The organism is Campylobacter concisus, assembly GCF_003048445.1.
Taxonomy (GTDB): Bacteria; Campylobacterota; Campylobacteria; order Campylobacterales; family Campylobacteraceae; genus Campylobacter_A; species Campylobacter_A concisus_BF.
Map to the genome: position 1 here is coordinate 1 of NZ_PIQW01000006.1, position 57,671 is coordinate 57,671.

The 57,671-nt window shown below is 39.6% G+C and carries 54 protein-coding genes, 1 tRNA gene and 3 pseudogenes (1 of these 58 running past the window's edge); 30 read left to right on the forward strand and 28 right to left on the reverse strand.

Annotation, left to right across the window (positions count from 1 at the left end; genetic code table 11):
• Window positions 1-563 precede the first annotated feature (563 nt).
• Together CVT14_RS10985 and CVT14_RS10960 are read left to right on the forward strand one after the other, a co-directional pair.
• Complete coding sequence (locus CVT14_RS10985; RefSeq protein ID WP_021090186.1) at window positions 564-692, forward strand: Isoaspartyl aminopeptidase; 129 nt, start codon at window positions 564-566, stop codon at window positions 690-692.
• Between the two features lie 54 nt (window positions 693-746).
• Window positions 747-1,043: an isoaspartyl peptidase/L-asparaginase gene (locus tag CVT14_RS10960; RefSeq protein WP_232527136.1), complete on the forward strand. Its 297-nt coding sequence runs from the start codon at window positions 747-749 to the stop codon at window positions 1,041-1,043.
• Window positions 1,044-1,096: 53 nt separating this feature from the next.
• On the opposite strand, the gene nrfD is transcribed toward CVT14_RS10960, so the two are convergent.
• Genes nrfD through CVT14_RS10715 form a run of 7 tightly spaced genes read right to left on the reverse strand, consistent with a single transcriptional unit; the run spans window position 1,097 to window position 7,309 of the window.
• Window positions 1,097-1,981, reverse strand: coding sequence for an NrfD/PsrC family molybdoenzyme membrane anchor subunit (gene nrfD / locus CVT14_RS04525; protein WP_107849804.1), 885 nt, complete (start codon window positions 1,979-1,981; stop codon window positions 1,097-1,099).
• A gap of 10 nt (window positions 1,982-1,991) precedes the next feature.
• The gene (locus CVT14_RS04530; RefSeq protein ID WP_107849805.1) at window positions 1,992-2,630 is read right to left on the reverse strand and encodes a molecular chaperone; all 639 of its coding nucleotides are present in this window, start codon (window positions 2,628-2,630) and stop codon (window positions 1,992-1,994) included.
• Window positions 2,631-2,640: 10 nt separating this feature from the next.
• Window positions 2,641-3,192 carry a 4Fe-4S dicluster domain-containing protein gene (locus tag CVT14_RS04535; protein ID WP_107849806.1) on the reverse strand — a complete coding sequence of 184 codons (552 nt, stop codon included), beginning with the start codon at window positions 3,190-3,192 and terminating at the stop codon, window positions 2,641-2,643.
• 11 nt (window positions 3,193-3,203) lie between these two features.
• Window positions 3,204-5,495, reverse strand: coding sequence for a molybdopterin-dependent oxidoreductase (locus CVT14_RS04540; RefSeq protein WP_021092842.1), 2,292 nt, complete (start codon window positions 5,493-5,495; stop codon window positions 3,204-3,206).
• A gap of 22 nt (window positions 5,496-5,517) precedes the next feature.
• Complete coding sequence (locus CVT14_RS04545; protein ID WP_107849807.1) at window positions 5,518-6,411, reverse strand: hypothetical protein; 894 nt, start codon at window positions 6,409-6,411, stop codon at window positions 5,518-5,520.
• A 10-nt stretch (window positions 6,412-6,421) separates the two neighbouring features.
• On the reverse strand, window positions 6,422-7,132 hold the full coding sequence (locus CVT14_RS04550) for a disulfide bond formation protein B (RefSeq protein WP_087583576.1): 711 nt from the start codon (window positions 7,130-7,132) through the stop codon (window positions 6,422-6,424).
• Window positions 7,133-7,141: 9 nt separating this feature from the next.
• Entirely contained in the window at window positions 7,142-7,309 is a 168-nt protein-coding gene (locus tag CVT14_RS10715; protein ID WP_187153561.1) for a hypothetical protein, read from the reverse strand.
• 297 nt (window positions 7,310-7,606) lie between these two features.
• Between CVT14_RS10715 and CVT14_RS04555 the strand changes: the two genes are divergently transcribed.
• Entirely contained in the window at window positions 7,607-8,755 is a 1,149-nt protein-coding gene (locus CVT14_RS04555; RefSeq protein WP_107849808.1) for a hypothetical protein, read from the forward strand.
• Between the two features lie 2 nt (window positions 8,756-8,757).
• On the opposite strand, the gene CVT14_RS04560 is transcribed toward CVT14_RS04555, so the two are convergent.
• From CVT14_RS04560 to CVT14_RS04570, 3 genes are all read right to left on the reverse strand, one after another.
• Window positions 8,758-9,354, reverse strand: a complete 597-nt coding sequence (locus CVT14_RS04560) for an effector protein (RefSeq protein ID WP_107849809.1) — start codon at window positions 9,352-9,354, stop codon at window positions 8,758-8,760.
• Window positions 9,355-9,634: 280 nt separating this feature from the next.
• Window positions 9,635-10,195 (reverse strand): YcxB family protein, encoded by a 561-nt coding sequence (locus CVT14_RS04565; protein WP_107849810.1) that lies wholly within the window; start codon window positions 10,193-10,195, stop codon window positions 9,635-9,637.
• 20 nt (window positions 10,196-10,215) lie between these two features.
• Window positions 10,216-11,058: a DUF3737 family protein gene (locus CVT14_RS04570; protein WP_107849811.1), complete on the reverse strand. Its 843-nt coding sequence runs from the start codon at window positions 11,056-11,058 to the stop codon at window positions 10,216-10,218.
• Between the two features lie 113 nt (window positions 11,059-11,171).
• Here CVT14_RS04570 and dcd point away from each other — a divergent pair, with 113 nt between their 5' ends.
• The 9 genes and pseudogenes from dcd (at window position 11,172) to CVT14_RS04615 (ending at window position 19,691) form a co-directional block, all read left to right on the forward strand.
• A complete protein-coding gene (gene dcd / locus CVT14_RS04575) occupies window positions 11,172-11,732 on the forward strand; it encodes a dCTP deaminase (protein WP_103631099.1) in 561 nt (186 codons plus the stop codon).
• A gap of 122 nt (window positions 11,733-11,854) precedes the next feature.
• Window positions 11,855-12,076, forward strand: a complete 222-nt coding sequence (locus CVT14_RS11030) for a formyltransferase family protein (protein ID WP_080658366.1) — start codon at window positions 11,855-11,857, stop codon at window positions 12,074-12,076.
• Between the two features lie 430 nt (window positions 12,077-12,506).
• A pseudogene (gene pseB / locus CVT14_RS04585) lies at window positions 12,507-13,485 on the forward strand (UDP-N-acetylglucosamine 4,6-dehydratase (inverting)).
• Window positions 13,482-14,594, forward strand: a complete 1,113-nt coding sequence (gene pseC / locus CVT14_RS04590) for a UDP-4-amino-4,6-dideoxy-N-acetyl-beta-L-altrosamine transaminase (protein ID WP_021088910.1) — start codon at window positions 13,482-13,484, stop codon at window positions 14,592-14,594. The pseudogene pseB and the gene pseC overlap by 4 nt, the downstream one beginning before the upstream one ends.
• Before the next feature lie 3 nt (window positions 14,595-14,597).
• On the forward strand, window positions 14,598-15,278 hold the full coding sequence (gene pseF, locus CVT14_RS04595; RefSeq protein WP_021088940.1) for a pseudaminic acid cytidylyltransferase: 681 nt from the start codon (window positions 14,598-14,600) through the stop codon (window positions 15,276-15,278).
• Window positions 15,279-16,151, forward strand: a complete 873-nt coding sequence (gene pseG / locus CVT14_RS04600; RefSeq protein WP_107849812.1) for a UDP-2,4-diacetamido-2,4,6-trideoxy-beta-L-altropyranose hydrolase — start codon at window positions 15,279-15,281, stop codon at window positions 16,149-16,151.
• Window positions 16,136-16,594 carry a UDP-4-amino-4,6-dideoxy-N-acetyl-beta-L-altrosamine N-acetyltransferase gene (gene pseH, locus CVT14_RS04605; protein ID WP_021088956.1) on the forward strand — a complete coding sequence of 153 codons (459 nt, stop codon included), beginning with the start codon at window positions 16,136-16,138 and terminating at the stop codon, window positions 16,592-16,594. The genes pseG and pseH overlap by 16 nt, the downstream gene beginning before the upstream one ends.
• A 3-nt stretch (window positions 16,595-16,597) precedes the next feature.
• Window positions 16,598-17,628 (forward strand): annotated as a pseudogene (gene pseI, locus CVT14_RS04610) (pseudaminic acid synthase).
• Window positions 17,625-19,691, forward strand: a complete 2,067-nt coding sequence (locus CVT14_RS04615) for a motility associated factor glycosyltransferase family protein (protein WP_021088984.1) — start codon at window positions 17,625-17,627, stop codon at window positions 19,689-19,691. Before pseI ends, CVT14_RS04615 begins: the two are co-directional and overlap by 4 nt.
• A gap of 285 nt (window positions 19,692-19,976) precedes the next feature.
• On the opposite strand, the gene CVT14_RS04620 is transcribed toward CVT14_RS04615, so the two are convergent.
• The gene (locus CVT14_RS04620) at window positions 19,977-21,485 is read right to left on the reverse strand and encodes a flagellin B (protein ID WP_021088899.1); all 1,509 of its coding nucleotides are present in this window, start codon (window positions 21,483-21,485) and stop codon (window positions 19,977-19,979) included.
• Window positions 21,486-21,687: 202 nt separating this feature from the next.
• On the opposite strand from CVT14_RS04620, the gene topA reads away from it, so the two are divergent.
• From topA to crcB, 4 genes are all read left to right on the forward strand, one after another.
• The gene (gene topA / locus CVT14_RS04625) at window positions 21,688-23,802 is read left to right on the forward strand and encodes a type I DNA topoisomerase (protein WP_021088986.1); all 2,115 of its coding nucleotides are present in this window, start codon (window positions 21,688-21,690) and stop codon (window positions 23,800-23,802) included.
• 61 nt (window positions 23,803-23,863) lie between these two features.
• Window positions 23,864-24,583, forward strand: a complete 720-nt coding sequence (locus CVT14_RS04630) for a hypothetical protein (protein ID WP_021088933.1) — start codon at window positions 23,864-23,866, stop codon at window positions 24,581-24,583.
• A gap of 466 nt (window positions 24,584-25,049) precedes the next feature.
• Window positions 25,050-25,889: a biotin synthase gene (locus tag CVT14_RS04640; RefSeq protein WP_107849814.1), complete on the forward strand. Its 840-nt coding sequence runs from the start codon at window positions 25,050-25,052 to the stop codon at window positions 25,887-25,889.
• Window positions 25,889-26,242: a fluoride efflux transporter CrcB gene (crcB, locus tag CVT14_RS04645; RefSeq protein ID WP_021088882.1), complete on the forward strand. Its 354-nt coding sequence runs from the start codon at window positions 25,889-25,891 to the stop codon at window positions 26,240-26,242. Before CVT14_RS04640 ends, crcB begins: the two co-directional genes overlap by 1 nt.
• 203 nt (window positions 26,243-26,445) lie before the next feature.
• Here the strand turns inward: crcB and CVT14_RS04650 are convergent, their stop codons facing one another.
• Window positions 26,446-26,928 (reverse strand): hypothetical protein, encoded by a 483-nt coding sequence (locus tag CVT14_RS04650; protein WP_021088997.1) that lies wholly within the window; start codon window positions 26,926-26,928, stop codon window positions 26,446-26,448.
• 115 nt (window positions 26,929-27,043) lie between these two features.
• Here CVT14_RS04650 and CVT14_RS04655 point away from each other — a divergent pair, with 115 nt between their 5' ends.
• Genes CVT14_RS04655 through CVT14_RS04665 form a run of 3 tightly spaced genes read left to right on the forward strand, consistent with a single transcriptional unit; the run spans window position 27,044 to window position 30,287 of the window.
• On the forward strand, window positions 27,044-28,207 hold the full coding sequence (locus tag CVT14_RS04655; protein ID WP_107849815.1) for a cation:proton antiporter: 1,164 nt from the start codon (window positions 27,044-27,046) through the stop codon (window positions 28,205-28,207).
• A gap of 2 nt (window positions 28,208-28,209) precedes the next feature.
• Window positions 28,210-29,487 carry a citrate synthase gene (locus CVT14_RS04660; protein WP_107849816.1) on the forward strand — a complete coding sequence of 426 codons (1,278 nt, stop codon included), beginning with the start codon at window positions 28,210-28,212 and terminating at the stop codon, window positions 29,485-29,487.
• On the forward strand, window positions 29,484-30,287 hold the full coding sequence (locus tag CVT14_RS04665; protein WP_107849817.1) for a 3'(2'),5'-bisphosphate nucleotidase CysQ: 804 nt from the start codon (window positions 29,484-29,486) through the stop codon (window positions 30,285-30,287). Before CVT14_RS04660 ends, CVT14_RS04665 begins: the two co-directional genes overlap by 4 nt.
• 2 nt (window positions 30,288-30,289) lie before the next feature.
• Here CVT14_RS04665 and CVT14_RS04670 read toward each other — a convergent pair whose 3' ends face one another.
• The 8 genes from CVT14_RS04670 to CVT14_RS04705 are packed head-to-tail and all read right to left on the reverse strand — an operon-like array spanning window position 30,290 to window position 36,314.
• Window positions 30,290-30,754 (reverse strand): damage-inducible protein, encoded by a 465-nt coding sequence (locus tag CVT14_RS04670; protein WP_107849818.1) that lies wholly within the window; start codon window positions 30,752-30,754, stop codon window positions 30,290-30,292.
• A 1-nt stretch (window position 30,755) separates the two neighbouring features.
• Window positions 30,756-32,312, reverse strand: a complete 1,557-nt coding sequence (locus CVT14_RS04675; protein ID WP_021088934.1) for a class I SAM-dependent methyltransferase — start codon at window positions 32,310-32,312, stop codon at window positions 30,756-30,758.
• 9 nt (window positions 32,313-32,321) lie between these two features.
• A complete protein-coding gene (locus CVT14_RS04680) occupies window positions 32,322-32,819 on the reverse strand; it encodes a redoxin family protein (protein ID WP_021084665.1) in 498 nt (165 codons plus the stop codon).
• A gap of 36 nt (window positions 32,820-32,855) precedes the next feature.
• On the reverse strand, window positions 32,856-33,530 hold the full coding sequence (gene modB / locus CVT14_RS04685) for a molybdate ABC transporter permease subunit (protein WP_035169850.1): 675 nt from the start codon (window positions 33,528-33,530) through the stop codon (window positions 32,856-32,858).
• Window positions 33,530-34,387, reverse strand: a complete 858-nt coding sequence (locus CVT14_RS04690; protein WP_021088991.1) for a sulfate/molybdate ABC transporter ATP-binding protein — start codon at window positions 34,385-34,387, stop codon at window positions 33,530-33,532. Before CVT14_RS04690 ends, modB begins: the two co-directional genes overlap by 1 nt.
• Before the next feature lie 2 nt (window positions 34,388-34,389).
• Entirely contained in the window at window positions 34,390-34,779 is a 390-nt protein-coding gene (locus tag CVT14_RS04695; RefSeq protein ID WP_021088941.1) for a TOBE domain-containing protein, read from the reverse strand.
• Window positions 34,776-35,531: a molybdate ABC transporter substrate-binding protein gene (gene modA, locus CVT14_RS04700; protein WP_021088999.1), complete on the reverse strand. Its 756-nt coding sequence runs from the start codon at window positions 35,529-35,531 to the stop codon at window positions 34,776-34,778. Before modA ends, CVT14_RS04695 begins: the two co-directional genes overlap by 4 nt.
• The gene (locus CVT14_RS04705) at window positions 35,532-36,314 is read right to left on the reverse strand and encodes a TOBE domain-containing protein (protein WP_107849819.1); all 783 of its coding nucleotides are present in this window, start codon (window positions 36,312-36,314) and stop codon (window positions 35,532-35,534) included.
• Between the two features lie 153 nt (window positions 36,315-36,467).
• Here CVT14_RS04705 and CVT14_RS04710 point away from each other — a divergent pair, with 153 nt between their 5' ends.
• From CVT14_RS04710 to CVT14_RS04720, 3 genes are read left to right on the forward strand one after another with little or no spacing between them, the layout of a single operon-like run.
• On the forward strand, window positions 36,468-37,184 hold the full coding sequence (locus CVT14_RS04710) for a VacJ family lipoprotein (RefSeq protein WP_107849820.1): 717 nt from the start codon (window positions 36,468-36,470) through the stop codon (window positions 37,182-37,184).
• Window positions 37,185-37,186: 2 nt separating this feature from the next.
• Entirely contained in the window at window positions 37,187-37,789 is a 603-nt protein-coding gene (locus CVT14_RS04715) for an ABC transporter substrate-binding protein (RefSeq protein ID WP_107849821.1), read from the forward strand.
• Window positions 37,789-40,239: an efflux RND transporter permease subunit gene (locus CVT14_RS04720; protein ID WP_107849822.1), complete on the forward strand. Its 2,451-nt coding sequence runs from the start codon at window positions 37,789-37,791 to the stop codon at window positions 40,237-40,239. The genes CVT14_RS04715 and CVT14_RS04720 overlap by 1 nt, the downstream gene beginning before the upstream one ends.
• Before the next feature lie 2 nt (window positions 40,240-40,241).
• Here CVT14_RS04720 and CVT14_RS04725 read toward each other — a convergent pair whose 3' ends face one another.
• Entirely contained in the window at window positions 40,242-40,817 is a 576-nt protein-coding gene (locus tag CVT14_RS04725; RefSeq protein WP_021088945.1) for a BON domain-containing protein, read from the reverse strand.
• A 75-nt stretch (window positions 40,818-40,892) separates the two neighbouring features.
• Between CVT14_RS04725 and CVT14_RS10640 the strand changes: the two genes are divergently transcribed.
• A tRNA-Sec gene (locus tag CVT14_RS10640) sits at window positions 40,893-40,990 on the forward strand.
• Between the two features lie 122 nt (window positions 40,991-41,112).
• Here the strand turns inward: CVT14_RS10640 and CVT14_RS04730 are convergent.
• The 4 genes and pseudogenes from CVT14_RS04730 to CVT14_RS11040 all read right to left on the reverse strand — a co-directional run.
• Entirely contained in the window at window positions 41,113-41,454 is a 342-nt protein-coding gene (locus CVT14_RS04730; RefSeq protein ID WP_087581410.1) for a hypothetical protein, read from the reverse strand.
• Window positions 41,455-41,456: 2 nt separating this feature from the next.
• A complete protein-coding gene (locus tag CVT14_RS04735) occupies window positions 41,457-42,779 on the reverse strand; it encodes an NFACT RNA binding domain-containing protein (protein ID WP_107849823.1) in 1,323 nt (440 codons plus the stop codon).
• 71 nt (window positions 42,780-42,850) lie between these two features.
• Window positions 42,851-44,116: a methyl-accepting chemotaxis protein gene (locus tag CVT14_RS11035; RefSeq protein WP_413784375.1), complete on the reverse strand. Its 1,266-nt coding sequence runs from the start codon at window positions 44,114-44,116 to the stop codon at window positions 42,851-42,853.
• Window positions 44,117-44,146: 30 nt separating this feature from the next.
• Window positions 44,147-44,827: pseudogene (locus tag CVT14_RS11040) on the reverse strand (cache domain-containing protein); the annotation flags it as partial.
• A 393-nt stretch (window positions 44,828-45,220) separates the two neighbouring features.
• Here CVT14_RS11040 and leuC point away from each other — a divergent pair.
• Window positions 45,221-46,486: a 3-isopropylmalate dehydratase large subunit gene (gene leuC / locus CVT14_RS04745; RefSeq protein ID WP_103606090.1), complete on the forward strand. Its 1,266-nt coding sequence runs from the start codon at window positions 45,221-45,223 to the stop codon at window positions 46,484-46,486.
• 488 nt (window positions 46,487-46,974) lie between these two features.
• Here leuC and CVT14_RS04750 read toward each other — a convergent pair whose 3' ends face one another.
• Window positions 46,975-47,232 (reverse strand): SemiSWEET family transporter, encoded by a 258-nt coding sequence (locus CVT14_RS04750; protein WP_012140463.1) that lies wholly within the window; start codon window positions 47,230-47,232, stop codon window positions 46,975-46,977.
• Between the two features lie 225 nt (window positions 47,233-47,457).
• On the opposite strand from CVT14_RS04750, the gene CVT14_RS04755 reads away from it, so the two are divergent.
• From CVT14_RS04755 to CVT14_RS04780, 6 genes are all read left to right on the forward strand, one after another.
• Window positions 47,458-48,021, forward strand: a complete 564-nt coding sequence (locus tag CVT14_RS04755; RefSeq protein ID WP_021089000.1) for a molybdenum cofactor guanylyltransferase — start codon at window positions 47,458-47,460, stop codon at window positions 48,019-48,021.
• Window positions 48,014-48,976, forward strand: a complete 963-nt coding sequence (locus CVT14_RS04760) for a phospholipase A (RefSeq protein ID WP_021088996.1) — start codon at window positions 48,014-48,016, stop codon at window positions 48,974-48,976. The genes CVT14_RS04755 and CVT14_RS04760 overlap by 8 nt, the downstream gene beginning before the upstream one ends.
• A 165-nt stretch (window positions 48,977-49,141) precedes the next feature.
• Window positions 49,142-50,536: a GntP family permease gene (locus tag CVT14_RS04765; protein WP_107849825.1), complete on the forward strand. Its 1,395-nt coding sequence runs from the start codon at window positions 49,142-49,144 to the stop codon at window positions 50,534-50,536.
• Window positions 50,533-51,663, forward strand: a complete 1,131-nt coding sequence (locus CVT14_RS04770; protein WP_107849826.1) for a glycerate kinase — start codon at window positions 50,533-50,535, stop codon at window positions 51,661-51,663. The genes CVT14_RS04765 and CVT14_RS04770 overlap by 4 nt, the downstream gene beginning before the upstream one ends.
• Window positions 51,664-51,848: 185 nt before the next feature.
• The gene (locus CVT14_RS04775) at window positions 51,849-52,586 is read left to right on the forward strand and encodes a 4Fe-4S dicluster domain-containing protein (protein ID WP_103574068.1); all 738 of its coding nucleotides are present in this window, start codon (window positions 51,849-51,851) and stop codon (window positions 52,584-52,586) included.
• Between the two features lie 13 nt (window positions 52,587-52,599).
• Entirely contained in the window at window positions 52,600-55,590 is a 2,991-nt protein-coding gene (locus CVT14_RS04780) for a molybdopterin dinucleotide binding domain-containing protein (protein ID WP_107849827.1), read from the forward strand.
• A gap of 278 nt (window positions 55,591-55,868) precedes the next feature.
• Here CVT14_RS04780 and CVT14_RS04785 read toward each other — a convergent pair whose 3' ends face one another.
• The gene (locus CVT14_RS04785; RefSeq protein WP_107849828.1) at window positions 55,869-56,930 is read right to left on the reverse strand and encodes a tyrosine-type recombinase/integrase; all 1,062 of its coding nucleotides are present in this window, start codon (window positions 56,928-56,930) and stop codon (window positions 55,869-55,871) included.
• A 66-nt stretch (window positions 56,931-56,996) separates the two neighbouring features.
• On the reverse strand, window positions 56,997-57,671 hold the 3' portion of the coding sequence (locus tag CVT14_RS04790; protein ID WP_107849829.1) for an AMIN domain-containing protein. It continues 186 nt past the right edge of the window; 675 of the gene's 861 nt are visible here — the last part of the coding sequence; its start codon lies off the right edge, out of view — the gene reads right to left on this strand; it ends in the stop codon at window positions 56,997-56,999.

Consider the following 57,671-nt stretch of genomic DNA (forward strand, 5'->3'; position numbering starts at 1 on the left):
CCCTTACTGGGATGTTGGAAAAGTAGGTCGTTGCGGGCTTTGTTGTTAATCTGCTTTTAATTCTTATATTATTAATCTTGGTTTTTTATTAGTATTTATTTCTGTTTAAGTATATGATATTAGTTTTTACTTTTTTAATTAGTTTTTATTGATTAAATGTAGTAAATTTTTTATATTTGTTTTTATGTTATTGGGTTTATTCATTTTTTTAATTTAGTTTCTTGTTATTTCTAAAAGTTTTTTATTTATTATTCTTTATGGATTTTTTTGTTTGGTTTAATCTGTTTATTTTTATGAAGTAGTCTTTTTAATGGAAAATTGCAAATTATGACGAGATAGTGTTAAGGTATGATTATGATACTCTCGGTCTATGAAAATGTTAATAGTATGAAATAGGTCTTTTCAAAAAAATACTTATATGATGATGTTAAATTTTTAAGTATAAAAAATGTATAGACTGCTAATTGGCCAAAGAAAACGGCCTAGAGATGGTTGATTAAAAGTACTTTTTCACACAGTTTAGATATGACGCACTCCAAAGGGCTAAAGAGAAACAAAAGCTCATGCTTGATAGTGAAAAGACAAAGAAAACTTCGCTAAATTTATATGAGCGTCCATATCTTGGCACTGTTGGAGCGATTGCGCTTGATAAAAATGGCAATCTAGTGCAGCAACCAGTACCGGTGGCATGACAAATAAAATGACTGGCCGAATAGGTGATAGTCCGATAATTGGCTCTGGAACCTATGCAGATAATGACTCAGTGGCAGTCTCTTGCCACTGGTACAGGAGATATCTACATGCGTGTAAATGCTGCTCATGATGTCTCAGCTCTTTATAAATACAAAACCTCAGATGTGCAAAAGGCAGCCGAAGAGGCTGTAAAAGAGGTAGTAGCACTAGGCGGCAGTGGTGGTATCATCTCTATTGATAAGTCTGGCAAGACAGGCTTTGCTTGGACTAAAGATAAACTTGGTATGTATCATGGTGAGGCAAGACTGGGAGCTAAACCAGTTGTTTACTGGCCACTTGGTGAGAAATGATTAGATAGCTAGGTCGGATTATATCCGGCCTAGTTTTAAAGGAAGAAAGTTTATTAAAATATATAAATTGCTCCAAGAACGATAAATGCTCTTAGGCAAAAACCGCCGATTAAAACACCATATTCATTATATATGCAGCTTTTGATGCCTTCGCTACATTCACATACTGCTCCGTCTTTTGTTACGCCACATCTTTGCAGCATAAATTTACTGCCACCAATTAATGGCAGTGCAAGACCGAGTACTATAAAGCCTATCCAAAACATCGGCGCTAGAGAGCCTGATACTATTTTGGTTATGCTAGCCATGCCAGCAGCTTCGTTTCTAACGCTTGCAAATAGCATCAAGAGGGCAAAAATTTCAAGCGCTACTAAGATAGTGTGAAATTTATGCGACTCATGGCTTAAAACGCCACCGCCACTTAGCACAGATATAGCGTTTGCGCTAAGACCTGTTGATATGGCTGAAATAGTAAATAGTATCGGTAGCCATATACTTGCCCAAAGTGGGATCGCTTTAACAACATATAAAAGTAGTCCAGTATAACCCATCACTCCAATGGCTAGTAGCGAGCCAAAACTAAGCATCATATCGCAAATTTTGCCACCTTTTTTAACTTGTAAAAGCACGAGCACGCTAACTATTATGAAAAATGTTAGAAGATATGTGCCGATACTCATTATAGAAACTGGTCTTGTATAAAGACCTATGATCTTAGCCGGATTGATCGCCGCACTTGGTGCTAGGTCAAATAGCAAAAGTAAAGTTCCAACTATGACCGCTATTGGCGCTAGTAAAAATCCAAATTTGTAAAATTTCTCATCTAGTTTGCCCAAAAAGCCTTTATAGGCTAAAGCCGAGCACAAAAATGCCCCAGCACCTAAACCGCCCAAAAACAGATATATGACTATGAGCCATCCCCAAGTTGTTTGTTCCATTATCTATCCTTTAACTCTTAAAAGTTAGAAGAGCTCTTGAATGCTCTATCTCGTTTTCAAGATATAAATTTAAAAAATCAGCAAAGCTCACATAGGCTTCTAAATTTGTAGCCTCCTTACAGCGAGAGCTAAATTTATAAAACCACTCAAACGGATGAGTGCGGATGAAGTCATATTTTTTATTTAAAATTTCATCCATTTTCTCTTTTTCGTCTGCTTGCAAGGCATTGAAACTTAGAAAGTAAAGGTATTGCAGCTCGTATCCGATGAAATCATCTGGAAATTTATCAAACTGCTCTTTACTAAGCTTTAGTCCAAAGCTCTCATAAAAACCACGCACCTGCATAGTCTTCTCGCCAAACATCGTTTTATAATCAAAATAAACCGACTCGTATGGCTCAGCTTTTGGGTGTCTTGGCCCTACAAATAGCCTATTAAATTCATATCTTAGCTCGTCTAGCAAATTTAGATCATCTTTACACTTATTTAGCCAAAGTATGAAGTTGTGATTTTTAAATTTATCACTAAAATTAAGGCTTAGGCTTATGAGCTCGTCTAAATTTTGCTCTCTAAGCTCTACTAAGAAAAATCGCCTTAAAAAGTCTTCAACACTAAGGCTAACGTTAAGCTTTTCTTTGACCTTATCCATCTTTTACTCTTTAGTGTATGAATTCGTTTCGCTTCATTCTTGGATAAAAGCGGATATTTGGCTTGGTAAAGAAGTGTTTAAAGCCTGGCATATCTTTTTGCATACCAGCACTGTCGCTAACGTTGCTATCAACTAGCTTTAGTACTCCACACGGACAGCCTGCTACACAAGCTGGCTCTTCGCCACGCTCAAGTTTTTCAGCGCAGAGATTACACTTTTGAGCTTTGCCGTCTTTGCCTTTTGTGATAGAGCCATAAGGGCAAGCCATCAAGCAGTATCCACAGCCTATGCACTTATCATGAAGTGGCTGTACGACACCATTTTCTAGCTTGATATAAGCCCCAACTGGGCAGACATCCATACAGGCTGGCTCGTCGCAGTGATGGCAAGAGTGAGTTATAAAGATCTCTTTTTCTATGCCATCTTCATGTATCATAAGGCCATCAACATGTCTCCAGTTTATATCTGGATCTTGGTTGTGATAGACTTGACATGAAATTTCACAAGCCTTGCAGCCTATACAAAAGTTATAATCAAATAAAAAACCTTGTTTTCTTTTCATCTTAGACCCCTTTACATCTCTTGTTTAGCTGCTTTTTTTACTTCACAAAAGCTAGCTGTATAAGTTGAGCCATTTCCTAGATCGCTAACGCCGTCAGAGCAAAGTATGTTTGCTCCAGTTCTTGATTTTGTCACTTTTACCCAGATGTTGTTCCACGCATAGACTATGCCTGGGTTCATTTGATTTGTCTCGACTGCTGTAAAGACGGCTGTACCTTTTTCGTTTGTTGCCTCAACTGTGTCTCCGTTTTTGATACCGCGTGCTTCCATATCTTCACGTGTCATAAATAGCTCAGCATTGCCCTTAACGATAACCCTTTTTAAGATATAAGGCATATTGCCCCAGTTTGAGTTGTCTTGGAGCTGAGTACCTGGTGTCATGAAATAAAGCGGATATTTCTTGAGATAGTCTTTTCCAAATTTATTGCTCTTTTCATAGTAGTCCCAGTCGGTTTCAAGGTCTATTACTGGATGATATCCTGCGTCTTTAAAGGTTTGTGAGTAAAGCTCGCATTTTCCACTCTTTGTACCAAAGACTAGCTTGTCTTTTGGCGCATAAGGGTAGTATGGGAACTGATCTTTCATCGTTTCAGGCGTTCTAAATGGTTTGATCCAGCCGACTGATTTTAGTTTTTCATAGGTGATGTTTTGTTTTTTGGCAAATTCTGTATCCAAAAAGCGTCTACAAACTGTTTCACTATCCCAGTTAAAGCACTCTTCTGTATAGCCCATAGCTTTTGCAAGAGCGTTAAAGAACTCTAAATTTGTCTTAGCTTCGCCAAGAGGTTTTACACTTTGAGCGTTGTAGCAGACGTATCCAGAAATTTGGTCGTTTTGGATATCCTCACTCTCCATAAATGTAACACCAGGTAGAACATAGTCAGCATAGTCACAGGTATCTGTTTCGTAAGGATCAATTACAACCAAAAAGAAGTCATCGTCCATTACACGCTTTTTGATCAAATTTGTATTTGGTGCGGTTACCATTAAATTTGAGTTGTAGTTGATGCATGCTCTAATGACCGTGTTTATAGGCTTGTCAAGATATGTTGGATTTTCTTTTTGTATGCCTTTACCAAATTCTATATAGCTTACTTGCTGCCTTTCTATCTTTTTGCCATCTTTATCTTTTGGAGAGAGGTCTGGCATACAGTTGTCGAAATTAAAGCAGCCTTTTACATGCACATATGCCCAAAATAGTCCGCCACCAAGCTTTGTCAAGGCGCCAGTTAAAACTGGTAAAAATGTAACTGCACGAACAAGTCTTGCTCCGTTAAAGTGTCTTTGTCCGCCGTCGCCGTGCATGATAGCTGGTGCTTTTGCGTGAGCGTACTCTCTAGCAAAAACTTTGATCTGATCCACGCTTGCTCCGCACATCTCAGATAGCTCGCCATAGGTGTAGAGTGAGCACTCATGCACTAGATCTTCAAAGCCAGTGGTATATTTTTCTACAAATTCATGATCATATAGATCTTCTTCTATTAAAAATTTACAGACCGCTAGACAAAATGCAGGGTCGCTAGATGGTTTTAGCTGGATAAACATATCGGCTTGGTTTGCAAGAGGAATTCTTATTGTATTTATAACGATGATCTTTCCGCCTCTTTTTTTAACGCGGTGAGCAAATCTTATCCAGTGTACGGCTGTGTAAGCTTCGTTTGATCCCCAGCTAATGTACATATCACTCTCATCGATCTCAAGCGCGTCTTTTGAGAAGTCAGTACCTATAACGCTAGGAGTGCCCGCGTATCTTGGCCAGTCACAAGGGTTTCTAACAAGTCTTGTGGCTCCATATTTTTCAAAGAAATTTCCTGGTGCGATAGTTTTTGAGATATGTCCTTCGTTGCCAGAGTAGACAAACTCGGTCAAGGCTTCGCCGCCAAATTTCTCTTTTATCTCAGTTAGCTTTGCAGCTATCTCTTTTAAGGCTTGATCCCAGCTTATCTTCTCCCATTTTCCTTCGCCTTTTTTACCGACTCTTTTCATAGGGTGCATGATGCGGTCAGCGTTATATAGGTGCATGGCATAGGTGTGACCCTTGACGCAGACTGTGCCTTGAGTTAGTGGGTGCTTTGGATCTCCTTTTATGCTTACCATTTTGCCGTCTTTAATCTCAGCGATCATCGAACAGGCATCACGGCAGTTTCTAGGACAGGTTAGGTAGTGGTACTCTACATTTTCCTCGTTCTTATAGGATTTTGGGTTAAAATCCACCTCAAATTGCTCCATACCAAATAGGCTAGGAGCTGTTCCAGCTGCTGCTAGAGCTGCTCCCGTGCCTTTTAGGAAAGAACGTCTTTGCATGTTTTCTCCTTAAATTTGATAGCTATTTCATCTCAAAGATAAAAACTTTATTCTCTTTGCCTTCTCGTGAGAAGATGTAAAATTTATTATCTTTGATCGCTAATGCTCTTGGGTTATTTACCCCACTAAAACTAAATGCCTCGTCTATCTCTTTGGTGGCTAAATTTAACTTTAAAATAGTTGAGAAATTTTTGCTTAAAAGATAGAGCGCATCAGGCTCTACGTCGATGCCGGTAATGTAGTAGTTGTTTAAATTTCTACCCTCTTTTAGCTGCAAATTTGCTCCAGCTTTTGGCATAAATTCTTCTAAGATCATCTTGTCATCACCATCAAATATGGCCACACTCCAGTAGTCTCTAACGTCATTTGGCACGCTAGCTGTGAAAAATTTATTCTCATTCTCTAGGTAGTCCCAGCCTAAGATGTACTGCTGTTTTGATCTAATGGTAGAAAATCTGCCCTTGTTACCAAGATCGTTTAGCTTCCACGCGTCATATCCAGCCAATAGGTGCCTCCACTGGCTATTTTGCTCGTCTTTGCTAAGGTTGCTAGCTGGCTCATAAAAGACAAAAGTTTTGTTGTAACTTATCATGCCAAGCTCTTTTTTATACCAAGTAGCTCCGACTGTTGCTTCCATTTCCATTATAAAATGGCGGTCGTGTTTGGCGTAGCTAACTGGCTTTAAATTTTCATCTGCGATGTAAAATTCATTGTCGTTTGAGACAAGAGCGAACTGCTTTTTGCCTTCATCGTAGTCAGCTCCAGTTATTGCATTATCGTTTTGCAAATTTAGAGTGATCGTCTCTTTAAGGCCTAGCTCTTTTATGTTTTGGATAGCTCCATTTTTGCTATCCATATCAAAGCTAAAACCAAAAGCAAGGCTTGCTAATGCGATAAAAAATATTATCTTTTTCATCTTTTACTCCTTACTTTGCTAGGTCTGGAAGCTCAGGGTTCCAGTCAAATCTAAAGTCAAGTGAGCTATCCCAGTGGTCTTTTTCCCAGAACCATTTTGAAGGATCGATGCTCATTCTAGGTGGTGTGCTAGATCCTAGATATGGCGGTGGACCAGAAGCTATAAAGGCTTGAACGCAGTTTGCAAGTATGATCACGATAAAGACCAAATTTGCAAATTTGCCAAGCGGTAGGTAGCTTAGAAAGTTGCCATATTCGCCATTTGAGCTTTTTTGCATTATAAGGCCTAAGTTTTTGCTAAACAAAAATATAAGAGCCAAAAATATGATCACACAAAAATCAACAACCATAACCCAAAACTGAGTGTGGGCACCTAAAATTTCAAGGCCAAAACCTTGTTTGATGTCAAGATAGCCGCCAAATGTTCCATCTAGGCTGTAGTGGATAAAGCCGTTAAATATGCCCCAGCAAACCATTAGTAAAAGGGCTGCTAGATATCCAGGCTTTAGTCCGTACCTGATGATGAAAAGTGCTATTAGGCTAATAGCTATCATCGTGATCCTCTCGGCCCAGCACATTACGCAAGGGTTATCACCTAGTCCAAAGCCAAGCACCAAGCAGGCGATACCAACTGGAAGTGCCACAAGAGCAGTGATGGCTAGTGACATAAGGTTGAAAAAGCCTTGTTCGTTTGCTGGGATTTCGTTTCGTTTTGTTTGCATCTTGCCCTCCTAGAAGTTGCCTATTGGCAAGACTACCCATAAATTTACGTAAAATTCTAGTGCAACTAGTATTACGCACCCCAAAGCCATACAGGACGTTGCTAATTTCTTCATTTGTGGCTTTATGTATAGGATAAGACCACTGATCAAAAATAGCGTCAAAATTAGAAATTCCATTTTGAGCTCCCAATTTGTAAATTTTAAAATCTAAGCATGCTTATCTGAGAAAAATAATATAACTATATTTATTAAATTTAGTTTAAAAAATATATTTTTATAGTTAATTTCTACTTTATAAAATAAAAATTTGTAAATAAAAATATATTTATACAAAAATATTTTATATAATTAAGCTATATTTAATTAAATTAATATTAATTTTTACAAAATTATTTTTATTAGTTAGCTTGTAAATTTAAATTAGCTTAAAGAATAGTTATGTAATATTTTTGCAAAGGTAAAAAAAGGGCGGTAATGGAAAATATATTTTTAGAATCATACGATGTTTTTAAGGTATGTAAATCCCCAAGCAAATTAAAAATTTATGATGAGTTTTTGCAAAACAACAAAAGGTACTCTATAACGCGTTGTTACTACGTTATTGTGGTGGATAATATCTTTTTAACCTACTCACATCTCATGGTATATGAACAGCTGCTCTATCTTTTATACTCACAAAACAAGCTAAAAAATGGCGACTTTTCGCTTACTCTTAAAAAAGCAGAGCTTGCTAAGAAATTTAAAACAGATATCACTAAAAGTGCCACAGATACGATAAAGTGCTTTTACGAAATGCAAGACGTGAAAATTTCGATCTTTGTTAAAGACAAGATCGAAAAGCAGATGAATATAATCGAATTTATAGACGCAGAGCAAACCGACAAATATGGTGAGCTACAAGATGAGATAAATGTTAGGCTAAATCCCGAATTTGTCAGGCTTTACCGATGCATCTATCTTGATAAGATCGAGTATTTAAACAGCTTTGATATAGAGCAAGGTAGCTTCATAAGATACTTCATGCAGCACGAGCTAGATGGTGGTGTAAAAAGCTCTGCTATTATCGATAAAATGGGCGTTTTAAACTATTTGCCTTTTGCTTATAAAAAGCGCTTTGAGCAAGAGGTGGCAAATGTTAGTTTTTATTATAAAAATGAAAAATACGAGATAAAAGATGGCTTTGTAGTTGTTACAAATCACGCAAATAGAGTAATGGATAATCAAAATGCCTCTATTGAGCTCTTCGGTCTTATATACGAACAGATCACAAAAAATTGCACTAAAAATATCGTACTAAATGATGCAAATTTGCAAAATTATTATGCGAGGTTTGGTAAATTTGAAACAAATCAAACTATCTTTAAAATTTTTAGCAACATGGAGCTCATGCTAAATCACTCAATGCAAAAAGAAAATGCCAAAATTTCTTTCTTCTCTCACTTTTTTGAAAGCATAGTCTGCAAAAGAGATACGGAGCTTGAAATTTTGATCGAGCTAAATCAAAAAGGCTTTGAGTATATCATCTCACGAAGTGCAAATTTAGACTTTTATAACGTGGAGTCGGCTGACTACGGACTTACTTCATATCCAGCTAGCTCGTGTGCGGTAGGTGGAAATTTCTAAATTTAGTTGATTTTAGCTTTTAGTTTGGCGATCACTTCGTCAAGCTTGCCGCTATCTTGAGCGTTTTTTAGGCATTCGTTTATCTCGGTCATCTTTTTGGTAAATTCGTTTTTTATAATGCCAGCCACAAAGTCCTCGCTGCTAGTCTCGTCCAAGATAGGATACATATCTCGCCAGATATCTTTGATCCACCAGCCACATTTTGATATGCAAGGAAACTTTTTAAGCTCGCCAAGCTTTAGGCTCATCATAACCTCATCAGAGCGTTTGATATCGTCTGTGACAAAGTCTTTATGTATGCTATCAAAGCTCGTAAACATGCGGTAGCCAAGGCTTGATACGTTGTTTTCAGAGCAAATTCTAAACTGAAAAATATTATCTTCATAGTCTAAATTCGATATGCAAATTTGATGTTTTTGGGTGAAATTTGGAAATGAGTTAAACCTTTTATCATCTATATTAAGCTGCCACTTTGAGCCACTATCGCTACTTAAAAACTCTTTAAAGCTTAGTTGTACAAATTCTTTATAGCTCATCTCATCAGCTGCGAAAAAGTCATAGTTGCTACTGTTTTTTTCTTTAAAATCTTTAAATTTCATTTCATTTCCGATCAAAAAAGTGTAACTATTTTACTACTTCTTAGGATAAAAGTTATTAAATTTTACGAAATTTATAAGATTTTTTGTCCGCGAGCTATTTTGATTTTAAAAATTTGAGTTGTGTAGCAAATGATTTTTCAAAAACAAATCAAATTTTCATCCGTGGTTATCTCTATATTTTATCGGCAAAAAATATTTGGTATTGCTAAAGTAATGATATTTAGTAAATTTATTGCCATGCCAAATTTAATTCATAATGCCTAAAAATTTTTTACTAAATTCAGCCTATTTTTCCCTCAAGAAATTCCAAAATTTCTTGTGCTTTTTCATTTAGCGACTCTTTTGGGATATGCAAGAAGCTGCCTTCTTTTAAGATCAAAGCTACAAAATCATCAGTTTCGCAAGTGCCAAGAAATGCACCATATGAAAAATGAACCGTGCTATTTTTTGTGACAAACAAGACCTCATCATCATATATAACGATCTCTTGTTCGCGCTCAACATCGATGTTTGAGTAAATGGCTCTAGTAAATAAAACTGGTTTAATTATAGCCGCATAAATATAGAGCAAGACTATGCCGACACAAAGAACAATGGCTAAATTTTTTGCCAAAAAAGAGATATCGGTTATATCCGAAAAAACTGTTAAGTCGTTCTCAAAAATGTCAAAAAGAACAACCAAAGCTACTGCGCATAGCACAGCAAATGGCAGCTCGATCGCCCTCATTAAAAATACAATTTTATTCTTTTTATAGACGGTGCGCGAGATTTCGCGTAGCAGGTTTTTAAATTTAGCATCGTTTTTTATACTAAATTTTGCTCTAAATCTTTCATTTTGCATTTTACTCCTTTAAATTTTGGCTAAATTTCATCGGTGATGATCTTTATCTTGCTTGCATCAACCAAACTGCCGTCTATGATGATCTCCTCTATCCTGCCGGCTCTTATGACGCCACTTTTTGGGTTTTTTACGCTTTTTATCGTGCTTTTTGTGCTAACATCAAGGCTTGAATACTCAAAAGCAAGGCTAGTATCCATAAAAATGCAATCTTTCACGATCAAATTTTCCACATAGCAAAGGGCTTGCAAGCTCTTTACCTTGCAGTTTATGAGCGTCACATTTTTAGCGTTCCAAGCTAGGTATTCGCCTGAGATGAGGCAGTTTTGCGCGACCACGTTTTCGCAGTTCCAAAAGGCATCTTTTGAGATGAGCTTTGAGTTTGTGATTTTTACATTTTTGCAGCCATCAAAGCAGTAGTTGCCATCTAAATTTAGCCCATCAACCTCTAAATTTTCGCTATTTGCCGCGAAATAATCGCCTCTTGCAAAGACATTTTTAAGCTTTACGTCCAAACATCCCCAAAGTGTCTCGCTAGCGTCTGAGAAATTTACATTTTCTAGCAAAATTTGCGAGCTTTTCCTAAAGCTTTTTGGCGCATTTATGACCACATCTTTGAAGCTTAAATTTTTGCTGTACCACATGCCAGCCCTTGCTAGAGGCTCGAGATAGCCGCCATTTAGCGTGATGTCGCTTGCATACCAAAGTGGATACTTGTAGGCAAAAACGCACTCATTTAGCTTTAAATTCGAGCTGTGCTTTAGCGGCGACTCGCCGTCTTCAAAGATGCAGTTTGTAAATTTTGCCCCTTTTGCGCCAAACATCGCACGCTCGCCAGTGAAAATTTCTGTGTTTCTCTCTTGCATTTTTGTCCTTTGTGAAATTTTGCTCTCAAAATTATACTAGTTTTACTGCAAAGTGCCATTAAATTTACTTTAAAGACGCAAAGCGTTATAATCGCCCAAAAAAAGGAGCAAAAATGGGTTTAAAAGCAGACTCTTGGATAAGGAAAATGTCGGTTGAAAAGAACATGATCGTGCCATTTGCCGAGGAGCAAGTGGGACGTGGCGTCGTTAGCTACGGCGTTTCTAGCTACGGCTATGATATCCGCGTGGGCGATGAGTTTAAAATTTTCACAAACATCGGCGGAACCGTCGTTGATCCAAAGAATTTTGATGAGAAAAATGTGGTCGATTTTAAAGGTGATGTCTGCATAGTGCCGCCAAATTCTTTTGCTTTGGCACGCACGGTAGAGTACTTTAACATGCCTGATAACGTGCTGGCGATCTGCCTTGGCAAGAGTACATACGCAAGGTGCGGTATCATCGTAAACGTCACACCTTTTGAGCCGGGATTTAAGGGGCATATCACGATAGAGATCTCAAACACAACGCCACTTCCTGCGAAGATCTACGCAAATGAGGGCATCGCACAGGTGCTATTTATCGAGGGCGATGAGCCTTGCGAGGTGACTTATGCTGATAAAAATGGCAAATACCAAGCCCAAGAAGGCATCACGCTGCCTAGAATTTTGAAGTAAAGACAATGAAAATTTTGTTTCTTAATGAAGACGACGAACTAGCTAAATTTTTAGAAGAAGATTCGAATACGCTAGTAAAAACAATAGAAAAAATTGACTAAGAATTTGTATTAAAAAATAAGATAGATTTTATTGTGAGTTATGACTATAGGTATATTTTGCCTTATGAGGTGTTAAGACATTTTTCTGGAAGAGCAGTTAGTTTACATATTTCGCTGTTGCCATACAACAGAGGAGCAGATCCTAATTTCTGGTCTTTTGTAGATAACACACCAAAAGGTGTTAGCATCCATTATATGGATACAGGGCTAGATACTGGCAAAGTTATAACTCAAAAAAAATAAACTTTGATGCATCGAAGGAGAGTTTTGCTATCAATTACAATACTTTACAAGTAGAGATTCGGAAATTATTTAAATCGTGTTGGCAGGAGATTAAGACATCAAAATCAGCTAATAACTCTAACGGTCAAACCATTGTTAACAAGGGTACCTATCATAGGGCAGCGGATAAGGAGAAGTATATGCATCTTTTGAAAGATGGTTGGGATACTAATATCGCATATTTTCTAAATAGAATAAAAAATATTCAAATTTAAAATAATTTTTATAAGCTCTAAACAATAACGAAATTTTGACGAAATAGAAGCTTTGATAAACAAATTTTAAATTTGGCACAGCTTTTGCTTAAAAATTTATAAAAATAATCCAAATTAGCCATTTATAAATCAAAAAATGACTAGCAAAAAGTCGCAAAACGTTTAACAACAAATCTATATTGATCACCGGCGGAACAGGAAGTTTTGGTAAAAAGTACACCGAAATTTTGTTAAAAAAATATAAGCCAAAAAAGGCTAGTTATCTACTCACGCGACGAGCTAAAACAATACGAAATGGCTCAAATGTTTAAAGACAAGGCCATGCGTTTTTTCATCGGCGACGTGAGGGACTATAAGCGCTTAAGAACTGCGATGAACGGCATAGACTACGTCATCCACGCTGCTGCGATGAAACACGTACCAATCGCAGAATACAATCCAATGGAGTGCATCAAAACAAACATAGATGGCGCTCAAAACGTTATAGACGCCTCCTTGGAGTGTGGCGTTAGTAAGGTCATCGCTCTCTCAACCGACAAAGCATGCAACCCTGTAAATTTATATGGAGCTACAAAGCTAGCAAGTGACAAACTTTTTGTCGCTGCAAATAACATTGTTGGAGACAAAAAAACAAGATTTAGCGTCGTAAGATATGGAAACGTCGTTGGCTCTCGTGGATCAGTCGTGCCGCTTTTTAAAAAGCTGATCGCACAAGGAGAAAAAGAGCTTCCTATCACGCATGAGAAGATGACAAGATTTTGGATCACGCTTGAGCAAGGGGTAAATTTCGTCCTTAAAAACTTTGAGAGGATGAAAGGCGGCGAAATTTTCATACCAAAGATCCCATCAATGACGATGGTCGATCTCGCAAAAGCCCTTGCACCAGACCTTGGCGTCAAGATCATAGGCATTCGCCCAGGGGAAAAGATGCATGAGATGATGATCTCAAGAGACGACGCGCATCTTACATACGAATTTGATGATTATTACGTTATTAGTCCGTCTATCCAGTTTTTAACAGCGCAAGACTTCTCGACAAATGCCCTTCATCAAAATGGCAAACCAGTTAGTGAGGACTTTGAATATAGCTCAAATACAAATAAAATTTGGCTCGATAGAGCGGGTCTTCTTGAGATGATAGGAGATGCTAAATGATCCCTTACAGCCGTCAGCAGATTACAGAAGAGGACATAAAGGCGGTCACTGATGCCTTAAGAGATGACATTTTAACAGGTGGTCAAAAAGTTAGCAGATTTGAAGAGGAACTGGCAAAGTATGTTGGCGTAAAGCACGTGATCGCTATGAACTCAGCCACTTCGGCCCTTCATGTAGCCTATCTTAGCCTTGGCGTAAAGGGCGGCGATGAAGTGATCACGACACCTATCACCTTTGCAGCCACTGCAAATGCGGCTTTGATGGCAGGGGCGCAGGTCAAATTTTGCGACGTAAAAGCAAATGGCAACATCGATGAAGAGAAAATTCCAGCTCTTATCACGCCAAAGACAAAGGTGATAACTGCGGTTGATTACGGTGGTAACCCAGTGGAGCTAGATAAGATCATAAACTTAGCCAAAAAACACGGCATAAAAGTGATAGACGACGCCTCTCACGCCTTTGGTAGCGTGCAAAACGGCGTAAAAGTGGGCGTTAAGGCTGATATTAGCATATTTAGCTTTCATCCAGTAAAGCCTATCACCACGCTTGAGGGCGGAGCGCTTGCTACAAACGACGATGAGCTAGCAAGGCTAGCAAGGCTATATAGAAGCCACGGCATCACTAAAACAAAGCTTTGGGATAGCGACATGAGCCTGCTTGGATACAACTACAGGATCACAGACGTAGCCTGCGCTTTGGGGCTTAGCCAGCTAAAAAGGCTAGACAGCTTTATAGCTAAAAGAAATGAGATAGCTAAATTTTATGATGAGAAATTTAGCGGGTGTGAATATTTTAAAACTATAAAAATCCCAGCAAATACAACTAGCTCAAGGCACCTATATCCAGTGCTTTTGGATGAGAAATTTTGGGATAAAAAAGAGCAAATTTTTGAAGCACTCTTGCAAAAGGGCGTTGGCGTGCAGGTACATTACAAGCCAACATATAAATTTAGCTTTTACAAAGCGCTACTTGGCGAAATTTCACTGCCAAATGCGGAGAAATTTTATAGCGCCGAGCTTAGCATCCCATGCCACCATGGTATGAGCGTGGATGATGCTAAATTTGTTGCAAGCACGCTTTTTGATGTGCTAAAAAGCTTTAGCGAGTAAAAAATGATCTGCATCATACCAGCAAGAGGCGGCAGTAAGAGAATACCTGGCAAAAATATAAAAGACTTTTTAGGCAAGCCATTAATCGCATATAGCATCGAGGCTGCGTTAAATTCTAAAGTTTTTAGCGAAGTGATCGTAAGCACCGATGATGAAATGATCGCAAATGTGGCTAGAGAATTTGGAGCTAGCGTGCCATTTTTTAGAGATGCGAGCCTAAGCGATGACTACGCGACAAGCACTGACGTGGTAAAAGATGCTATAAGGCGCATAAATTCTAGCTTTAGTGACGTCTGCTGCCTTTATGCTACAGCACCGCTTATAAGGGCTGAAATTTTAAAAGATGCCGCAGGAGAGTTTAAAAAGCAGGAGTGTAAATTCTTATTTTCAGCGACTGCGTTTGATTTCCCTATACAAAGGGCGATAAAACTTGACGAAAACGCTAGGGTTAGCATGTTTTACCCGCAGTTTGAAAAGACGCGCTCGCAAGATCTTGAGCCTGCGTTTCATGACGCTGGAGCATTTTATTTTGGCAAAAAAGAGGCTTGGCTGGAGTGCAGTGCTATCTTTGCGCCACACTCAAAGGCGTATTTGCTGCCAAGAAATTTAGTCTGCGACATCGATACGCTAGAGGATTTTGAGTTTGCTAAGAAGCTTTATTTGATAAATAATGGAAAGATCTGATTGAAAGAATTTAAAGGACTCCCGCAGCTAAAAACGCTCGTGCGCGCTGATAGTAGCAGCAAGATAGGGCATGGGCACATCAGGCGAGACCTTTTGTTTGCTAAAAAATTTAGTGACATCTCATTTGCATCTTTAAGGCTTGAAGGTGACATTTTTGATGAGATAAACTACCCTAAATTTAGCTTAACAAGTGGCGAGATAGATGAGCTTTGCGAACTTATAAAAGATAATAAATTTGAACTTCTCATCATCGATCACTACGGCTTTAGCTTTGAAGACGAAAGAGCTATAAAAGAAAAAACTGGCGTTAAAATTTTATCATTTGACGACACTTACGAAAAACATTTTGCAGACTATATTTTAAATGTAAATTTATATGCGCAAAAGGTAAGATATGAAAGGCTGGTAGAAAAAGGCTGCGAGGTATTTTGCGGAAGCGAGTTTTTGCTAGTTAGAGATGAGTTTTATGAAGAAGCGCAGGTAAAAAGGGAGAAAATTTACGACTACGCTATCATTCTTGGAGGCACCGATATCTTTGGGCTAAGCGCTAAAATTTCAGAAAAACTGCTTCTTAAAAACCAAAAAACAGCCGTCATCACAACTAGTGGAAATAAAAACTTAAGCGCCCTAAAAGAGCTAGCTAGTAAAAACGAAAATTTTAACCTTTTTGTAGATAGCAAAAGCGTAGCAAGGCTGATGAATGAAGCCAAAATGCTCATCATAACAGCAAGCTCGCTTGTAAATGAAGCTTATGTTTTGGGAGCTAAATTTAAAGCCATTTGCGTGGCTGATAATCAAAAAGAGATATTTACTTGGCTAAAAGACAATGGATATGAAGCTTACTTGGGAGATGAAATTTGCTTGAACTTATAAATTTTACTTTGCTTAGTGGCGAGCAAAAACTGATGGTCTTAAAGTGGCGAAACGACGAGCGTATAGCAAAATTTATGAAAAATAAAAGCGTTGGCAAAGAGGAGTATTTTGTTTTTTTAGAGAGATTAAAGAGTATTCAAGATAAGATCTATTTTTTAGTAAAATACGAGAGTGAATTTATAGGAGTGGTGAGCTTTGTTGATATCACGAAAGAAAGCTGCGAATTTGGCGTTTATAAAAACCCAGAGCTAAAAGGAGTGGGTAAAAAGCTGCTTGATCTTATAAAAGACTATGCGTTTTTTACGTTAAAAGTCGGCTCACTAAAGGCAAAAGCTTATAATAACAACGAAAAAGCGCTTGCTCTTTATGAAAAATTCGGCTTTAGGATATACGCAAAAGATGATGAATTTAGCTATCTTGAGCTTAAAAATGAAACGGACTAGCGGATGAAAATAGGAAATTTTGATACAGACAAAAAGGTCTTTATAATAGCAGAGCTCTCTGCTAATCACAGCGGTAGCCTAAAAACGGCGATAGATACAATAAAAGCAGCTAAGCGCGCTGGAGCTGACGCGATAAAGCTTCAGACATATACGCCTGATAGTTTGACTCTAAATTCGCACCTAGATGACTTTGTCATAAATGGCGGACTTTGGGACGAGCGAAATTTATACGAGCTTTATCAAGAGGCGCTAACGCCAAAAGAGTGGCACGCTGAGCTTTTTAAAGTGGCAAAAGAGGAGGGACTTGTCTGCTTTTCAAGCCCATTTTGCAAGGATGATGCCAACTTTTTAGAGCAGTTTAACCCGCCAGCTTATAAGATTGCTAGTTTTGAAGTGACAGACTATGATTTTGTAGAGTTTGTGGCCAAAAAAGGTAGGCCCATTATCATTTCAACTGGCATAGCCTACGAAGAAGAGATAAGAGACGTGGTGCAAATTTGCAAAAATGCAGGCAATAACGACATCGCCCTTTTAAAATGCACTTCAAGCTACCCAGCACCGCTAAATGGCATGAATTTACAAACGATAGCTGATATGAGAGAGAAATTTGGCGTTGAAGTGGGCTTTTCAGATCACACTTTAGGCGTGACAGCCCCAGTTGTTGCGGTTAGTTTGGGTGCTAGGATAATTGAAAAACATTTTATACTTGATAAAAGCGTAAAAAGTGTTGATAGCGCATTTAGTCTTGATAAGAGAGAATTTGCTCTTATGGCAAAGTGCGTTAGAGAGGCTGAAGAGCTTTTGGGCAAAGTAAGCTACGAGCTAGATGAAAAAGCGGTTTTAAACAGGAGATTTTCACGCTCACTTTATGCAAGTGCAGATATAAAAAAGGGTGAAATTTTTAGCGAGCAAAATATAAGGAGCGTGCGCCCAGGATACGGCTTGCACCCTAAATTTCTAAAAGAGCTAGTCGGAAAAAAGCAAAAAGAGATATAAAATTTAGTGAGAGATTAACAAAGGAGGATCTGATATGAGTGATGAGAACAAAGTTTATAAACTAGATGACCTTGAGGTATCTAAAAATAAAAAACATAAAAAGACAGATGAGGCAAAGCGAAAAGTACTTGAGAGTAAGATGGCAAATATACAAAATCCTATCTTTCAAAAAAACCTTCAAGCGCTTTTTCAACAAGATGAAATTTTAGCTGCTAAGCTTTGGTCTGTTGTTGGTAATAAAGATTACGAAATCTTTATAGGAAAAGACCCTATTGATATAAATTTAATAAACAAACATACTTTTAAATATATATATGATAATCCAGCTGCCGATATTCTAAAGCTACTTGAAGATACAGAAAAGGACTATAAACGTTATCCGATGCTATTTTTTTATGGACTGGGCAATGGCATACTTTATAAAGCATTAGCAAAAAATAAAACTCATCAAAAAATAGTGGTTATAGAACCAGAGATCGAAATTATATATCTTGTTTTAAATGTCGTCGATCTTTCAAGTGAGCTAGCAAGCGGACAGATAATACTTTTTTACTCAAAATTTGCAACATATACGCATTTTTATTACCTAGTGACAGAAGCTAAGCTAAATTCGTATGCCAAGACTTACGACCTTAAGGTTCATGTGCCTTTTTATGATCAGTTTGAAGAAGATTATATAAGGATAAATAAAGAGGTTACAAGAGCATTTTCTCAGATAGTAGTATCTCATGGCAATAGTATTGACGATCTTTTACTTGGCACGAAGCAAAATTGTGAAAATTTAACGCCTATGATTAAAAATTATTGTTATGCAAGTCTTGTAAAGAAAAGACATGGCTTAATGGATACAGCTATCATCGTCTCAACTGGCCCAAGCTTGGACAAACAGCTTAAAACGCTTAAAGAATTTGCCCCGTACGCTACTATCATAAGCGTTGATGCTTCTTACCCAATCCTTGCAAAGCATGATATAAAGCCAGACTACGTAGTATCGCTCGAGAGAATGATACCAACTTCAACTTTTTTTGAGAAAAAATATCCAAAGATCGATGATGACATATACTTTATAGTTGCTTCTGTTGCACACAAACAAACTATAAAAAATATCTTGCCAAGAAGACTGGTTTTAACTATGAGACCTCAGCAAGAAGAGCAAATGTTTGGTATGAAAAGATATGGATATTTGGGCATTGGGCACAGTTGTGCCAATATGGCATATCAATTAGCATATGTTTTAGGTCACAAAAACATTGTTTTTATAGGGCAAGACTTGGCTTTTGGAAAAGATGGTGCAAGTCATGCAAAAGGACATGCTTTTGCGCAAGCTGATGAAAATTTATATATTAAGGCTTATGGCGGAGTTGGAGAGGTTAGGACAACATATGTCTGGACATTATTTAAGAATCAGTTTGAAAATGACATTGCCCAATCAAGTTTGGAAAGCATTAAGTCTTATAATTGCACAGAAGGTGGTGCTAGAATAGAAGGAACTATAGAAAGACCATTTTTGGATGTTATGAAAGAGCTTTGCAAAGGCAAAAAGGCAAAGACATTACCTAACATCAGAAAAGATAGTGAAACGATTATAAATAAAAATTTACTAAAAGCCTATGAGGTAATAAGGACAAAGGTAAAAATCCAAAGCCAAGTCAAACATCAAATAGAAAAAGTCTTTTTAGATGTAGTGCCTAGCATAGATAAGTTGCTTAAACTAAACAATGAAAATAAAATAACTGAAAAGCATTTTAATGAGCTTCTTAAAATAACTAAAAAGATAGATAAGCTAAAGGATGCGATCGCAAAGCGAGGTTATAAAAAATATATAGAAAATGTCATACAAATTTCAGTTTATTATCAAGAGCTTGAGCTAGCAAAAATTTCAGTAGCTCCTAGCGATACTAAGATTCAAAAAGTAAATAAACTACTTGAATGGGTCGAGATGCACAAGTACTGGATGTTCTCTGCAGCTGGAGGCATAAATGCTGATATAGAGGTAACTAAAAAGGCTTCAAAAGCGCTTATAGCCGAGCTTAAAAAAAGAAATCTTATAACAAAAAATGAGATAGGAAATGCGAAGGAAAATTTTACACTAAGCATATAAACTAACTTGCAAGTAGAGTTTTTCTACTTGCATCTTTCTTTATTTAACTCACTAAATTTTATAAATTTCATGGTCTCTAAAAAAATAAAAATGCAAATCCTTCAAACTAAACTAGCTAAAAAGGTTACAACTATAAATAATTGATTAATGTCTTGGTATTTTAGTAGATTAAAACCCCAAAGACTAGCTTTGGGGCTGGGGGTTTGCGTATTGTAAAAGCATTAACACATTAAGGCTTTGCTACTGCAACAAAGCCCTATTTAAAACTTAATTTAACTAGCTACGTTATTGTAGTAGCTTCATTACGTTTTGTTGAACGCTGTTTGCTTGACTCATAGCATAAGCACCTGATTGAGCTAGGATGTTATGTTTTGAGAAGTTAGCAGACTCGCTAGCAAAATCTACGTCCCTGATTTGTGATTCTGCTGATTTTACGTTAACTTGAGTTACAGTTATGTTATTAACTGTAGCTTGAAGTTGGTTTTGGACTGAACCAAGGTCTGAACGAACTTGATCAAGTGTTTTTTGAGCTGACTCAGCGATACTCATAACACCCATTGCACCACGAAGTGTCATAACACCTGCAGATTGGTTTTTTGTTAGTTTCTCATCCATCCTTTGAAAGCCCATAGCCATAGCTAGTTTGCCTTCTATTTGACCTCTTACGTCTCTTAATGATACTGATTGCTCTGAACCACCACTTGAATAGTCAAATGCTTTGTCTAGTTTAAAAGCAGCCGTTCCTTCTAGCTTGATATCTCTACCATCAAGGCGAACTAGGTTTAGTCTTCCAACAAATTTACTAATAGCTGTACCTTTGGCAGCTTCACCTTTGCTACCAAGACCATTTGAGATATCTTTACCAGTTGCAACAATAGCACGACCATCACGGCTTGTTAGCACCATTTTGCCAGTTTCAGCATCAACAGAAGCCTCAACACCAGTTTGATCTTTTACAGAGTTGATAGCATTTACAAGTGCGCCATTTGAGTCATTTGCTTTAACATCTAGGTCACCAATGATTACACCATTGATTTTTAGATCTTTGATTAAACCACCAGTAATAGCAGCACTAGCTTTCCAAGTAACATCAGCTGTAGCTCTAACACCAGTTTTATCAGCAACTTTATTGATATTTTCAACCAAAGCGCCAAGACCTTTACCAATGCCTGTTGAGATAACAGCAGATGTAACGCCAACATCATTTACACCATCAACTTTTAAAAATTTAAGGTCTATCTTGCCCATAGCTGTAAGTAGTTTTGAGCTCTCAAAACGTGTAAGACCGATCTTGTCAGATGTAGTCGCACCAATACTTGCTTTAACAGTTTGGTTTGAGTAAGCACCTATTTGGAACTCTTTGTTTGTAAATGTTCCGTTTAGTAGTTGCTGACCGTTAAATGAAGTAGTGTTACCGATATTGTCAAGCTCCTCCATTAGACGAACGATATCAGCTTGCAATGATTGGCGTGATTGAGTTGTTTGGCCGTCTTGAGCTGATTGAGTAGCTTTAGTCTTGATAGTATCAAGAATTTTTAGCTGCTCGTCCATAGCTTTGTCGGCAACTTGAATGATACCAATAGCATCATTACCATTTGCAATAGCTTGACCTAGAGCTGAAGCTTGACTTCTTAAGCTATCTGCGATAGATAGACCTGAAGCGTCATCTGCAGCTGTTTGAATTCTAAGACCAGAACTAAGTTTGTTAAGTGACTTAGATAGGTCAACGTTGTTGCTAACTGCGTTAGCGTGTGTGTTAAGTGCGTTTACGTTTGTGTTAATACGAAAACTCATTGTAAATCCTTTTATGTTTTAAGTTACGACTTCATGTCGCACGAAAACTATATCGATTAATTTTTAAAAAAGTTTAGAGCTATGCATAAAAATTTTTTATAAAAAACAAAAATCGCGCTCCATCTAAAAATTTTTCACACGTTACACTCTAAAAAATTATTTCTGCTACAATTACGCCAAAAAATTCAAAGGCTATATATAAATGAAAAGCTTAATCATCGTGGAATCTCCCGCAAAAGCAAAGACTATAAAAAATTTCTTAGATAAAAGCTACAACGTCATCGCTTCAAAAGGTCACATCAGAGACCTGCCAAAAACGAGCTTTGGCATCAAGGTAGAGGATGATAAATTTACCCCAGAGTATCGCATCAGCAGCGATCACTCCGCCATCGTAAAAGAGATAAAAGAGCTTGCCAAGGGTGCAGATGAAATTTACCTCGCGACCGATGAGGATAGGGAGGGTGAGGCGATCGCATTTCACATCGCAAATGCCATCGGCAAGGAGCCAACTAGCCTGCCTCGCATCGTCTTTCACGAGATCACCAAAAGCGCCATACAAAACGCTCTAAAAAGCCCAAGACACGTCGATATGAACAGCGTCAATGCCCAGCAAACAAGGCGCTTACTTGACCGCATCGTTGGCTACAAGCTAAGCCCGCTTTTAAATTTAAAGATACAAAAAGGGCTAAGTGCTGGCCGTGTGCAAAGTGCGGCGCTAAAGATAATAGTCGATCGCGAGCGTGAAATTCAGGCATTTAAACCGGTTGAATACTACACCATTGACACCATTTTCAAAAAAGACCTAGACGCTGAGCTAGTTAAATTTGAAAACCAAAAGATCGAAAAGCTCACTATCCAAAACCCAGACCGCGCAAAATATATCATTGAAAATTTACAAAATGAGAAATTTAGCGTCCGTGAGATCGAGAGCAAGGATAGAAAGATCCAGCCAAGCCCGCCATTTATGACCTCAACCCTTCAGCAAAGTGCGAGCAACCGCCTTGGCTTTAGCCCTAAAAAGACGATGATGATCGCACAAAGCCTCTACGAGGGCGTGCAAACAAACGATGGTTTCATGGGTGCGATCACATATATGAGAACGGACAGCTTAAATTTAGCCAAAGAGGCCGTAGCGGCAGCTAGAGAGCACATCCTGCAAAACTACGGCAAAGAGTATCTGCCAGCCAAAGCGATAAGCTACACGACAAGCTCAAAAGGCGCGCAAGAAGCCCACGAAGCGATCCGCCCTACAAATTTAAACTTCACACCGCAAATCGCCGCTAAATTTTTAGAAAAAGACGCGCTCAAGCTCTACACGCTCATCTACAATAGATTTTTAGCCTGCCAAATGAGCGCATGTGTGAACCAAACGCAAAACGTCTATGTCGCAAGCGAAAAAGGCGAGTTTAAGATAAGTGGTAGAAAGGTGCTATTTGACGGCTTTTACAAGGTTTATGGCGAGCTTGATAAGGATAAAATTTTGCCAAATTTAAAAAAGGGCGACGAGATGAGTTTGCAAAGCATAAAAAGCACGCAAAACTTCACCGAGCCGCCAGCTAGGTACTCTGAAGCTGGCCTTGTTAAAAAGCTAGAAAGCCTAGGCATTGGCCGTCCAAGCACCTACGCACCGACCATCTCGCTACTAACATCAAGAGACTACGTGAGGATCGAGAAAAAGCAGCTCATACCAAACGAGATCGCATTTAGCATGATAGGCGTTTTGGAGGAGCACTTTAGCAACATCGTAGATAGCGAATTTACCTCACATCTTGAAGAAAAGCTCGATGAGATCGCGCTTGACAAGGCTGACTGGCAAAAGGTGCTAAGCGACTTTTACTATCCATTTATGGAAAAAATAAGCGCTGGCAAAACTGGCATAAAAAGCCTAAAAACAGCCACTCCGATCGGCGAGAAGTGCCCAGAGTGCGGAAGCGAGCTAGTGCTTAGAAAGGGCAGATATGGCGAATTTATCGCTTGTTCAAATTTCCCAAAATGCAAATACTCAAGAAACATCGCAAAAGATAATGAAAAGAGTGCAGATGCAGGCACTACTGCGGCAGCTAAGCCAAAACGCGAGCTTAAAAAGCTTGACGTGCCATGTCCAAAATGCGGTGGTGAGATCGTAGAGAGATTTAGCAGGCGCGGTAAATTTTTTGGATGCGCCAACTATCCAAAATGTGACTTCATCTCAAACTACGAGCCAGTCGCGCAAAAATGCGACGAGTGCGGCGGCGATATGATCAAAAAAGAGCTTAAAAAAGGTACATTTATAGAGTGCACAAAGTGCAAGAAAAAGACGTTAGTTTCTGAAAACTAAAATTTCTAGCCAAATTTGAGCTTTTGAGCCTAAATTTGGCTTTTATAAATTTGGACTTTAAATGCCTGAAACTATCACACAAGTTAGCCAGTATAAATGGCAAAAGAGCCTTGTGATAAACTGCACGCAGCTAGGAGATAGCTTCGCGCCGCAGTATAAAACCGCCAAGCAAAAAAGAGCTGTGCTTGATGAGTGGTGCTACTTTTTAAGAAGCGAGCAAGAGGCATTTGATGAGCTTAGCTTTTGCACCAAAATGCCTCAAGAGCTCTTTGACGCGGTGTGCTGCCAAAGAAATTTAAAAAGTCTTCACATCAAATGGGGCTCGTATGAGAGCCTTGACGCGCTGGCAAATATTTCTAGTCTAAAGAGCCTTTTTATCGGCTCTGGTGCAAGCGTAAAAAGCATAGCACCGATCGCTAAACTTGCCGTACTTGAAAGCCTTGCGGTGGAGAATTTTCAAAAGATAAGCGACTACTCTGTGCTTTCAAATTTGCAAAATTTAAAGAGCTTAGAGATCAGTGGCGACGGACTTTCGCCTAAATTTATCCGCATCGAAAGCTTAGAGTTTTTACGCCAGATGCCTGAGCTAACCAGCCTTGTGATCTTGGTGGCTAGGCTAAAAAGCAAGGACTACTTGCCTGTCTTGTCTCTAAAATCCCTCACTCACCTCAGCCTGCCGCCACAGCATGCGCTTTTTGGACTTTTTGACGAGCTTAGTGCTTTGCCAAATTTAAAAATAGGGCTTTTAAAAGAGAGAGCGGAAATTTATAAGAAAAGATGATGCTGTAAAATTTAAATTTTTCGCATAGTTTTATTTCAAAGAGAAAGTTTTAAAATTTGTTTGAAACTTACCTTTGGCATAAAACATATGCGGCACGATAGTGCGTACCTCTAACGTCATCGAGCTTTGCTTCGACTTCGTCTCGTAACTGCAAGCAGATAGGGGATTGTTAAGGGGAAGGGAGCTTCTTTGTTTCGCAAGCTCGCAACTGCAAGCAGAGCGTAATTCAAGCCTCTTCCCCCTTAACAAAGAAAAAAACATTAAATTTCTAAAAATTTTTTTATAAATTTTTAAAATTCCACTTGTTCGCCTTAGCAGAATACTAAATCTAGGATGCACTTCGTTTAGCACTAAATTTAGAGCCGTGATATGCCAGCTCTAATTTTAAAATTTGCCTGTTTTTCGTAAATTTACAAGCCACTCTACTTAAATTTTAAATATAATACGCCCCAAAAAAGGATAAAAAATGAAAACAATCATGCTTTGTGCGATATGTTCCGTCACTCAGGGAAACTGCGCTGAGGACTGCGCTTATTGCACGCAAAGTGCCAAAGCTGGCGCTGATATCACAAAATTTAAAGAAAAAAGCGTGCAGCAGGTGGTGGACGAGGCCAAAATGGCTTATAAAAACCACGCTCTTGGCTTTTGTTTAGTCACAAGTGGCGCTAGGCTGAATGACAAAAAGACCGACTACATCGCTTCTTTGGCGCGCGCCGTGAGCAAAGAAGTGCCAAATTTGATGCTCATCGCATGTAACGGCATGGCGACTTACGAGCAGCTTTGTGAGCTTAAAAATGCTGGCGTTTTTAGCTACAACCACAACCTCGAAACAAGCCGCGAGTTTTTCTCAAAAATCTGCACAACGCACTCTTGGGACGAGCGATATCAGACAAATTTAGACGCAAAAAGGGCTGGGCTCATGCTTTGCACTGGCGGCATTTACGGCGTTGGCGAGAGCGAGGCCGATAGGGTTAGTTTTAGAGCTAGCTTAAAAGAGCTTGAGCCGTTTTCGTCGCCTATAAATTTTTTCATAAAAAGTGACGCCCTGCGCCTTGATCTGCCTCCTCTTAGCGCGGATGAAGCCTTAAAAATCGTGCGTGAGACCAAAAGGGCGCTACCAGAAACTAGGGTCATGATAGCTGGTGGCAGGGAGAAGATATTGGGCGAGAGGCAGTATGAGATCTTCGAAAATGGCGCCGATGCGATCGTGATAGGCGACTACCTCACCGCAAAGGGCGAGAAGGCAAGCAAGGACATCGAGGAGCTTACAAGGCGCGGTTTTAGCTTTGCAAGCATCTGCCACTAATGCTTGTAAATTTGCTTTTTGCTGGGCTTGGAGGCTTTATCGGGGCTGGGTGCAGGTTTTTAGCTGGAGAGCTGCTAAAATTTAGCCACTTTCCCCTAGCCACGATTGGTGTAAATGTGCTTGGTAGCTTCATTATCGGCGTTTTATTTTGCCTAAATTTAAGCCAAAGCGCGAGGGTTTTCTTGGTCGTTGGCATACTTGGCGGCTTTACCACATTTTCAAGCTTTAGCCTTGATAGCGTGAAATTTTTACTAGAAGGCGAACTCATAAAAGGCTTTTTAAATATCTTTTTAAACCTCGCTCTCTGCCTGTTCGCAAGCTATCTTGGCATTTTGCTTGGTAAAAATTTGTAAGGTTTTTTAAGGTGTGTAATAAATAACTTCTTTTATGCCATTTTGCAAATTTTAAAATTTCATTCATTCGCAAGAATTGGCTACTGATTTTAGGTCTCGCAAAGCTTGCCACTAAAATCAGAGCCGAAATTACTTGTTCATAAAATTTAAAATTTGCTCAAATTTAACAAAACCACATGCAGTGTGCCGCCACATGCGCCTCTCTACCTAGCTTCTACCTTTGGCATCTGTAGCATAAAATTTCTAGCTTCGCTTAAAAGTACCGGTTTAAGTGCATCTGCTAAGGTTTTTGGATCGTAAATTCTCTCATACGAAAGCATCAGAACTCCATCTTTTTTAAGTAAAAAGTGGATTATTTCTATATTTTTGCTCTTAGTTTCATCTTTTATGAGGGCTAAAATTTGATCATTTTCTTCACTAAAAAGCACGTTTTTATCTTGCTTAAGAGCTATTTTTAGCTCTTCTAGCTCGTTTTTTGTCTTGACATCTTTGTCAAACTTTACTCTAAAAGAAGCAAAGTGCTCGTCCATGTTTTCATTTTTTAAAAAGTAAAAACTCTCATTTTTAACCACTTGCTTTTTATAAAATGTGCTGCCATCAAATTTAAAACTCTCAACTAAATTTGGCTCATCTGCTAAGCAAAAGACGCCAAAAAATATCAAAATAAAAAGGCTAAATTTACGCATAAAATTTCACTCCAAATTTATAAAATAGCCGCCATTTTGCCCAAATTTCGCTTAGATTAATTAAAAAATAACAAAGCTTTTTATACAATCAGGCATTTTTATTTTAAGGATCTTTTTGCAGTTACACCAAGCAAGCGAGCTTAGCATCCTTGTCGTTTTGGCATTTATCGTCTTTGCTTCGCCTTATATTTCTAAAATTTTACGCATCCCAGTCGCGCCTGCTGAGATACTACTTGGGGCGGTTGCTGGCTACATCGGAGTTGTCGGCGAAAACGAGATGTTTAAGCTCATCAGCGAAGTTGGCTTTTTCTTTTTGATGTTTCTAGCTGGCATGGAGATCGATCTTAGGATGCTCATAAACATCGACCGTAAAATTTTGCGCCTTGGGCTCATCTACCTTGCGCTCATCTACGCTCTAGCCACGGCCCTGACGCTAGGACTTGAGCTTAGCCTGCTTTACATCATCATCATCCCGATAATGGCCGTTGGTATGGTATTTACACTATTTAAGGAGTATGGCAAGCAGCAAGAGTGGCTAAATTTAAGCATGCTAATAGCAACTATCGGCGAGCTTTTAAGCATCACACTTCTAACATTTACCGCTGCTTACTTGCAGTTTGGAGCGAGCATAAATTTATGGCTAACAATTGGCTATTTGATCCTATTTTTAGCTATCAGCGTGCTTAGCTTTAAAATTTTGGACGTGCTTTTTTGGTGGTATCCGGGGCTTAAAGTGGTACTCATGCCACACTACGACAAGGACGAGAAGGACATCAGGCTTTGCATCGCGGTATTTTTCACGATGATAGCCTTGATGCTCTATCTAAATTTAGAAGTCGCCTTTGGCGCGTTTATCGCAGGTATGTTTATCACGACATTTTTTGATCACAAAAAGGACTTGCCGCACAAGCTTTCAAGCTTTGGATTTGGCTTTTTAGTACCGATATTTTTCATCCACATAGGCTCGACTTTCAAGCTTTCAAGCCTAGGATCTAGCGAAGTGATAAAGGATGCTATTTTTATATTTTTAGCGATGCTTGGCACGAGAGTTGTATCTAGTTTGCTCTTTTTGGGCAAGCTTGGCTTTAGAGGGATATTTTTGTTTTCAGTTTCGCAGTCTATGCCGCTCACTCTTTTGATCGCAGTTGCTACTATCGCACACAAATCAGGCGAGATAAGTGACTATTCTTACTCATCTTTCATCCTAGCAAGCCTCGCACAAGCTATAATAGGAGCTATAATCATCAAAATTTTAATGCAATCAAAAAGCAAGGAGTAAAAATGTCATCAAATACAGCCACGCTAATCGACAACCGAACTGGCAAGAGCTATGAATTTCCTATCCTAAAAGGCACTATGGGGCCAGATGTCATCGACATATCGACCTTCTTTAGCGACACTGGGATGTTTACCTTTGACAGGGGCTACACCTCAACTGCGATGTGCCGCTCAGCCATAACCTACATCGACGGCCTAAAGGGCGAGCTCATGTATAGGGGCTACGACATCGCATATTTGGCTGAAAATAAGACATTTTTAGACGTTGCCTACCTGCTTTTAAACAAAGAGCTACCAACTAACGAACAATACAGGGGCTTTAAAGATGAGCTCAAAAAAAGAAGCTTCATACACGAGGGTATGATGAAGCTTTTTGACGCATTTCCAGACAAGGCGCACCCTATGGCGATCCTGCAAGCAGCGGTCTCAGCGCTAAGTGCCTTTTACTCAGACCACCTAAATATGGATAAACCTGAAGAGTACCACGAGATGGCTATGAGGATAATCGCCAAGATCCCAACGATAGCGGCCTTTAGCTACCGCTACTCACGCGGACTTCCTATCATCTATCCAAATTTAGATCGTGGCTTTACAGAAAATTTCCTCTACATGATGAGGGGCTATCCATACGAGCACGTCGATCTTAAGCCTATCGAGATAAAGGCGCTTGACACGGTCTTTATGCTCCACGCTGATCATGAGCAAAATGCCTCAACGACTACCGTTAGGACCGTTGGCTCAACGCATGCTCACCCATACGCATGTATAAGTGCAGGTATCGGCGCACTTTGGGGCTGGGCTCATGGCGGCGCAAACGAGGGTGTTATCCGCCAGCTTGAAGAGATCGGCTCGGCCGCAAACGTCGATAAATATATCGCTAGAGCAAAGGATAAGAACGATCCGTTTAGACTAATGGGCTTTGGTCACAGGGTCTATAAAAACTTCGACCCGCGCGCAAAGGTGCTTAAAAAGATGAGAGATCAGCTGATGGATGAGATCGGCATTAGCTCAGAGCTTATAAAGATCGCTAACCGCATCGAAGAGATCGCGCTAAATGACGACTACTTTGTGAGTAGAAATTTGTATCCAAATGTTGATTTTCACTCAGGGCTCATCCTAAAGGCGCTTGGCATACCAAATAATATGTTTGCCGTTATCTTTGTCATCGGTAGGACGCCAGGCTGGATCAGCCAGTGGATCGAGCTAAAAGAACAAGACACTATAAAGATCGTCCGCCCAAGACAGCTCTACGTCGGAGAGACAAACAGAACACCAAAATGAGCGAGCTTTTAAACTTAGCCATCAAGGCAGCCATCAGCGCTGGGAGTGAGATAATGAAAATTTACTCATCTAATGGCGAGGCACTTAAAGTCTGCCTAAAAGATGACAGCTCGCCGCTAACTAGCGCTGATCTAGCGGCAAATGAGGTGATACTAAAAGAGCTAAGTAAAAGCGGGATAAAAATTTGCTCTGAAGAGAGCATCTTGCAAGAGAGCGATAAAGATGAATTTTGGTTAGTTGATCCCCTTGATGGCACAAAAGAATTTTTGGCTAGAAACGGCGAATTTTGCGTTTGTATAGCGCTTATAAAAGAGGCTAGGCCGGTGCTTGGCGTCATTTTTATCCCGGTTAGCAAAGAGCTTTTTTACGCTGATGAAAACGGCGCTTTTAAAGAAATTTTAGGCGCTAATGATGAGGTCGTAGAAAGGCAAGATCTAAATGAAAAAGCTAAAAGCTTAAATAACTTCATCTTTTCAAGCAGAAGAGGCGAGACAAAGAGGGCCACGCTTATAAGAGATAGTTTAAATTTAGAGCAAAAATGCATCGGATCTGCCATTAAATTTTGCCGTTTGGCTGAGCTTGGCGGGATATATGTGAGATTTAGTCCAAGCTATCTTTGGGACAATGCTGCAGGCGAGGCGGTGGTGAAATTTAGCGGTGGCAAGGTCTTAAACGCTAGCGACAGATGCGAGCCAAGCTACAAGCTAGCTGATCTAAAAAGCCCATTTTACGTAGCTTTTGGCAAAAATACTTTGGGCTTAGAAGATGAAGTTTTTAAGCTTATAGAGCAGGGCAGATAAAGCTACTTGCACCTTATCTCACCACTCATCTTTAAAAATGCGCTTTCGTTTTGCTCTAAAAATTTATTTGCCGCTTTTAAATCTTGAAATTTATCTTTTAGCCTGATCACCAAAGTGCCACATTTTAGCTCTCTAGCTCGCTCTAAACTAGCATCAAAACTTTGCGTTAGATCATTTACGCTTTTTATCAAAAGATCGTTTTTGCCTAGCTCTTTTACGTTAAATTTAGCGTGTCTCTCAGCCCTTACTACGCCAAGATAGTTTGCGACTTTAGCGTTACTTATGTAGATAAAAACCCCCTCACGCAAGTTGCTACTAAAAGCCACTGTATCGTCTTGCTCAAGTATCTTTGCAAGCTCTTCGCCGCCGTAGTTTAGGCTGCTTTTAAGATTTAGATTTTTCACGCTTGGCTTGCTAGCACAACCTATAAGAAAAAGACAAAATATAAGAGCTAAAGTTCTTTTCATTTTAAATTTCCTCAAGCAAATAGAGCATGCTAGCTATCTTTGCTGTGCCTATGACGTAGCTTTTTATGTGAGCTACTAATCTGTCATTTTTAAGCTCTTTGCCATTTTTGTCAGATATTTTTATGCTGTTTTCTTTTATAAATTTCAAACTCTTAGCCGTTATTTCTTCTAAAGTATTTTTGCCATCAAGTAGTAAAAATATGTAGTAATCAAGCATGCTAAGCTGTTCTGCGAGTCCAAATTTATTTGCAAAGATTATGTCTGTATTATCTTTGTGATTTAAAAAGTACTTTATATAGCCAGTTAAATTTGTCTTTAGCCTTGAGTGATTTGGAGCATATTCTATATCTTTTAGCTCATCTTTTACGATCATTGCGTCTGCCGAGTTTGTTAAAAGCCTTACAAAAGCGCTATAAACTGCTAGCTTATCTTCTGGCAAAATCTCTAAAATTTGAGAGAGATTTATACTTGCTGGATACATTTTGTAAAATACCTCACAAAGCCAAGAGATATCTTGAGGCATAAGAGCAAATTTATCGTGCCACCCATCATCTTTTTTTATAAAGTCATCCACAATGTGAATTTTATTTACATCACTTGGTCCTATTTGTTTGTTTGCCACACTCTCATAAGCCTTAGCATGCACGATGAGGCTTTGTCTAAAGACCCTGTTGCTAACTATATCTATAAACTGCTCTAGATCGATCCTGTCTTTAAATTTCTTATCTTTATAGCTATCTGCAAGTTCCATGCCAATATTAGGAGCCAATATATCTTCAAGTCCGCATTCGCAAAGATAGGCAAGCTCGTTTTTAACAAGCATAGCGTTAAAATCTTTAAAGTAAAATGGATCGTTTATCTCTTCTAAAAACTCATGTGCTACGTAAAAATCACTTTTGCTAAGAATATTATCTATCCAAAAAAGAAGTACCTTGAGAGGTATTTGTTTCTCGTATATTTCATTGTCTTTGGCTAGTAAAATTTCCTTAAAGATTAAAAGCGCCTCTTTAGCAGCTTTTAGCCTCTCTTCTGTGCTATTCTGATCCTTTGCGGCAAGTAGCATAAGATCACGCACGACATCTTTTATCTTCCAGCCAGGATAGACATTGTAAGAGATAAACGCCACGCCGTTTTGGCTTAAATTTTCTCTTACGACCCTTAAAATAGCATCTTTTACAAAGTCAGGTACCCAGCTAAAGACGCCGTGAGCGATGATGTAGTCAAATTTCTCATCACTTTTAAACTCGCAGATATCGCCGTGGATTAGCTCTAAATTGCTTAGTCCTATCTCTTTAACGATCTCTTTGCCACGCCTTATTTGCTCGCCGCTAAGGTCGATGCCAACTACTCTTGCGTTCTCGTTGTTTACGGCAAATGGGATCAAATTCCCACCAAAACTGCACCCTATCTCCAAAATTTTTGCGTTTTTGCAAGGCGGTGGATTGATGCCAAGAAGTGTAGCGCAAGCCTCTAGTTTATAGGGCGATGACTGCGCAAATGCTGCTGATTTATATGTTAGCTCGTCATAAGACTTTTCGATCTTGCTATTTTTGTCCATTTTCTATCCTTAGTAGTCTTCGTTTTTTATCTTCTCCAGCATATTTTTAGCGTCGTTTTCAGGTTCATCAACGATATATGCGCGCCTTATATTGCCGCCTTTTATGATAAGTGTTTGACGAAAGTAAAATTTATGTCCATTTGAAGCTGCAAATACAGGTAGTTCAAGCGCGCGCTCTAGCATAAACTCGCTATCATTTAAAAACATCACGCCAGTTGCTGTCTCTTCTTCAAATTTCTTCTGAGCAGCGATATCTTGGGAGCCAATAGCTACTACCATAAAGCCAAGATCGTTAAATTCTTTAAGAAGTTTTTTGTAGTTTATAGCTTGCTTCGTGCAGCCCTTCATGCCAGCAGTTTTTTGTAGCTGTTCGCTTAAAAGCTCGAAGTCCTCACCTATCTTTGGATAGATAAAAACTACGCAGTCGTGGGTCCTTGCAAAGGCTGAAAAGTCAAATTCTTTACCGTCTAAAGTCCTTAGATAGATGCTTGTAGGCACTTTTATCATGTTTTGTCCTTTAAAAATTTTATCTATTATATATCTTTAAGCTTTTTTTGAATTTAAAAAATAGACGATAAAAAGGACGAAAAAGCTGATTATTAGCATCAAAAGTGCGTATATATGAGCTTTGGTATAGTCAAGCATCTCAACTGTTTCAAATATCGCGATACTAGCGACCTTGCTCTCTCCAGCCACGCTGCCACCTATCATCAAAACCACGCCAAACTCGCCCATTGTATGAGCAAAACTAACAACGATCGCGGTTAGTAAATTTGATCTGATGCTTGGCAAGATGACCCTAAAAATGGTCGTGAGCTTGCTTTTACCAAGGCTGTAGCTCGCCTCAAAAAGGCTCTTTTTTAGGCTATTTAGCCCAGCATAAATAGGCCCAAACATAAATGGCAGCGAGTAGATGCAGCTTGCCACAACAAGGCCAGTGAAGTTAAAAACTAGCCTCACGCCAAAGAGCTCTTCTATAAATTTGCCAAAAAATGAGTAAGGCGAGAGAAAAATGAGCAGATAAAAGCCAAGAACGCTTGGTGGCAGCACCAAAGGCAGCGAGATGATGGACTCTAAAAATGCCTTGCCAAAGAATTTCTTTTGCGACATAAAGTAAGCAAGCCCTACGCAGACGAAAAATAGTATAAATGTCGTGATAAAAGAGAGTTTTAGCGAGAGCCAAAACGGCTCGTAATCAATATTTGCTAGCTCACTCATCATGCTTTTACCAAATTTACGCCAAAGGCTTTTGTGCTAACCACCACCGTGTCGCCAGCTCTTAGCCCACTAGCTTCTGCGCTACTTAGCACGACCTCGCAAATTTGACGGTTTATTAGCACGCTTGCTACAAAAATGGCGTCACGCTTTTTGATCTCCAAAACCTTAGCGTTAAATGCAAATTTCTGCGATCCTGCACTTTTTAAAAATATCTCGCTCGCACTGCCAGACCTTGAAATTTTGCCATTTTCAAGGACGAAAACCTTGCTACAAAGCTTGTAAATTTCAGCTATGTCGTGACTTACTAAAATAACGCTCATCTTAAACTCATCGTGAAGCGCTAGCAAATAGTCTTGCAGCTTCTCGCGCATGGCGTTATCTAGGGCACTTAGTGGCTCATCTAGCAGTAAAATTTCTGGCTTTCTCATCACCGCACGAGCAAGTGCTACGCGCTGCTTTTGACCACCTGAGAGTTCGCCTATCTTGGCGTTTTTTAGGCTCTTTAGCTCGCAAATTTCAAGTAGTTTGTTTGCTAAATTTTCATCATTATTTGCAAAGAGCAAATTTTTAAAGACATTCATATTTTCAAAGAGGGCGTAGTCTTGAAACAAAAAGCCGATATTTCGCTTTTGCGGGGCTAAATTTGTATTTTTATCAAAAAAGATCTTATCTCCAACCTTTATCACGCCACTTTGCGGGGTTTCAAAGCCAGCGATAAGTCTTAAAATCGTCGTTTTACCTCCGCCACTTGCTCCATAAAGTGCGACAAACTCGCCACTTTCAAAGGCAAGCTCAGCCTCAAGCATAAATTTACCGCCACCGCCATTTAGCTCTTTTTTACAAGAAATTTCTATCATTTTTAAGCGCTTACGTGGATACTTGTTGATTTTATATAGGCAAAGACTTGCTCGCCTACTGCTAAATTTAGCCCTTTTAGAGCGTGATCTGAGATGATCGCTTCAAAGAAAAACTGCTCACACTTTAGGCTAACTATGCTTAAAATTTCACCGCGAGTTATGCCAGCGACCTCGCATTTTAGCTCATTTTCAAGCGAACTAGCCTCAGGTCTAAGCCTTGATAGGACGACGTCTGAGCTTTTGAAATTTAAGCTCACCTCATCATTTAGAGCAAATTTGCTAGCCTCATTTAAGGCTAGCATATATAAATTTGTCCCTAAATTTAAGCACTCAAGCTCAAAAAAGCTGACGCCATCTTTAGATGAAATTTGAACGATCTTTGCTCTAATCATTTAGCTGGGACGTTGTAGCCAAATTTCTTGAAAATTTCTCTTGCCTTTTCGCCTAAGACAAACTCATAAAATGCCTTCGCATCAGCGTTATTATCAGCATGTTTTAAGAGCACTATGCCTTGATCGATCGGAGTGTAGAGCTCTTGAGGTACGAAGATGTAGTTAGTGCCCTCTTTGTATTTTTCCATTTTTTTGTCAAACAATGCACTAGCAGCGATAAATCCAACATCTGAAGCGCTCAATGCTTGAGAAAGTGTCTCAGAAATTTTTTGAGCATAGACGATGTTTTTCTCTACTTCGTCATAAAGTTTTGCATTTTTAAGAGCCTCGATGCTAGCCTTGCCGTAAGGTGCAGTCTCTGGATTTGCTATTGAGATCGCTTTTAAGCCACGAACCACTTCGATGCCCTTTTTAAAGTCCACGTCTCTTATAGAAAAGATCGCCAAAGCGCCTTGTGCATAAACTTTTGGCGCAGCCACTGCAAAGCCTGTGTCGTATGCCTTTTGCGCAAAGCCCATATCGGCAGCCATGAAGATATCAGCTGGAGCTGAGTTTTGTATCTGCGTGACAAGGCCGCCGCTTGCGCCAAGAGTTAGATTGATCTTAGCGTCTGGATGAAGCTTGTTAAACTCTTTTATGAGCTCTGGAAACGCGTAAGTCGTGTTTGCTGCGGCATAGACATTTACCTCTGCGCCAAGTGCGTTTATGGCAAGCAGAGCTGCCACACATAGAAATTTAAAAACCTTTTTCATTTATACTCCTATAATGATTTGAGATGATTTTACTATTGCTAAAAGCGTGTCACCAACGCCTATTTGCATATCCATCGCGCTATCTTTTGTGATGATGGCAGTTAAAGTTTGCTCGTCGCTTAGTTTTAGCGTGACCTCGGCATTTACAGCGCCTATCTTTGCCTCGATGACCTCGCCTTTTAGCTGATTTTTAGTGCTTATTTTTATATCAAGATTTTTTGCAAGGATGACAGAGGGCGCTTTAAAGATGAAAACTACCTTTTGACCCACTTTTAGGCCTAAATTTTTCTCGCTCTCAACTGTTATGGTCGCTTCAAGCGTGTTGCCATTGCTTAGCTTTGCTATGATTTCAGAATTTACAGCACCTCTGTTTATGCTAACGATCTCGCATGAGAGCTGGTTTCTAGCGCTTAGATTCATACTCATTCTTTGTAAATTTATGATATCAACATCTTCGAAATCAACCTTTTGACAAATTTTTTGCAAAAAGTCCTTTTGCGTCTCGAGGATAGCGTCGTAAATTTTTATCAGTTTTTTGGCGTATGGGCTAAGCTCTGAACCGCTATTTTTCTTGTTGCCATCAGCTCTTATGATGAGAGGCTTGCTGCTTTTGTTGTTTATCGTATCTAAGCAGTCCCAAGCGTTTTTATATGATATGCCGACAACCTCAGCCGCTTTTGTGATGCTTTTTGTCTCTTTTATCGCTTTAAGTAGCGCTATATGCTTTGCTAAAACCTGCGTATCTTCGCCCAGAAATAGCTCTAAATTTATATCTGCTTTCAAATTTTTAACCTCTAAATATATAATAATAATTTGCAAAGTATATCTAATTATATTAATACAAAAGCTTAAATTACAAATTTTCTTTAACTTTTTGTAAAGTTTCAAGAGGATAAAATCAAGCTGTGTTTTATAAATAAATTTTAAGGTTTTATGATGAAATTTTTGCTTGCTATCTTTTGTAGCCTGCTTTTAGCCTGTGCCAGTGCCGATATAAACGCGACTAATGGCAATGAAAATGATGATTTTGACGTTGAATTTGAAGCAAAAAAAGATGTTTTTGACCCGCTTAGTGGCTACAACAGAGTGATGACAAATGTAAATGACTTTATATACATAAATATGCTAACTCCAGTGGCAAAAGGCTACGCTTATGTCGTGCCAGCCACAGCTAGGACGATGGTTGCAAATTTCTTTGACAACCTCCTTTTCCCAGTGCGTTTTGTAAATAACTTGCTTCAGTTTAAATTTCAAAACGCTGGTGAAGAGACTTTGCGCTTTTTGGCAAACACGATAATTGGCTTTGGAGGGCTAACAGACGGAGCAAAATACTATGATCTAAAGCCTCACAACGAGGACTTTGGACAAACCCTTGGTTACTGGGGGCTAGGAAGCGGTTTTCACATCGTTTGGCCTTTGATTGGACCATCAAATTTAAGAGATACTGGCGGCCTAGTTGGAGACTATTTTGCCGATCCTATCAGCTACGTTGATCCTATGCTTTTATCGGCTGGCATCAAGTCATATAGGGCGTTTAATAGCTTTTCACAAGATCCAACTGCTTATGAAAAACTAAGAAAAGACGCGATCGATCTATATCCATTTTTACGCGATGCTTACGAGCAAAGACGCGGCAAACTTATCAAGGAGTAAGTATGAAAATTTTAAAAATTATAGCGGCGATTTTACTTTTAGCAACTAGCCTTTTTGCCCTCTCAAAAGAGCAGATAAAGCCTGAGATAGAGACGAAAGCAACAAAAGTGATCGAAGTTTTAAAAAATACAAATTTAGACGACAAGGCAAAGACAAAAGAGATTTTTACTCTGCTTGATCCACTATTTGACTACAAACAAATGGCAAAGATCAGCCTTGGCAAACGCTACAACAGCCTAAGTGCCGACGAGCAAGCTAAATTTGACGCAGCATTTGAACAAAAGCTAAAAAGCTCATATATCGACAAACTCTTAGGCTACAAAGACCAACAGATACACATCACTGGAGAGAGTGAGCCTCAAAAAAATAGATACTGGCTCACATCTGAGCTTATAAATGACGGCAAAAACTATGAATTTGTCTATAAATTTTACGATGCAAAAGAGCGTGGCTGGCTCATTTATGACCTTGATATCGTTGGTGTGAGCATCATTCAAACTTATAGAAGTCAGTTTGGCGACGTGCTAAATAATGCTGATTTTAATACGCTTTTACAAAAACTAAACGAAGCGGTTTTGCCTGATCAAAACAAAACTAATCCTTAATGCGACAAATTTTTAAATTTATCATTGCCAAAAACAAGCTTGTTATCTCGCTTGTGCTAGTTCTAAGCGTAGTTTTTGGCTGCCTTAGCACAAAGCTTAGCATCGACGCCTCAGCCGAGACCTTGCTGCTTGAACATGACCCAGATCTAAAAGCTTATAGGCAGATTGCAAAGCGCTACGACTCGCCAGGGCTTTTGGTGGTCGCTTTTACCCCAAAAGATGATCTTTTTTTACCTAAAAATTTAGAGCTTATTAAAAATTTAAGTGGCGAGCTAGCCAAAAACGATATAGTTAGCAGCGTCATCTCTATCTTAAACGTGCCGCTTCTAAATAGCGTAAAAGGTGGCGTGACTGGCATCTTAGAGCACACACCAACGCTAAGTGATAAAGATATAAATATCTCAAAAGCAAAGCTTGAGTTTGCAAAAAGTCCCATTTATAGCGGAAATTTGATAAGCAAAGATCTAAAAACCACAGCGATTGCGCTAAATTTAAAGCAAGATGAAAAATTTAACGAGCTTTTAAATGAGCGAAATTTACTTAGTCAAAAAGAGTCAAACGGCACTATCACACAGGCTGAAAAAGAGAAATTTAAAGCGCTTTTAGCGGAGTTTAAAGCCTACCGAGATGAGCTTAGAAAGAGCGATCACAAAAACCTTGAAGCCATAAAGACAGCCATTGCTAAATTTAACGCAAACGATGAGCTGTTTTTGGGCGGTGCGAATATGATCGCTGATGATATGATAGGCTTTATAAAGAGCGATCTTTTGGTTTATGGGCTAAGTGTTTTAGCGCTTCTTAGCTTTAGTTTGTGGCTATTTTTCAGGCAGGTTAGATGGATCGTCTTGCCGATGTTTATCTGCGCAGTAAGTGCCATTTTTACTACTGGGATTTTTGGTATGTTTGGCTGGGAAGTGACGGTCATTAGCTCAAACTACATCGCACTTCAGCTCATTATTACCATCTCAACAGTCATCCACCTAGTCGTTAGCTACAGGGAATTTTACGCAAGGCATCCAAAATACAGCCAAAATCAGCTCATCTACCTGACACTTCGTGACAAATTTTCTCCATCTTTTTGGGCGATTTTTACAACAGTTATTGGCTTTAGCTCACTCATGAGTGCCGATATAAAGCCAGTTATCATGCTTGGCATTATGATGAGTGCTGGCATTAGCGTTTCACTTGTGCTTGTATTTTTGCTATTTGGCGCGATAAATGTAAATTTAAAGAAGCTTGCTCCTGTTAGGACATTTGAAAATAGCTTTAAATTTACAAAATACTGCGCAAATTTAGCCCTAAACTCAAGAAAGATCATCTACACAGTTTGCGTTTTGGTCGTCTGCTTTGGCGTCTATGGCATAAGCAAGATAAAGGTCGAAAACAGCTTCATTGGCTACTTTAAAGAGAGCACGCAGATACGCCAAGGCATGCAGGTCATTGACACAAAGCTTGGCGGAACGATCCCAGTTGATGTGATAGTTAAATTTAAAGAGAGCGAGCCAAAACAAGAAAAAACTGATGAAAAAGATGACTTTGAAAGCGAGTTTGAAAACGACGCAAAGAGCGCAAAATACTGGTTTAACAGCTACCACACAAGAGTTGCAGAGAAAATTCACGACCATTTGACGCAGCAAAAATTTGTAGGCAACGTAAGCTCTCTTGCAACGCTTATAAAAGCGATAAAAGAGCTAAATAACGGCGTTAGTGATGATTTTTTGCTAGCAGCTATGTATGAAAAGCTACCACTTGAGTATAAAAACATCTTGCTAAGCCCTTATGTAAGCGTCGAAAATGACGAGCTTAGATTTAGTTTAAGGATCATTGATAGCGACTCTGAGCTTAGGCGAAATGAGTTTCTAAAAGAGCTTAAAACTGGGCTTTTAGAGCTAACTAAAAACGATAACGTAAGCATCGAAGTTGTCGGTATGATGGTGCTTTATAACAACATGCTTCAAAATTTACTTAGCTCGCAGGTTGATACATTTGGACTAACGGTTGCGATACTTTTTGTTATATTCTGCTTTGTTTTTAGAAGTATCAAGCTAGCAACCATCGCGATAGTTTCAAATTTGATCCCGCTTTGCACCCTTTTTGGCGTGATGGGATTTTTTGGCATACCGCTTGATGTGATGAGCATTACGATAGCGGCCATTAGTATAGGCATCGGCGTTGATGATATCATCCACTACATCCACCGCTTCAAAGAGGAGCTGCTTACAAAGGACGTTTTTGATAGCATTAAGGCTGCACACGCTAGCATCGGATACGCGATGTATTACACCTCATTTACCATTTTTCTTGGCTTTAGCGTGATGATAACTAGCAACTTTATACCGACAATTTATTTTGGCTTGCTAACTGATCTTGTTATGGTCTTTATGCTACTTGGCGCGCTCATCATCTTGCCAAGTTTAATAGCAAGTTTTGTGAAAAAGCGCGAGGCATAAATTTATTTGATAACTTTGATAAACGAATAGACATCAGCCACGCCGTCAATGTGCTTAGCGTACCAAATGGCGTGCTTTTCTTGCTCGATGCTATCTACCACACCGCTAAAAACAACGTCACAGCCAACGATGCTAACACGCACATTTGTGCCCTCAACGACACTATCTTTGAAGAGATTTTGCTTTAAATTTGCAAGAATGCTCAGGCTATCGCACGGATACTCGCTCTTTTTCACCCTAAGATAGGTGTAAATTTTTCGCACGCCGTCTGTACTTTTGGCAAGCTCAACTAGCTTACCTTCAAGCTCTTTGCTATCAACAAGCCCTATGAGATAGGCGTCGCCGTAAAAAACCTCTATCTCGATGTCAATGTTGCTAAGTCCTTTTGAAAACAAAATTTTGCTTTGTAGCTTGCTTTGGATAAATTTATCACGAGAGATCGAGTAGATGCCGCGTTTATCGCGAGAAATGGAGTATGCGTCATATACATTTAGCGGCGCTGTTGCTGGGGTGAGGACTGAGGAGCAAGAGCTAAAAAATAAGACCAAAAATGCAAAAACGCTAAATTTAGAAATCATAAATCCTTTTGTAATTTCAAAAAGTTTATAGAAAATGGGCTAAAATTTATCTAAATCTGCTAAAATAACGCACACGGAGGATAAAGTAATCTGGTGATGCTCACGGGCTTCAAACCCGATGACTGGGCGGTTGACCGTCTGGTGGGGAGTTCGATTCTCTCATCCTCTCGCCACTTTTACTTCTTTTAAATTTCTACTTTTTAAATGATCTTTTTTTGATTTTAAGGCGCAGTTAGCTAGTAAAATTTCAAAAACGAAGGTTGCAAATTTAAACCATGGTCTTTAAATTTAAAGTTTAAATTTTTATATCCAAAACGTGCGGTTCTTCGCTCTCTTCTTCGCTATCAAGCTCGTCTTCTAAGACCTCTTCATCTTTGGCTTTTGCGTTTTGCTCTTCGTTTTCAAACTCGCTCGCCTCTTCTTCGCTTTTTTGACGCTCGTGCTCTTTTTCAGGGTCTATTTTATATGACTCCTCCATCGGACGCACCTCTTTGATCTCCTCGTTTTGCTGGGTGGCTAGCTCAGATGCCATTAGCGCTTGCATGTCAAAGCGTGCTTGCTGGTTTGCATGCACCTGTGAGACGACTGGGGCGTTTTGGTTGATGAAGTTGCTGTTTCCTAAAGGTGTTACCGCCATTTTTAGCCTTTATTTATGATGATCGTTTTGTAGTTTGTGTAAGTGACGTTTGCGCCATTTTCACGCCTTAAATTTTCACGTTTGGTGTAATCCACCTCGTATCTGCCAGCCCCTTTTACGCTAAACTCCACGCAAAATTTAGCAGCCATTTCTAGCACGTCTTCTGGCACTTTGCTCTTGTTCGTTTTTATGATGACGTGAGCGCTTGGGGCGTCTTTTAAATGAAGCCAGATGTCGTCTTTTTTGGCAAGATCAAGTAAATTTATATTGCCTTTTTCATTTCTGCCAACTAAAATTTTAAACTCTCTAACGTAAAAAATTTCAGCATTTTCGCTCACATCTTTTATCTGGCGCTCTCTTTGTTTTGCCTTGTTTTTTGGGCTTAAAATTTCAAGCTCGTAAGCGCTTTTTGCCTCTTTTAAAAGTGACTTTAGCCCTTCTAAAAACTCGATCTTTTCACTTAAATTTCTCTTTTCTATCTCCACACCAAGGGCTTTTGCACGAAGTTTTTTTGATCTTGAGTAAAATTCATTTGCGCTATTTTTTGGCGTGTCACTAAGAGTTAGTTTTATCTCGTTGCCGTTAAAATCATTAAGAGAAATTTCTCTCTCATAGCCCTTAAAATTTGCCAAATTTGCAAGCAAGAGCGTGCCGTAGTTTGCAAACTCCTCGCTCTTTTTCATAAGCTCATCTTTATCTTCAAGCGAGTTTAAAATTTCACTCATACTATCTATCTTTTTTTGCACGCTAGCAAGCTTTGCCTCTTTTAAGCTAGCTATCCTAGACTCGTTTATCCTGGCTGCTTCATTTTTAAAAAATGCCTCAAAGTCAGTTATCGGCTCGCACGGCTTTTCTTTTATAGCGATGGCTGGCAGCTCTTTTAAAACCTCACCAGTTTCTATCTTTCGGTAGCTATTATCGATGTGCCTTAGCGCCTCGATGATCACGTTATTTTCATCAGTTATCACAGCATTTGTAAAGCGGCCTGTAAATTCAAGATAGAGGATGAAATTTTCGCTTTTATATGAGCCACTTTGCGTGCAGGTAAATTTTAAAATTCTATTGTCTTTTAGGCACTCGACGCTTTTTATATGTGAGGCGTTAAAGCGCTTTTTTAGGACATTATCAAAGGGTGCTTGATAAATTTTCGCCTCTTTTAGCTCATCATCTTTGTAGATCGCTGAGTTTGACTTATTTAGATCAAAAATGATCTTTTCGCCGCTAAATTCGATAAGTATAGCCATGTCGCTTACGCGCTTTGCTTGGCTTATCTTTTTAAATTTCGATAGATAATCTGCTATTTGAACTAAATGTGCGTACTTCATGCGGGGATTATATCAGAAATGTTGCAAAAATGTTTTAATGAAATGTCCTAGCTGGCTTGCTAGGACAAAAGTTAAAATTTGTTTTTAGCGACCTCTTTAACGATCTGATCAGCGATCTCATCGACTTCGTTTGTGGCCTTGTTTGTTTGATTTGCCACTTCAAGATTTTCTTTTGTTAGGTTGTCGATGTCAGCAACTAGAGTGTTTATCTGAGCGATCGCTATGGTTTGCTCGTTTATGGCTGCACTCATATCATCGATGTTTTGCGTTAGGATATTTGCATTTGCCTCGATCTCACCAAGGCTTTTTTGAGTGCGCTCGGCTAAATTTCTAACCTCATCAGCCACAACCGCAAAGCCTCTGCCATGCTCTCCCGCACGTGCTGCTTCAATGGCAGCGTTAAGGGCTAGTAAATTTGTCTGATCGGCGATGTCGTGGATGATGGTGATGATATTTTTTATCTCCTCAGACTGCCTTTTGACATCGTCTGATCTTGCATTTACCTGCCTCATAGACGCACTCATTTGCTCAACCGCAGCCGCACCCTCAGAGAGCGATGTAGCACTCTTGTTTGCTTTAGTCGTTAGCTCTTGCATGTAGCCTTTTAGCGCTTTTGCGCGGTCTTCTAGCAGTTTTGCGACATCTTCATTATTTTTTAGCATCTGCGCGATCTTATCGCCAAGCGCGTCGATGCCTTTTGCGATGACGCCCTCGTCATTTATCCTAGCGGTAAAGTCGTTTTTAAAGTAAATTTCTAGCACCTTTAAGATATCGTGCTCATTTGAAGCGATATTTGTCTTTAGTGAGTCACGTAGATCGCCAAATGCCTCTTTTAGTTTTAGCAGAGCTTGGCTATTTGTCGTCGCTTCAAGCGTCGCTCTAAAGTCGCCACCTTTTATCTTGCTTACAAATTCTTGCGTTTTGGCTAAAAACTCGCGCTCGTTATTTAAATTCTCTTTTGTGCTTTCTATATTTTCGTTGATTATGCTAGCCATAACGCCTAGCTCGTCGTTACTTTTTAGCTTGATAGGCTCGATGTTTGAAGTTTTGTTGTTTATAAATTTAAAGACTTCGATTAGCCCATTTTGTATCGTTAAAACCGGCCTTAAGAAGTATCTAACGACCACCATAATAGCGATGATGACTGAGATCAAAAACAGACTAAACATCAAAATTTGCTTATTTGAAGCACTTTGAATTTCAGCCACAAACTCATCAGCATCAGCCACTATGCAGACGTTCCAGCCAGTTAGCTTTTGGTTTTGGCAGTAGATGACGTTTCTCATGCCGTTATGGAAAAATAGCGAAACCTTGTCGCCCTCTATGCTCTTTTTCATATTTTCTTTGATAAGGCTTTTGTAGTTTTCATCTTCTTTTGTGATCAAATTTACATCAGGATGAACTATCGCTTTGCCGTTGTCATCGGCGATCATGATACTTGAAGTCTTAGTCGTTTTTATCTCTAAAAGCTCCTGGCTAAAGCTGTTTAAGAAGATATTTGCACCAATTACCGCTACAAGCTTATGGTTGCTATCAAAGATAGGAGCGTAGGCTGTGATGGTTAAATTCTTTGTCGTGACATCTACGTATGGCTCTGAAAATCCGGACTTGCCGCTGCTGCTAGCACCCTGAAACCAAGCTCTTGTGCGACCGTCAAAATTTGGTATCAAAAATGGCTGGTTGTTTTTCAAAAGATCAGTCTTGATGACGTTGCCGTTATCTGCATAGCCTACAAATAGCGCGTCAAATGGCGAAATGACAAACGCACCTTTTAGCGCCTCAGCTATATCGTCCCTGTTAGCGTAGAGCTTTTTATCTTCAAGCTCTTTTGCAAAGGTTTGCACCATGTGAAGTCTTGACTTTAAAAACTCATCGACAAAGTACATCGTCGATTTTAGCCCAGTTTTGCGCACATTGTTGTAGGACTGAATTTTTTCCGATTTGGAATTTGAGTAGTTTATGCTAAAAAATATGCCTATGCCTATTAGCATCCAAGCTGTCAGCAAAAAGGCTATCTTGTTAGACAAGCTAGAAAATAGTCTCTTCATCTTAAATCCTTTTAAAATTTTCGGCGTATTTTATAATAAAAGTTAAACAATATCTCTTAATTTTTATTTTTAAGAAAAAATAGCAAAAAGTAGCTAAATAACGCTTGTTATGATAAATTTTGCTAAATTTTATTAATTTAATTATCCAAAGTAATAAACAGAGTATTTTAAGGACTTATAATGAAATTTAAGGCTAAATTTGACGCTAAATTTATTTTAGTTGCTTAAATTATAATTTTAAAATATATAAAAAAGAAAATGCTATCTTGTAAATCTTATCCGCCAAAATTTTTAGCATAAATTTTTTGTCAAATTTATAGTGATTTAAAGCGCTGGCTAAATATCTTTTTATACAAATTTCGTTAAAATCGCCTCAAAATTTAAAGGAAATTTATGAAACAAACTATCACCGAGAAAATATTTTCAGATCACGTTGGCAAAGAGGTAAGCGCAGGAGAGATCATCGAGAGCAAGATCGATATGATCATAGGCAACGACATCACGACGCCTATTTCGATCAAGCAGTTTGAGCGAAGTGGTGCGACAAAGCTAGCCAACCCAGACGGCTTTGCCATCGTGATGGACCACTACATCCCGACAAAGGACATCCTAAGCGCAAATCAAGCCAAAATTTCACGCGAATTTGCCTACAAACACGACCTTAAAAACTATTTTGACGAAAAAGATATGGGCATCGAGCACGCGATTTTGCCTGAAAAAGGGCTAGTCATCCCAGGCGACGTCATCATCGGCGCAGACAGCCACACCTGTACGCACGGCGCTCTTGGAGCATTTAGCACCGGCATGGGTAGCACCGACCTAGCTTACGCGATGATCACTGGCAAAAACTGGTTTAAAGTGCCTGAGAGTATCAAAGTTGTCTTTAAAGGCAAGCTTGATAAGCACGTTTATGGTAAGGATCTCATCCTTGAGATCATCCGCCAAATAGGCGTTGATGGCGCACTTTACAAGGCGCTCGAGTTTAGCGGCGAGGTGATAGATGGCCTTAGTATGGATGATAGATTTTCAATGTGTAATATGGCGATCGAAGCTGGCGCAAAGAGCGGTATCATCGCGGTTGATGAGATCACAAAAGAGTTTTTAAAAGATAAAAATTTGCGCGATAAGCCAAAATTTTTCTACTCGGACGATGGCGCAAAATACGACAAAATTTTAGAGATCGATGTCACAAAACTTGATCCAGTCATCGCATATCCATTTTTGCCAAGCAACGGCAAGAGCGTAAGGCAGGCGGTTCACGACGATCTAGCTATCGATCAGGCATTTATAGGCTCATGCACAAATGGCCGTTTAAGCGACCTTCGCATAGCAGCGCAGATCCTAAAAGGCAAAAAAGTAGCTCGCAAAACAAGGCTCATCATCACTCCAGCGACGCAAAAGATCGCAAGAGCTGCTGAAAAAGAGGGGCTTATCGACATTTTCATCGAAGCAGGAGCGGTTGTGAGCAACCCAACATGTGGCGCTTGTCTTGGCGGATATATGGGCATTTTAGGTGCAAATGAACGCTGCATATCGACTACAAACAGAAATTTCGTCGGCCGTATGGGCGATAGGACTAGTGAAATTTATCTGGCTAACTCGGCTGTTGTGGCGGCGAGCGCGATAGCTGGTAAAATCGCTGATCCGCGTGATCTTTAGAATAACGGCTCGTCTCGCGAGTGTTTTTAACGGAGCTAGTAAAAATTTAGCTCGATAGACTAAAATGTCTTATCTTTGCTAAATTTTTACGTCGCAACCCTTAAAACCATCTCACAATACTTTGCCTTATCTTTTTCACAAATTTTGATGAAATTCCTTCTGAAAATTTCGTCACAACATCCAAACCTATCTTAAAATCTTACCGCTAAATTTTTAAAATATAAATCCGACCTAGCAATCAATATATTCTTACATTAATCTTGAGATGAAATTTGTTTTCTAAAAAATTTAAACCTATCTCACAACACTTTGCCTTATTTTTTTGACAAATTTTGATGAAATGTTTTTTTGTGAAATTTTCGTTGCAATATCTGGTTTTATCTGTAAAAATTAAAGAAATTCGAAAGTATTTTGTATAAATTAAATTTAGCCGATAAATTTACAAATTTACCGGCTATTTTTAGCGTAAAAGGCTTGAAGTTAGCGCATTAAAACGCTGTTATAGTTGCCAAAAGTCCAAAGATTATGCCTGGTAGGTTTGCAGCAGCTAGCGGATAGTCTCTTTTAGATTTTAGTAGGCCGTAACTTGTCCAGATCGTGCAGTTTAGCGCAGCTGCTAGTGGCTGTATATAAGGCGTTTTGTTGCCATCAAGGTTGCCCATTATCTGTGGGATGTATGAAAAATACATAACAACCGATAAGCACGTGCCTATCCAACCTAAAATTTGTAAATTTCTTTCACTCATGTGATCTCCTTTAAAAGTAAGCCATTATATTATTCTTAGCTTTATGATTAGCGTGGTAAAAAAATTAATTTTATCTGCCAGAAAGTAGCCCATTGTTTTGGCAAAAGCGCTCTTTTTTGCAAATTTAAGGGCAAAGCTTTTATCAAGTGATAATAAATTTAAAACAATATGAGTTAGAAAATTTGGTTATACTTTTGTAATTTTTAAAATTTAAAAGGATAAAAGATGCAAACTTGCGTCATTTTAGCAGGTGGCAAGAGCTCGCGCATGGGTCAGGATAAGACCTTGCTGCCATTTGGGGGATTTGAAACACTCACACACTATCAGGTCTCTAAATTTAGCAAAGCTTTTGATGAGGTTTTTGTAAGCTCTAAATTTGAGAAATTTAACCCGCCACTAAAGCTCATAAAAGATGAGAACAGTGAGGAGTATTCGCCGATGCTAGCGCTTTACTCTGTGCTTAAAAGCTTTGATCATAGCGTCTTTATCATCCCAGCTGATATGCCATTTTTTGACCCAAAAAGTCTTGACGAGCTAGCTAAATTTAAAGATGAATTTGAGATGGTTGTGGCTGGCGATGATGAGCATATCCACTCGCTTTGTGGCTTTTTTAGCCCAAGCTTGGCCCCGCTTGCACATGAGCAATACCTAAAAAATGAGCATAAAATCGGGCTTTTACGAAAAAACTGCAAGTGCAAGATAGTAAATTTTGATGATAAAGAGCAGTTTTTTAACGTAAATTTCCCAGATGAGTACAAAATAGCAAATGAAAAGATGAAAAATGAGTAAATTTACATTGCTTTTAAGCCTTGGCCTTACATTTTTGATGGCAAGCAGGACAGATGACTTTAAAAGGGCGCAAGAGCTTGAGCAAAGTGGCGATATAAAGGCTGCGATGCAAATTTATAAAGAGCTAGCCAAAAGCTCTTTAGGCGAGCAAGAAGCGGTGCAAAATGCGCAAGCAAGCGAGCCAGCACCAAATGATGCGAAGCTAAAGCAAGCTGATCTTTTAAGAGATAAAAGCGATAAAAATTTACAAAATGCACTTGGTATCGAGCTTTATAAATTTAACTACCTTTTGCCAGTAACTTACGCTAAAACTATCCCAGATGATGGGCGAAAGAGCGTTGAGACGAAGTTTCAAATAAGCCTTGCAAAGCCGCTATTTTACGATGTTTTTGGACTTAGAGAGAGCCTCGTGGCAGCATATACACAAACCTCTTGGTGGCAGATAACAAAAACTTCAGCTCCGTTTCGTGAGACAAACTATCAGCCTGAAATTTTCTTAAATTTCGCCTCTCCAAAATACCTAGAGCAAATAGGCATGAAAAACCTAAAATTTGGACTTTTGCATGAGTCAAACGGACGAGATGGCAGCAACTCAAGGAGCTGGAACAGAGCCTACGTGCAAGGTGATCTCGTCTATGGAGATTTAACCATCTCGCCAAGAGTTTGGAGCGTGATTGGCGAAAAGAACGACAATAAAGAAATTTTAAACTACATCGGACACGGAGATCTAAGGCTTAGTTACAAGCTAAATGACCAAATTTTTAGCTTGATGCTAAGAAATAACTTACATTTTGATAAAACAAACAAGGGTGCAGCTGAAATTTCATATATGTTTCCGATATTTTCAAGCGGCGTTTATGGCTATTTGCAGTATTTTACAGGATACGGCGAGAGTTTGATTGACTATGATAGGCACACTGACAAGGTTGGTCTTGGCTTTGTTATTTTAAAATAGCCTTAAAAATTTAATCTTATAAAGTGGCTAAATTTGGGCAGATGAAGTAAATTTTATATAAATAACGAAAAAAATTTAACTAATAGAAAAACTTAAAAATATTAGAAAAAATATAAGCAAATTTTGCTAAAATCACTAGCAAAATCTCACAATAAAGGAGTTTTCATGAGCGGTATAGCTTTGATTGTCTGTTTTGTTATAGCAATCATCCTTATGATCGTTATGATCTCAAAGCTCAAGGTGCATCCATTTTTGGCACTTATGAGCATTTCTTTGGTGCTAGCAATCGTCGCAGGTATCGATCTATCCAAGATCCCAGCGATGATAGGTGTTGGTTTTAGTGGCACATTTAAGAGCATCGGCATCGTCATCATCTTTGGAACGATCATCGGCACAGTGCTTGAAAAAACGGGAGCTGCGCTAAAGCTAGCAGACATGGTCGTAAAGCTAGTCGGACAAAGACGCCCTGAGCTTGCCATGCTTATAATGGGCTGGGTTGTTGGCATCCCTGTATTTTGCGATAGCGGTTTTGTCGTTTTAAACTCTATTCGCGAGGCACTTTATAAGAAAATTTCAGCAAGCCCAGTTGCTATGTCAGTAGCACTTAGCGGCGGTCTATACGCTTCTCACGTCTTCATCCCGCCAACTCCTGGCCCGATAGCTGCTGCTGGCACACTTGGCCTTGGCGGAAATTTACTTCTTGTCATCATCATGGGTACAGTAGTTTCAGTGCCTGTTTTGGTAGCTGTTTATTTCTTTTCAAAAAGTATCGCTAAAAGCGTAACTATCAGCGACAAAGAGGCTGACGCTACGATAACAGCAAGCTACGAGGAGCTTTTAAAGAAATTTGGCAAATTGCCTAGCGGATTTTTGAGCCTTGCTCCTATCATCATGCCTATCATCTTCATGGCGGTTGGCTCTGTTATAGACGTTTTGGCAAAACAAGGCATGCTTGATAAAGCCGCACTCTTGCCAAAGATATTTTTATTTTTAGGCAATCCTATCATCGCCCTTGCGATCGGCGTGATCTTTTGCGTATTTTTACTAGCTGAAACTAAAAAGATGAGAGAATTTGACCATATAACAAACGAATCATTAAAGATCGCTGGTCCGATACTTTTTATCACCGCAGCTGGCGGCGTTTTGGGTAACGTCATCACTGAGGCTGGCTTTGTAAATTTCATAAAAGAAAATGCCTCAACTATAAAAGCGATAGGAATTTTCTTCCCATTCATCATCTCAGCTGTGCTAAAAACCGCTCAAGGAAGCTCGACTGTGGCTATCATCACTACAGCCTCTATCATGGGCGCATTTAGCGCTGATAACTCACTCATGCAAACACTTGGCTTTACGAGCGAAATTTCAGCTGCACTTTGTGTCATGGCGATAGCATCAGGTGCGATGTGCGTATCTCACGCAAACGACAGCTACTTCTGGGTCGTGACAAACTTTAGTAAGATGACCGCAGATCAAGGATATCGCACACAAACAGCGATGACATTTATCATGGGCGTTGTTGGAATGATCAGCGTTTATATTTTATCTTTGGTGCTTTTATGAGAATTTTGGTTGCGATAGATTCATTAAAAGGCTCGCTAAGCTCACTTGAAGCGGGCCTTGCTATAAAAGAGGCGCTTGAAGATTTTTGTGACGTCGTCGTAAAGCCAGTGGCTGACGGCGGTGAGGGTAGCGTAGAGGCTATGGCTGATGCACTTGATGCTAAATTTATAGATACCATCGTAAAAAACCCTCTTGGCACTGAAATTTTAGCTAGATATGCCCTAAAAGACGACCTTGCCATACTTGAGATGTCAAGTGCTTCAGGACTTACTCTCATAAATCCTGATGAGAGAAATCCTATGAAAACTAGCACATTTGGCTTTGGTCAGATGATAAAAGATGCCATTAGTAAAGGTGCTAGGAAATTTATCATAGGTATTGGTGGAAGTGCGACAAATGATGCTGGCACAGGCATGCTAAGCGCTCTTGGCTTTAAATTTTATGACAAAAATGGCGCTTTGCTTGAGGGCAAAGGTGAGGATTTGGCTCAAATTTGTGAGTTTTCAGATGAAGAGGCGCTAAAAGAGCTAAAAGAGTGCGAATTTTTAATCGCCTGTGACGTGGATAATCCACTTTACGGTCAAAAGGGTGCAGCCTACGTCTATGCCCCACAAAAGGGCGCAAATGGCCGCATGGTAAAGCAGCTAGACGACGGGCTAAAGCACTTTGCGGGGCTTGTAAAAGAGAAAAATAGCACCAAATTTCACACGCAAAAGGGCGCTGGAGCAGCTGGCGGACTTGGCTTTGCTTTTGTGGCATTTTTGGGCGCAAAGCTCAAGCCTGGCATCGAGATCATCACGCAGACAATAGCGCTTGAAGATGAGATCAAAAAGGCTGATCTTGTCATCACTGGCGAGGGCCGCATGGACTTTCAAAGCACCATGGGCAAGACCCCAACAGGCGTGGCAAAGCTAGCTAAGAGACATCATAAGCCAGTCATCGCGCTTGCTGGAAGCGTGCAAAGGTGTGCCAAAGACTGCCACAAGCACGGCATCGATGCCTATTTTTGCATACTAAATGAGCCAATGAGTCTTGAAGAAGCCATGCGAAAAGATAATGCTATTAGAAATTTAAAGATGACTGCCGAGCAAGTCATCCGCCTTTATATGCTAAATCATAAAGCATAAATTTAAAAAGATAGAAGCTAAATTTCTATCTTTTTCTCTCTAAATTTAACTTAAAATTTTACTCACAAAGTGCTACAAAAATTCTCAAAATTTAATACATTTTGCAAAAAGATAAAATAAACTTTATAAAAAAAATTTACTATGTTAAAATAAGAAAAACTTCTAAAAAGAAAGGAGAATTTCTTATGCAACAGACCCTAAACTCTCGTCGCAGTTTTATCGCAGCTGCAGGACTATTTTTCGCTACGACTGCACTAAAGGCAGCACCAAAGGACTTTAGTGGCAGTGGTGTTCGCTACGGCATGGCAATAGATCTAACAAGATGTGTTGGCTGTCAGTCATGTACTATGAGCTGTATGTTGGAAAATGACGTTCAGCCAGGTGCTTTTAGAACCATTGTCTCTGAGTACGAGGCAAAGGATAAAAGCGGTAAAATGGCGGTCATTGCGTCACTTCCAAGACTTTGCAATCACTGCAACAAACCAGCCTGTATCGACGTTTGTCCAACTGGCGCAAGCTATCAAAGAAGCAACGGCATCGTAAAGATCGACACAAAAGAGTGCATAGGCTGTGCGCTTTGCGTGGAGGCCTGTCCATATCACGCAAGATATCTTAGCTTGCATACCTACAAGGCCGATAAATGCACCTTCTGCGACCACAGACTAAGAGCGGGACTTCAGCCAGCATGCGTAGAGAGCTGTGTGGGCGGTAGCCGTATAATAGGCGATCTTAACGATCCTAACTCAAATATCAGAAAATTTCTAGCCACACACGAGACTATGGTCATAGATAGCCCTAAAAATACAAATCCACAGGTGTTCTACCACGGCGTTAGCGAAATTTTAGCTAAAAACGATAAGAAACTCGAGCTTGATAATGGATATAAAAAGGTTATCAGCTGGAGCGAAGAGATAGCACAGTAAAAGGAAATAAGTAATGCAAAGAAGAGAATTTTTAAAAAGATCAGCCGTACTCTCAACACTAACTGCGAGCGCTGTGCTAGCAGATGGCAAAAAAGACGACTACAAACCGCAGTCAAACTCACTAGAGCCTGAATTTAGCGTAAAAGACGGCAAAATTTCACTCAACGACGGACATAGCGTTGTCTTTTCAATGTGTCACGGCTGTACAACGAAGTGTGGCATAAGACTTCACGTAGATGACAAAAACGACCGAGTTTTAAGATGTAGCGGAAACCCATACCACCCACTCTCAAATGTACACTGGGCAAATTTTGACACATCGATAAACGACGCACTACTTGCCACAACACTAAGCGGCGAAGATGAAAAGCGAGCCACGGTTTGCGTTAGAGGAGCGATATTACCTGAGATGATAGACTCACCTGCAAGGATACTAACGCCACTAAAAAGAGTTGGCAAAAGGGGCGAGGGCAAGTGGAAGAGCATAAGCTTTGAACAGCTAGTAGAAGAGGTCGTAGAGGGGGGAGATCTCTTTGGCGAGGGGCACGTGGATGGGCTAAGGGCGATATATAGTGACGAGCTAATAGACAGCGAAAACCCAGAGTACGGCACTAAGCGCAACCAACTTTTAAGCTTTTACCTATATGACGGACGCTCAGACATCGTTGATCGCTTTGTCAAAAAGTCATTTGGCACTATCAATCACTACTCACACGGCGGAATTTGCGGTGGTGGCTTCAGGGTCGGCGGCAAGATCGCGCACAATGCAAAGGGCTTTGCACACACAAAACCAGACTATGAAAACTCTAAATTTGTTATCTACTGGGGCACTTCGCCGTCAAATGGTGGCAACCCTTTCCAAAAACAGGCAAAAATGCTCTCTTACGCAAGAGGCACTAGGGATGACTTTAGCTATGCAGTTGTAGACCCAAGCGTTACAAATGCTGTAAAATACGCCTCTTCAGACAAAGGCCGCTGGATAGCGATAAAGCCAGGCACCGACTCAGCTCTAGCTATGGCTATGATACGCTGGATCATAGAAAATGAAAAATACGCTACAAACTACCTTATCCAGCCAAATTTAGACCAAGCAAAGCTAGCAGGCGAGATACACTGGTGCAACGCCACGCATCTAGTCATCACCGAAAAAGGTCACAAAGACTACGGCAAATTTGCACTTATCAATAACGAGTGGCAGGTCTGTTCGCAAGACGGCAAGATACAAAGCTACAAGGTAAATGAACCAGCCAAGCTCTACTACAAAGGTAAAATTTTAATAGACGGCAAAAAAGTCGAGGTAAAAAGCTCAATGCAGCTTTTAAAAGAATCAGCCTATAAGCATAGCTTAGAGGAGTACTCAAAAATTTGTGGTGTGAGCGTTGAAGATATCATCTGGCTTTGCGAAAATTTCACCAAAAACGGCAGACAGGTGAGCACAAACGTGCATGGCGGTATGATGCATACGCAAGCTGGTATGACTACTTTTGCGATTCTTTGTCTAAACACGCTAATGGGCACTTACGGCTTTAAGGGCGGCAACGTCAATGCAAGTGCCGGCACACACGAGTTTTTAAAGGGCAGATATGACCTTGAGAGCTTTGAGGGTGCTTATAAGCCAAATGGTCTAAATTTATCAAGATCAGGCAAATACTACGAAACAAGCTCTGAGTATAAGCGCAAAGTAGCAGCTGGCGGCAGCGGCTATCCATCAACTCAGCCATGGTATCCTATCTCTATGCCACTTGTAAATGAAACGCTTACGAGCCACAAGGCTGGCTATCCATACAAAGTAAAAGTTTTCATAAACTACATGACAAACGTACTTTACGGCCAAGCAGGACTTGAAAGAGCGGTTTTAGACGCACTAAAAGATAGTAAAAATTTACCACTTTTTGTGGGTATCGACGCCTTTATGAACGAGACAAATGCCTATGCTGACTACATCGTGCCAGATGGGGTAAATTTAGAAAACTGGGCGCTTCCAAACTCTCTTTGGGGAACGATCGCTAAAACTTCAGTCGTGCGCTATCCAGCTGTTAGCTCAAAGCAAGCAAAGGATAAAAATGGCGGCGTGATCGACGTTGAGGCGTTTTATATAGCCGTAGCAAAGAGGCTTGGACTAAAAGGCTTTGGCAAAAATGCCTTCAAAGACAAAGATGGAAATTTCATGGACCTTGACGTAAAAGAGCAGTATTACGCGGCTGCGCTAGCAAATTTAGCCTTTGACGGCGAGGGCGTGAAAGATATAAGCGACGAGGACAAAAAGCTTAGTAAGATATCAAGAGTGATGACAAAACTTGATCCTTATCTAAAAGACGAAGAGAGGCCAAAAGTGGCGCACGTGCTAGCAAAAGGCGGCAGATATGATAGCTACGAGAGCGCATACAAGGGCGATAAAACAACCATAAAAGTGCCAGCGCCTACGCCAGCTTCTATCTACTATGAGCCACTTGGCGGACACAGACACTCGGTAACAGGCGAATATATGCCAGGAGTGCCAAGCCTGATGCTACCAGTCGCGAGTGACGGCACGCCGCTTGAGAAATTTTTCCCACGCTCTGAGTGGAAATACACAGTTAGCTCAAGAAAGTCAAATATCCAGCACTTCTACACATTTGTTAGCCCAAGGCTAAGAGCTGTGCATCCTAGCAACTTCATAAGGATGGCGCCAGATGTGGCGAGCGAGCAGGGCATTCGCTCAGGCGATAAGGTCAAAGTGACTACGCCTTATGGAGCGCAAGTTGGCGAGGCATTTGTGACTGATGGCGTTGCTAGCGGGGTTATCAGCATAGAGCATGGATTTGGCCATGATGAGTTTGGTATAAGAACGCACATCGTCGATGGAAAGCCAGCTTTTGGTATAGCAAATTTAGAAAAAGGGGTCAATCACAACAAACTTGGACTTCTTGATCCAAAAAGAAATGGCGAATTTAGCCTAAATGACTGGTTGGTTGGTACTTGCGCTAGACAAGCACTTCCTGCAAAGATAAGAAAGATCGGCTAGTTTGATATAAAATTGGCGAGCAGAGTAAAATTTGCTTGCCAAATTTCATTTTCGTGAGAGCTTTTGTCTTGCGGCGTAAAATTAGATGCAGGTCAAGCTTTTAGGCTACTTGCAAGCTAAAAATTCTCACATATTTATAGAGTTTAGTAGTTAAATTTAGTGTTTTAAATTTTGTATGGGTAAATTTAATATCATCTGAAGTGTGCTAGCTGGTATTTCAAGCAGCGTTTTAAATTTGCATGGGTTAAATTTACTATTGATAGTTTGCTTTTAGTGCCCTAGTTTGCCAAGTCCTCAGCCACTTTGGCAGCGAGCTTTAGCTTGTCGCTATCAAAGTGCGTGTAAATTCGCGAGGTATTTAGGCTTGCATGTCCAAGGGCTTCTTGCACTAACACAAGGTCTTTTTGCTTTTTATAAAGCATCGTTGCAAAGGTATGGCGCAGCATGTGAGCGCCGTTTTTCTCTTTTCTGATGCCTGCTTTAAATAAAATTTGCTCCACGATACGGCTAACATAAGCCTGCGTGAGCCTTGTACCTTTTTTATTTATAAAAAGGTAGCCCTCTTTGTTGATGTAGTTTATGGCGATTGCGTTTAGGTGAGCTTCGATTAGGTGACGCTTTATCATTACGATGCGGTATTTGTTGCCTTTGCCACGGATCCTAATGATAAAAAGATCGCCATCTTCAGTGATATCTTTCCTCTTTAAATTTAGCGCCTCACTCACACGAATCCCAGTAAAGATAATGACCTTGATGATGAGCTTGTTGCGGTTTGAATTTTGCTTAAAGTCGCTCTCCTCGATCGCTTCAAGAAATTTCTTGACCTCATCTTCGCCCATAAACTCAGGCAACTTTTGACCTTTGTTACCACTAACGCCGCCCCAGTTTTTTAAATTTATATCAAAAACGTGAGCCTTGCCGTCCTCTTCATTTTGTTTGTCTAAAAAGGCAAAGAAATTTATCACTGAAATTCTGTAGTTTTTCTTGCTCGCATCGCTTAGCCCGCCAGTTGTGCTGGCTAAAATTTCACTTAGCAGCTCTTCGTCGATCTGCTTTAGACTGCTAAGCTCATAAAATTTCATCGTCTCATATATCTTTTTAAGCGGGTTAAAATAGGTATTTATGCCAGTTAGCCCTGCATTTCTTGCGCTTTTTACCAGCCCATCAAGCTGCTCTATGTTTTTTATCTCGCGGCTTAGGGCAAAATTTACACTTGCAAGTGCCTTTGGGTCTCTTAGCTCCTTGTTTGAAAGCGAGCTAAGTTTAAATTTGACATATCTTGTGAGCCAAAAAATAAATGAGCTCTCAAAACTTTCTTTGCAGTCAAGTGGAAATTTCAAAATAACGACCTTTAAATATTTATTTTGAAAAGTATTATATTTGAAAATTTATGAAAAACATCAAAACTATAAAAGCTTAAGCACATATCCATTTTCAGCGGCTTCAAGCTTATATTTATGCATCTTATCAAGCTCTAAAACTACTCTGAAATACTTATCATGCCAGCCGATTATGACGTTTTTAAATGTCTCGTTTTCAAGCTTTAAATTTCTAGTTTTAAAGCTTCTTGGAGGTTTTGCAAAGTCAAGTACGATCTTGTTTTTTTCATATGCAAAGTGTTTTAAATTTTTAGCTTTTGTGATGATATTTAGCTCTTTTTCATGCGCTAAAAAGCTGATAAATCCCAAGAATTTAACCTCTTTTTCGCTGCTTTTTGTCTCTTGAATAGGCTTTGTGGTAGGCTCAATTTTTACTTCGACTACCTTTTGCTCAGGTTTAGCTGGCTCTTTTGCTTTTTTTGTGCCAAGGTCGATCACTACGACGTTTGGAGTTGGTACGTCTGAGGTTTTATTTCTATCTTTGTTTGAAATTTTAGTCTCATTTTTTTCTATTATCACTGGCGTGCTAACCTTTTGAGCTGGCACCTCCGCCATCGTGACAGAAACGTCTAGTTTTTTAGCTGCGACTGGTTCAGGATTTTTCATCTTGCTTAGGGCAAATTCATCGTTCCAGTCGATAGTTTTGTTTATATCAGTTAGTCTTTTTTCTTTTATGCTGCCGTCATTTGCTCTATATCTTAT

Coding starts and splice junctions, on each gene's coding strand:
- CVT14_RS10985 (WP_021090186.1), top strand. CDS start 564: ATGCTTGATAGTGAAAAGACAAAGAAAACTTCGCTAAATTTATATGAG.
- CVT14_RS10960 (WP_232527136.1), top strand. CDS start 747: ATGCAGATAATGACTCAGTGGCAGTCTCTTGCCACTGGTACAGGAGAT.
- nrfD (WP_107849804.1), bottom strand. CDS start 1,981: ATGGAACAAACAACTTGGGGATGGCTCATAGTCATATATCTGTTTTTG.
- CVT14_RS04530 (WP_107849805.1), bottom strand. CDS start 2,630: ATGGATAAGGTCAAAGAAAAGCTTAACGTTAGCCTTAGTGTTGAAGAC.
- CVT14_RS04535 (WP_107849806.1), bottom strand. CDS start 3,192: ATGAAAAGAAAACAAGGTTTTTTATTTGATTATAACTTTTGTATAGGC.
- CVT14_RS04540 (WP_021092842.1), bottom strand. CDS start 5,495: ATGCAAAGACGTTCTTTCCTAAAAGGCACGGGAGCAGCTCTAGCAGCA.
- CVT14_RS04545 (WP_107849807.1), bottom strand. CDS start 6,411: ATGAAAAAGATAATATTTTTTATCGCATTAGCAAGCCTTGCTTTTGGT.
- CVT14_RS04550 (WP_087583576.1), bottom strand. CDS start 7,132: ATGCAAACAAAACGAAACGAAATCCCAGCAAACGAACAAGGCTTTTTC.
- CVT14_RS10715 (WP_187153561.1), bottom strand. CDS start 7,309: ATGGAATTTCTAATTTTGACGCTATTTTTGATCAGTGGTCTTATCCTA.
- CVT14_RS04555 (WP_107849808.1), top strand. CDS start 7,607: ATGGAAAATATATTTTTAGAATCATACGATGTTTTTAAGGTATGTAAA.
- CVT14_RS04560 (WP_107849809.1), bottom strand. CDS start 9,354: ATGAAATTTAAAGATTTTAAAGAAAAAAACAGTAGCAACTATGACTTT.
- CVT14_RS04565 (WP_107849810.1), bottom strand. CDS start 10,195: ATGCAAAATGAAAGATTTAGAGCAAAATTTAGTATAAAAAACGATGCT.
- CVT14_RS04570 (WP_107849811.1), bottom strand. CDS start 11,058: ATGCAAGAGAGAAACACAGAAATTTTCACTGGCGAGCGTGCGATGTTT.
- dcd (WP_103631099.1), top strand. CDS start 11,172: ATGGGTTTAAAAGCAGACTCTTGGATAAGGAAAATGTCGGTTGAAAAG.
- pseC (WP_021088910.1), top strand. CDS start 13,482: ATGATCCCTTACAGCCGTCAGCAGATTACAGAAGAGGACATAAAGGCG.
- pseF (WP_021088940.1), top strand. CDS start 14,598: ATGATCTGCATCATACCAGCAAGAGGCGGCAGTAAGAGAATACCTGGC.
- CVT14_RS04615 (WP_021088984.1), top strand. CDS start 17,625: ATGAGTGATGAGAACAAAGTTTATAAACTAGATGACCTTGAGGTATCT.
- CVT14_RS04620 (WP_021088899.1), bottom strand. CDS start 21,485: ATGAGTTTTCGTATTAACACAAACGTAAACGCACTTAACACACACGCT.
- topA (WP_021088986.1), top strand. CDS start 21,688: ATGAAAAGCTTAATCATCGTGGAATCTCCCGCAAAAGCAAAGACTATA.
- CVT14_RS04630 (WP_021088933.1), top strand. CDS start 23,864: ATGCCTGAAACTATCACACAAGTTAGCCAGTATAAATGGCAAAAGAGC.
- CVT14_RS04640 (WP_107849814.1), top strand. CDS start 25,050: ATGAAAACAATCATGCTTTGTGCGATATGTTCCGTCACTCAGGGAAAC.
- crcB (WP_021088882.1), top strand. CDS start 25,889: ATGCTTGTAAATTTGCTTTTTGCTGGGCTTGGAGGCTTTATCGGGGCT.
- CVT14_RS04650 (WP_021088997.1), bottom strand. CDS start 26,928: ATGCGTAAATTTAGCCTTTTTATTTTGATATTTTTTGGCGTCTTTTGC.
- CVT14_RS04660 (WP_107849816.1), top strand. CDS start 28,210: ATGTCATCAAATACAGCCACGCTAATCGACAACCGAACTGGCAAGAGC.
- CVT14_RS04665 (WP_107849817.1), top strand. CDS start 29,484: ATGAGCGAGCTTTTAAACTTAGCCATCAAGGCAGCCATCAGCGCTGGG.
- CVT14_RS04670 (WP_107849818.1), bottom strand. CDS start 30,754: ATGAAAAGAACTTTAGCTCTTATATTTTGTCTTTTTCTTATAGGTTGT.
- CVT14_RS04675 (WP_021088934.1), bottom strand. CDS start 32,312: ATGGACAAAAATAGCAAGATCGAAAAGTCTTATGACGAGCTAACATAT.
- CVT14_RS04680 (WP_021084665.1), bottom strand. CDS start 32,819: ATGATAAAAGTGCCTACAAGCATCTATCTAAGGACTTTAGACGGTAAA.
- modB (WP_035169850.1), bottom strand. CDS start 33,530: ATGAGTGAGCTAGCAAATATTGATTACGAGCCGTTTTGGCTCTCGCTA.
- CVT14_RS04690 (WP_021088991.1), bottom strand. CDS start 34,387: ATGATAGAAATTTCTTGTAAAAAAGAGCTAAATGGCGGTGGCGGTAAA.
- CVT14_RS04695 (WP_021088941.1), bottom strand. CDS start 34,779: ATGATTAGAGCAAAGATCGTTCAAATTTCATCTAAAGATGGCGTCAGC.
- modA (WP_021088999.1), bottom strand. CDS start 35,531: ATGAAAAAGGTTTTTAAATTTCTATGTGTGGCAGCTCTGCTTGCCATA.
- CVT14_RS04710 (WP_107849820.1), top strand. CDS start 36,468: ATGAAATTTTTGCTTGCTATCTTTTGTAGCCTGCTTTTAGCCTGTGCC.
- CVT14_RS04715 (WP_107849821.1), top strand. CDS start 37,187: ATGAAAATTTTAAAAATTATAGCGGCGATTTTACTTTTAGCAACTAGC.
- CVT14_RS04720 (WP_107849822.1), top strand. CDS start 37,789: ATGCGACAAATTTTTAAATTTATCATTGCCAAAAACAAGCTTGTTATC.
- CVT14_RS04725 (WP_021088945.1), bottom strand. CDS start 40,817: ATGATTTCTAAATTTAGCGTTTTTGCATTTTTGGTCTTATTTTTTAGC.
- CVT14_RS04730 (WP_087581410.1), bottom strand. CDS start 41,454: ATGGCGGTAACACCTTTAGGAAACAGCAACTTCATCAACCAAAACGCC.
- CVT14_RS04735 (WP_107849823.1), bottom strand. CDS start 42,779: ATGAAGTACGCACATTTAGTTCAAATAGCAGATTATCTATCGAAATTT.
- CVT14_RS11035 (WP_413784375.1), bottom strand. CDS start 44,116: ATGAAAAAGAGCATAGAGGGCGACAAGGTTTCGCTATTTTTCCATAAC.
- leuC (WP_103606090.1), top strand. CDS start 45,221: ATGAAACAAACTATCACCGAGAAAATATTTTCAGATCACGTTGGCAAA.
- CVT14_RS04750 (WP_012140463.1), bottom strand. CDS start 47,232: ATGAGTGAAAGAAATTTACAAATTTTAGGTTGGATAGGCACGTGCTTA.
- CVT14_RS04755 (WP_021089000.1), top strand. CDS start 47,458: ATGCAAACTTGCGTCATTTTAGCAGGTGGCAAGAGCTCGCGCATGGGT.
- CVT14_RS04760 (WP_021088996.1), top strand. CDS start 48,014: ATGAGTAAATTTACATTGCTTTTAAGCCTTGGCCTTACATTTTTGATG.
- CVT14_RS04765 (WP_107849825.1), top strand. CDS start 49,142: ATGAGCGGTATAGCTTTGATTGTCTGTTTTGTTATAGCAATCATCCTT.
- CVT14_RS04770 (WP_107849826.1), top strand. CDS start 50,533: ATGAGAATTTTGGTTGCGATAGATTCATTAAAAGGCTCGCTAAGCTCA.
- CVT14_RS04775 (WP_103574068.1), top strand. CDS start 51,849: ATGCAACAGACCCTAAACTCTCGTCGCAGTTTTATCGCAGCTGCAGGA.
- CVT14_RS04780 (WP_107849827.1), top strand. CDS start 52,600: ATGCAAAGAAGAGAATTTTTAAAAAGATCAGCCGTACTCTCAACACTA.